This is a genomic window from Amycolatopsis eburnea (genome assembly GCF_003937945.1).
Lineage (GTDB): Bacteria > Actinomycetota > Actinomycetes > Mycobacteriales > Pseudonocardiaceae > Amycolatopsis > Amycolatopsis eburnea.
This window is the reverse complement of the sequence record NZ_RSEC01000058.1, coordinates 286,351-341,512: the sequence shown is the minus strand read 5'-3', so window position 1 is coordinate 341,512 and position 55,162 is coordinate 286,351. Positions and strand designations below refer to the sequence as shown.

The 55,162-nt window shown below is 71.2% G+C and carries 58 protein-coding genes and 1 riboswitch (2 of these 59 running past the window's edge); of the genes, 30 read left to right on the top strand and 28 right to left on the bottom strand.

Translation table 11 applies throughout. The features are described 5' to 3' along the window. Together EIY87_RS27010 and EIY87_RS27005 are read left to right on the top strand one after the other, a co-directional pair. Positions 1-31: the final stretch of an ABC transporter ATP-binding protein gene (locus tag EIY87_RS27010; protein ID WP_191984285.1), read on the top strand. 1,751 nt of this gene lie to the left of the window's left edge; only the last 31 of its 1,782 coding nucleotides appear in the window; its start codon lies beyond the left edge, outside the window; the stop codon is at positions 29-31. Positions 32-123: 92 nt separating this feature from the next. Next, positions 124-477, top strand: coding sequence for a hypothetical protein (locus EIY87_RS27005; RefSeq protein WP_225440060.1), 354 nt, complete (start codon positions 124-126; stop codon positions 475-477). Between the two features lie 6 nt (positions 478-483). On the opposite strand, the gene EIY87_RS27000 is transcribed toward EIY87_RS27005, so the two are convergent. The 6 genes from EIY87_RS27000 to typA all read right to left on the bottom strand — a co-directional run bounded on the left by EIY87_RS27000 (position 484) and on the right by typA (position 9,806). Then, positions 484-1,500 carry an ABC transporter permease gene (locus tag EIY87_RS27000; RefSeq protein WP_125312677.1) on the bottom strand — a complete coding sequence of 339 codons (1,017 nt, stop codon included), beginning with the start codon at positions 1,498-1,500 and terminating at the stop codon, positions 484-486. A gap of 82 nt (positions 1,501-1,582) precedes the next feature. Further along, positions 1,583-2,512, bottom strand: coding sequence for an ABC transporter permease (locus EIY87_RS26995; RefSeq protein ID WP_125312676.1), 930 nt, complete (start codon positions 2,510-2,512; stop codon positions 1,583-1,585). Beyond that, positions 2,505-3,521, bottom strand: coding sequence for an ABC transporter permease (locus tag EIY87_RS26990; protein ID WP_125312675.1), 1,017 nt, complete (start codon positions 3,519-3,521; stop codon positions 2,505-2,507). The genes EIY87_RS26995 and EIY87_RS26990 overlap by 8 nt, the downstream gene beginning before the upstream one ends. Before the next feature lie 186 nt (positions 3,522-3,707). Then, entirely contained in the window at positions 3,708-5,519 is a 1,812-nt protein-coding gene (locus tag EIY87_RS26985; RefSeq protein WP_191984284.1) for an ABC transporter family substrate-binding protein, read from the bottom strand. Positions 5,520-5,809: 290 nt separating this feature from the next. Then, on the bottom strand, positions 5,810-7,546 hold the full coding sequence (locus EIY87_RS26980) for an ABC transporter family substrate-binding protein (RefSeq protein WP_125312674.1): 1,737 nt from the start codon (positions 7,544-7,546) through the stop codon (positions 5,810-5,812). Between the two features lie 334 nt (positions 7,547-7,880). After that, positions 7,881-9,806: a translational GTPase TypA gene (typA, locus tag EIY87_RS26975; RefSeq protein WP_125312673.1), complete on the bottom strand. Its 1,926-nt coding sequence runs from the start codon at positions 9,804-9,806 to the stop codon at positions 7,881-7,883. Between the two features lie 194 nt (positions 9,807-10,000). Between typA and EIY87_RS48105 the strand changes: the two genes are divergently transcribed. Beyond that, complete coding sequence (locus EIY87_RS48105; RefSeq protein ID WP_166641800.1) at positions 10,001-10,150, top strand: hypothetical protein; 150 nt, start codon at positions 10,001-10,003, stop codon at positions 10,148-10,150. Here EIY87_RS48105 and EIY87_RS26970 read toward each other — a convergent pair. Continuing rightward, positions 10,147-10,446, bottom strand: coding sequence for a YciI family protein (locus EIY87_RS26970; RefSeq protein WP_125312672.1), 300 nt, complete (start codon positions 10,444-10,446; stop codon positions 10,147-10,149). The two genes, EIY87_RS48105 and EIY87_RS26970, sit on opposite strands and share 4 nt — an antisense overlap. A 214-nt stretch (positions 10,447-10,660) precedes the next feature. Here EIY87_RS26970 and trpS point away from each other — a divergent pair, with 214 nt between their 5' ends. Continuing rightward, on the top strand, positions 10,661-11,626 hold the full coding sequence (trpS, locus tag EIY87_RS26965) for a tryptophan--tRNA ligase (RefSeq protein WP_125312671.1): 966 nt from the start codon (positions 10,661-10,663) through the stop codon (positions 11,624-11,626). On the opposite strand, the gene EIY87_RS26960 is transcribed toward trpS, so the two are convergent. From EIY87_RS26960 to EIY87_RS26950, 3 genes are read right to left on the bottom strand one after another with little or no spacing between them, the layout of a single operon-like run. Continuing rightward, a complete protein-coding gene (locus EIY87_RS26960) occupies positions 11,619-12,008 on the bottom strand; it encodes a (deoxy)nucleoside triphosphate pyrophosphohydrolase (RefSeq protein ID WP_125312670.1) in 390 nt (129 codons plus the stop codon). The two genes, trpS and EIY87_RS26960, sit on opposite strands and share 8 nt — an antisense overlap. Positions 12,009-12,019: 11 nt before the next feature. Further along, positions 12,020-13,345 carry a sensor histidine kinase gene (locus EIY87_RS26955; protein ID WP_125312669.1) on the bottom strand — a complete coding sequence of 442 codons (1,326 nt, stop codon included), beginning with the start codon at positions 13,343-13,345 and terminating at the stop codon, positions 12,020-12,022. Continuing rightward, positions 13,342-14,058 carry a response regulator transcription factor gene (locus EIY87_RS26950; RefSeq protein ID WP_191984283.1) on the bottom strand — a complete coding sequence of 239 codons (717 nt, stop codon included), beginning with the start codon at positions 14,056-14,058 and terminating at the stop codon, positions 13,342-13,344. Before EIY87_RS26950 ends, EIY87_RS26955 begins: the two co-directional genes overlap by 4 nt. Before the next feature lie 147 nt (positions 14,059-14,205). Here EIY87_RS26950 and EIY87_RS26945 point away from each other — a divergent pair, with 147 nt between their 5' ends. From EIY87_RS26945 to EIY87_RS26935, 3 genes are read left to right on the top strand one after another with little or no spacing between them, the layout of a single operon-like run. Next, positions 14,206-15,297: a LolA family protein gene (locus tag EIY87_RS26945; protein ID WP_125312668.1), complete on the top strand. Its 1,092-nt coding sequence runs from the start codon at positions 14,206-14,208 to the stop codon at positions 15,295-15,297. Continuing rightward, a complete protein-coding gene (locus tag EIY87_RS26940; RefSeq protein WP_125312667.1) occupies positions 15,294-16,268 on the top strand; it encodes an ABC transporter ATP-binding protein in 975 nt (324 codons plus the stop codon). The genes EIY87_RS26945 and EIY87_RS26940 overlap by 4 nt, the downstream gene beginning before the upstream one ends. After that, positions 16,265-17,143, top strand: a complete 879-nt coding sequence (locus EIY87_RS26935) for an ABC transporter permease (RefSeq protein ID WP_125312666.1) — start codon at positions 16,265-16,267, stop codon at positions 17,141-17,143. The genes EIY87_RS26940 and EIY87_RS26935 overlap by 4 nt, the downstream gene beginning before the upstream one ends. Positions 17,144-17,196: 53 nt before the next feature. Here the strand turns inward: EIY87_RS26935 and EIY87_RS26930 are convergent, their stop codons facing one another. Genes EIY87_RS26930 through EIY87_RS26920 form a run of 3 tightly spaced genes read right to left on the bottom strand, consistent with a single transcriptional unit; the run spans position 17,197 to position 20,869 of the window. Next, positions 17,197-18,216 carry an ABC transporter ATP-binding protein gene (locus EIY87_RS26930; protein ID WP_125312665.1) on the bottom strand — a complete coding sequence of 340 codons (1,020 nt, stop codon included), beginning with the start codon at positions 18,214-18,216 and terminating at the stop codon, positions 17,197-17,199. Next, entirely contained in the window at positions 18,216-19,841 is a 1,626-nt protein-coding gene (locus EIY87_RS26925) for an ABC transporter permease (RefSeq protein WP_404800100.1), read from the bottom strand. Before EIY87_RS26925 ends, EIY87_RS26930 begins: the two co-directional genes overlap by 1 nt. Continuing rightward, complete coding sequence (locus EIY87_RS26920) at positions 19,817-20,869, bottom strand: thiamine ABC transporter substrate-binding protein (RefSeq protein ID WP_125312664.1); 1,053 nt, start codon at positions 20,867-20,869, stop codon at positions 19,817-19,819. The genes EIY87_RS26925 and EIY87_RS26920 overlap by 25 nt, the downstream gene beginning before the upstream one ends. Positions 20,870-20,890: 21 nt before the next feature. Then, a riboswitch (TPP riboswitch) is annotated at positions 20,891-20,998 on the bottom strand. 32 nt (positions 20,999-21,030) lie between these two features. Here EIY87_RS26920 and EIY87_RS26915 point away from each other — a divergent pair. Then, on the top strand, positions 21,031-21,315 hold the full coding sequence (locus EIY87_RS26915; protein WP_125312663.1) for a 4a-hydroxytetrahydrobiopterin dehydratase: 285 nt from the start codon (positions 21,031-21,033) through the stop codon (positions 21,313-21,315). 74 nt (positions 21,316-21,389) lie between these two features. Next, the gene (locus tag EIY87_RS48960) at positions 21,390-21,518 is read left to right on the top strand and encodes a hypothetical protein (RefSeq protein ID WP_255482264.1); all 129 of its coding nucleotides are present in this window, start codon (positions 21,390-21,392) and stop codon (positions 21,516-21,518) included. Between the two features lie 210 nt (positions 21,519-21,728). Here the strand turns inward: EIY87_RS48960 and EIY87_RS26910 are convergent, their stop codons facing one another. The 3 genes from EIY87_RS26910 to EIY87_RS26905 are packed head-to-tail and all read right to left on the bottom strand — an operon-like array spanning position 21,729 to position 22,785. Next, entirely contained in the window at positions 21,729-22,064 is a 336-nt protein-coding gene (locus EIY87_RS26910) for a hypothetical protein (RefSeq protein WP_125312662.1), read from the bottom strand. Further along, positions 22,064-22,195: a hypothetical protein gene (locus EIY87_RS48955; RefSeq protein WP_263855625.1), complete on the bottom strand. Its 132-nt coding sequence runs from the start codon at positions 22,193-22,195 to the stop codon at positions 22,064-22,066. The genes EIY87_RS26910 and EIY87_RS48955 overlap by 1 nt, the downstream gene beginning before the upstream one ends. Further along, a complete protein-coding gene (locus EIY87_RS26905; protein WP_125312661.1) occupies positions 22,192-22,785 on the bottom strand; it encodes an ArsR family transcriptional regulator in 594 nt (197 codons plus the stop codon). The genes EIY87_RS48955 and EIY87_RS26905 overlap by 4 nt, the downstream gene beginning before the upstream one ends. A 371-nt stretch (positions 22,786-23,156) precedes the next feature. On the opposite strand from EIY87_RS26905, the gene EIY87_RS26900 reads away from it, so the two are divergent. From EIY87_RS26900 to EIY87_RS26885, 4 genes are read left to right on the top strand one after another with little or no spacing between them, the layout of a single operon-like run. After that, positions 23,157-23,558, top strand: a complete 402-nt coding sequence (locus EIY87_RS26900; RefSeq protein ID WP_158641363.1) for an SseB family protein — start codon at positions 23,157-23,159, stop codon at positions 23,556-23,558. A gap of 35 nt (positions 23,559-23,593) precedes the next feature. Further along, positions 23,594-23,935 (top strand): hypothetical protein, encoded by a 342-nt coding sequence (locus EIY87_RS26895; protein ID WP_125312659.1) that lies wholly within the window; start codon positions 23,594-23,596, stop codon positions 23,933-23,935. Continuing rightward, a complete protein-coding gene (locus EIY87_RS26890; protein ID WP_191984282.1) occupies positions 23,935-25,173 on the top strand; it encodes a putative T7SS-secreted protein in 1,239 nt (412 codons plus the stop codon). Before EIY87_RS26895 ends, EIY87_RS26890 begins: the two co-directional genes overlap by 1 nt. Then, positions 25,170-25,709 (top strand): hypothetical protein, encoded by a 540-nt coding sequence (locus tag EIY87_RS26885; protein ID WP_125312658.1) that lies wholly within the window; start codon positions 25,170-25,172, stop codon positions 25,707-25,709. The genes EIY87_RS26890 and EIY87_RS26885 overlap by 4 nt, the downstream gene beginning before the upstream one ends. 97 nt (positions 25,710-25,806) lie before the next feature. On the opposite strand, the gene ychF is transcribed toward EIY87_RS26885, so the two are convergent. Next, complete coding sequence (ychF, locus tag EIY87_RS26880; protein ID WP_125312657.1) at positions 25,807-26,889, bottom strand: redox-regulated ATPase YchF; 1,083 nt, start codon at positions 26,887-26,889, stop codon at positions 25,807-25,809. A 102-nt stretch (positions 26,890-26,991) separates the two neighbouring features. On the opposite strand from ychF, the gene EIY87_RS26875 reads away from it, so the two are divergent. Then, positions 26,992-28,386: a bifunctional transcriptional activator/DNA repair enzyme AdaA gene (locus EIY87_RS26875; RefSeq protein ID WP_125312656.1), complete on the top strand. Its 1,395-nt coding sequence runs from the start codon at positions 26,992-26,994 to the stop codon at positions 28,384-28,386. 6 nt (positions 28,387-28,392) lie between these two features. Here EIY87_RS26875 and EIY87_RS26870 read toward each other — a convergent pair whose 3' ends face one another. From EIY87_RS26870 to EIY87_RS26860, 3 genes are read right to left on the bottom strand one after another with little or no spacing between them, the layout of a single operon-like run. Further along, positions 28,393-28,584, bottom strand: a complete 192-nt coding sequence (locus EIY87_RS26870) for a DUF1737 domain-containing protein (RefSeq protein ID WP_125312655.1) — start codon at positions 28,582-28,584, stop codon at positions 28,393-28,395. Positions 28,585-28,605: 21 nt separating this feature from the next. Then, positions 28,606-31,557, bottom strand: coding sequence for an AAA family ATPase (locus EIY87_RS26865; protein WP_125312654.1), 2,952 nt, complete (start codon positions 31,555-31,557; stop codon positions 28,606-28,608). Beyond that, entirely contained in the window at positions 31,554-32,705 is a 1,152-nt protein-coding gene (locus EIY87_RS26860; RefSeq protein ID WP_191984280.1) for an exonuclease SbcCD subunit D, read from the bottom strand. The genes EIY87_RS26865 and EIY87_RS26860 overlap by 4 nt, the downstream gene beginning before the upstream one ends. A 222-nt stretch (positions 32,706-32,927) precedes the next feature. On the opposite strand from EIY87_RS26860, the gene EIY87_RS26855 reads away from it, so the two are divergent. Together EIY87_RS26855 and EIY87_RS26850 are read left to right on the top strand one after the other, a co-directional pair. Then, complete coding sequence (locus EIY87_RS26855; RefSeq protein WP_125312652.1) at positions 32,928-33,842, top strand: DNA recombination protein RmuC; 915 nt, start codon at positions 32,928-32,930, stop codon at positions 33,840-33,842. A gap of 482 nt (positions 33,843-34,324) precedes the next feature. Next, complete coding sequence (locus tag EIY87_RS26850) at positions 34,325-35,200, top strand: DUF6542 domain-containing protein (RefSeq protein WP_191984279.1); 876 nt, start codon at positions 34,325-34,327, stop codon at positions 35,198-35,200. A gap of 57 nt (positions 35,201-35,257) precedes the next feature. On the opposite strand, the gene EIY87_RS26845 is transcribed toward EIY87_RS26850, so the two are convergent. Continuing rightward, a complete protein-coding gene (locus tag EIY87_RS26845) occupies positions 35,258-36,253 on the bottom strand; it encodes a 4-hydroxy-3-methylbut-2-enyl diphosphate reductase (RefSeq protein ID WP_191984278.1) in 996 nt (331 codons plus the stop codon). Positions 36,254-36,404: 151 nt separating this feature from the next. Between EIY87_RS26845 and EIY87_RS26840 the strand changes: the two genes are divergently transcribed. The 6 genes from EIY87_RS26840 to EIY87_RS26815 all read left to right on the top strand — a co-directional run bounded on the left by EIY87_RS26840 (position 36,405) and on the right by EIY87_RS26815 (position 40,885). Further along, positions 36,405-37,142 (top strand): lipid droplet-associated protein, encoded by a 738-nt coding sequence (locus EIY87_RS26840; RefSeq protein ID WP_125312651.1) that lies wholly within the window; start codon positions 36,405-36,407, stop codon positions 37,140-37,142. Continuing rightward, on the top strand, positions 37,139-38,374 hold the full coding sequence (gene xseA / locus EIY87_RS26835; RefSeq protein ID WP_125312650.1) for an exodeoxyribonuclease VII large subunit: 1,236 nt from the start codon (positions 37,139-37,141) through the stop codon (positions 38,372-38,374). Before EIY87_RS26840 ends, xseA begins: the two co-directional genes overlap by 4 nt. Further along, positions 38,371-38,769, top strand: a complete 399-nt coding sequence (locus EIY87_RS26830) for a hypothetical protein (protein WP_125312649.1) — start codon at positions 38,371-38,373, stop codon at positions 38,767-38,769. The genes xseA and EIY87_RS26830 overlap by 4 nt, the downstream gene beginning before the upstream one ends. Beyond that, a complete protein-coding gene (locus EIY87_RS26825; RefSeq protein WP_125312648.1) occupies positions 38,766-38,993 on the top strand; it encodes an exodeoxyribonuclease VII small subunit in 228 nt (75 codons plus the stop codon). Before EIY87_RS26830 ends, EIY87_RS26825 begins: the two co-directional genes overlap by 4 nt. Positions 38,994-39,077: 84 nt before the next feature. Then, entirely contained in the window at positions 39,078-40,127 is a 1,050-nt protein-coding gene (glpX, locus tag EIY87_RS26820) for a class II fructose-bisphosphatase (RefSeq protein ID WP_166640553.1), read from the top strand. Between the two features lie 8 nt (positions 40,128-40,135). Further along, positions 40,136-40,885 carry a S1 family peptidase gene (locus EIY87_RS26815; protein ID WP_191984277.1) on the top strand — a complete coding sequence of 250 codons (750 nt, stop codon included), beginning with the start codon at positions 40,136-40,138 and terminating at the stop codon, positions 40,883-40,885. 1 nt (position 40,886) lies between these two features. Here the strand turns inward: EIY87_RS26815 and EIY87_RS26810 are convergent, their stop codons facing one another. After that, positions 40,887-41,876 (bottom strand): NAD(P)/FAD-dependent oxidoreductase, encoded by a 990-nt coding sequence (locus EIY87_RS26810; protein WP_191984276.1) that lies wholly within the window; start codon positions 41,874-41,876, stop codon positions 40,887-40,889. Positions 41,877-41,953: 77 nt separating this feature from the next. Between EIY87_RS26810 and EIY87_RS26805 the strand changes: the two genes are divergently transcribed. Together EIY87_RS26805 and EIY87_RS26800 are read left to right on the top strand one after the other, a co-directional pair. Then, positions 41,954-42,214, top strand: coding sequence for a hypothetical protein (locus tag EIY87_RS26805; RefSeq protein WP_125312646.1), 261 nt, complete (start codon positions 41,954-41,956; stop codon positions 42,212-42,214). Between the two features lie 334 nt (positions 42,215-42,548). Beyond that, positions 42,549-43,946, top strand: coding sequence for a class II fumarate hydratase (locus EIY87_RS26800; RefSeq protein ID WP_125312645.1), 1,398 nt, complete (start codon positions 42,549-42,551; stop codon positions 43,944-43,946). 98 nt (positions 43,947-44,044) lie between these two features. Here the strand turns inward: EIY87_RS26800 and EIY87_RS26795 are convergent, their stop codons facing one another. Further along, on the bottom strand, positions 44,045-45,070 hold the full coding sequence (locus EIY87_RS26795; protein WP_125312644.1) for an aldo/keto reductase: 1,026 nt from the start codon (positions 45,068-45,070) through the stop codon (positions 44,045-44,047). 100 nt (positions 45,071-45,170) lie between these two features. Here EIY87_RS26795 and EIY87_RS26790 point away from each other — a divergent pair, with 100 nt between their 5' ends. The 3 genes from EIY87_RS26790 to EIY87_RS26780 are packed head-to-tail and all read left to right on the top strand — an operon-like array spanning position 45,171 to position 49,338. Then, complete coding sequence (locus EIY87_RS26790) at positions 45,171-46,034, top strand: helix-turn-helix domain-containing protein (protein ID WP_125312643.1); 864 nt, start codon at positions 45,171-45,173, stop codon at positions 46,032-46,034. A gap of 51 nt (positions 46,035-46,085) precedes the next feature. Then, on the top strand, positions 46,086-47,765 hold the full coding sequence (locus tag EIY87_RS26785; RefSeq protein ID WP_125312642.1) for a PstS family phosphate ABC transporter substrate-binding protein: 1,680 nt from the start codon (positions 46,086-46,088) through the stop codon (positions 47,763-47,765). Positions 47,766-47,805: 40 nt separating this feature from the next. Next, positions 47,806-49,338, top strand: coding sequence for an ATP-dependent DNA ligase (locus tag EIY87_RS26780; protein ID WP_125312641.1), 1,533 nt, complete (start codon positions 47,806-47,808; stop codon positions 49,336-49,338). A gap of 74 nt (positions 49,339-49,412) precedes the next feature. On the opposite strand, the gene EIY87_RS26775 is transcribed toward EIY87_RS26780, so the two are convergent. The 3 genes from EIY87_RS26775 to EIY87_RS26765 form a co-directional block, all read right to left on the bottom strand. Continuing rightward, positions 49,413-49,787, bottom strand: a complete 375-nt coding sequence (locus EIY87_RS26775; RefSeq protein WP_125312640.1) for a hypothetical protein — start codon at positions 49,785-49,787, stop codon at positions 49,413-49,415. Continuing rightward, the gene (locus tag EIY87_RS26770; protein ID WP_125312639.1) at positions 49,784-50,131 is read right to left on the bottom strand and encodes a hypothetical protein; all 348 of its coding nucleotides are present in this window, start codon (positions 50,129-50,131) and stop codon (positions 49,784-49,786) included. Before EIY87_RS26770 ends, EIY87_RS26775 begins: the two co-directional genes overlap by 4 nt. 180 nt (positions 50,132-50,311) lie before the next feature. After that, on the bottom strand, positions 50,312-51,133 hold the full coding sequence (locus EIY87_RS26765) for an NBR1-Ig-like domain-containing protein (RefSeq protein ID WP_125312638.1): 822 nt from the start codon (positions 51,131-51,133) through the stop codon (positions 50,312-50,314). Positions 51,134-51,225: 92 nt separating this feature from the next. Between EIY87_RS26765 and EIY87_RS26760 the strand changes: the two genes are divergently transcribed. Continuing rightward, complete coding sequence (locus tag EIY87_RS26760; protein ID WP_125312637.1) at positions 51,226-51,828, top strand: Pr6Pr family membrane protein; 603 nt, start codon at positions 51,226-51,228, stop codon at positions 51,826-51,828. On the opposite strand, the gene EIY87_RS26755 is transcribed toward EIY87_RS26760, so the two are convergent. Continuing rightward, positions 51,800-53,020 carry an NADH:flavin oxidoreductase/NADH oxidase family protein gene (locus tag EIY87_RS26755; protein WP_125312636.1) on the bottom strand — a complete coding sequence of 407 codons (1,221 nt, stop codon included), beginning with the start codon at positions 53,018-53,020 and terminating at the stop codon, positions 51,800-51,802. The genes EIY87_RS26760 and EIY87_RS26755 overlap by 29 nt on opposite strands. Before the next feature lie 97 nt (positions 53,021-53,117). On the opposite strand from EIY87_RS26755, the gene EIY87_RS26750 reads away from it, so the two are divergent. Continuing rightward, a complete protein-coding gene (locus EIY87_RS26750; protein ID WP_125312635.1) occupies positions 53,118-53,741 on the top strand; it encodes an MBL fold metallo-hydrolase in 624 nt (207 codons plus the stop codon). Here the strand turns inward: EIY87_RS26750 and EIY87_RS26745 are convergent. Next, complete coding sequence (locus tag EIY87_RS26745; protein WP_125312634.1) at positions 53,738-54,205, bottom strand: DUF309 domain-containing protein; 468 nt, start codon at positions 54,203-54,205, stop codon at positions 53,738-53,740. The genes EIY87_RS26750 and EIY87_RS26745 overlap by 4 nt on opposite strands. A 43-nt stretch (positions 54,206-54,248) precedes the next feature. Between EIY87_RS26745 and guaB1 the strand changes: the two genes are divergently transcribed. Continuing rightward, positions 54,249-55,162, top strand: partial view of a GMP reductase gene (guaB1, locus tag EIY87_RS26740; protein ID WP_125312633.1) — the 5' portion only. It continues 526 nt past the right edge of the window; only the first 914 of its 1,440 coding nucleotides appear in the window; its start codon is at positions 54,249-54,251; its stop codon lies off the right edge, out of view.

Genomic DNA, 55,162 nt, shown 5'->3' with positions numbered 1-55,162 from the left:
GGCCGGCCGGCTGGCCCCGGTGGCCGACTGAGGCCCTGACGCGCTGAAGGGCCCCTGCCTGGCTTTCAGGCAGGGGCCCTTCGCTGTGCGAAAATCGGCCCATGTCGACCACGCGAAAGGGCAATGGCGCGTAGACCGCCGGCCCGGGTCCGCGCGGACTCCCCTCGCCGCCGCACGGCGGGCGAGCGGGTCCCCACGCTCAGCGGCCTCTCACCTCGGGGGCTGGCGAGCCTCGTCCGCCTCGAACGCACGCGGCTGTGGCCCGGGGCCGCGGCCGAGGCGCTGCGAGCGTGGGAAGCGTTCGTGCGCCACCCGTTCCACCGCCTGTGGGACCCGGCGTCCGGGTGCGGAGTCCTTCAGTGCTGCCCCGATCCCGACGAGCTGCGCCACGTCCTGGACCTCGTCGCCCACGCCCTGCCGGCCGAAGACGCCCGAGCCTTCCGCGAACGGGTGGCCGCCGCGGCCGAGCTGTGGTGACCGCGCTCAGCCCACGCGGATGCGGGGGTCCAGGATGCCGTACAGCAGGTCCGCGACCAGGTTCGCGATCACGACGCTCGCCGCGATCACCACCAGCCAGCCCATCAGCACCTGCGGGTCGTTCTTGTTGACCGCCTCGACCAGCAGCGTGCCCATGCCGTGCCAGTTGAAGACCGTCTCGGTGATGATCGCGCCCGTCACCGTGGCGCCGAAGTTGACCGAGAACAGCGTCATCACCGGGATCAGCGCGTTGCGGAACGCGTGGCGCCAGATCACGCGGCTGTTCGAGACGCCCTTGGCGCGCGCTGTGCGCACGTAATCGGCGCCCAGCACCTCCAGCATCGACGCGCGCTGAAACCGGCTGTACGCGGCGAACGTGATGGCCATGATGGACAGCGTCGGCAGCAGGAACGCGCCGACGTACTTCGCGAGCGCGTCGCCCACCCCGGTCGCCGACAGGCTCTCCGGGCTCGTCGTGCGCAGCCAGGGGTCGCCGAGGACGTCGGCCAGGCCGAGGTCGCGGACCCAGATGTTGGCGCGGATCGCGTAGCCCTTCAGCACGATCGCCACGCAGAAGATGGGCATCGAGAACATCAGGAACGCCAGCGTCGTCGCGGCGTAGTCCCAGATCGAGTACTGCTTGACCGCCGCCAGGACCCCGACCAGCACGCCGAAGACCAGCGCCAGCACGGACGCCGCCAGCACCAGCTCCAGCGTCACGTTGAACGCGGCCATGACCTTCGGCGCCACCGGCGTGAACGCGTTGCCCTGGGCGATCGAGATGCCCCAGTCGCCGGTCAGGAAGTGGCCGAGCCAGGTGAAGTAGCGGGCGATGACGCTCTGGTCGAGGCCGAGCTTGTGCTCGGTGTCGGCGATCGCCGCCGCGCTGATGCCCGGTTTGCTGCGGAGCTCGCCCAGCGGGTCGCCGGTGTTGGCCACCATGACGAAGCAGAGGAACGTGCCGACCAGCAGGACCGGGATGGAGATGGCCAGCCGCCTGAGCACGTAGAGCACAAGGTTCATCCGAAACCCCCAGGTCCGGCGATCCCGCGGCGAGAACGAGCGCGGGGGTGACCGGAACCCCGGTCACCCCCGCGTCGCGCGTTCAGGCCTTCATTCTCCGCTGGCGCGGGTCGAAGGCGTCGCGAAGACCGTCACCGATGAAGTTGATCGTCAGTGAAATCAGCACGAGCACGATGAACGGCCCGAAGAACAGCGCCGGCCGCGTCTGCAGCTGGGCGTAGTTCTCCAGGATGACGCGGCCCAGCGAGGTGTCGGGCAGCTGGACACCGAGGCCGATGAACGACAGCGCGGCTTCCGCCAGCACGGCCTGCGCGACCGCGAGGGTCGCGTTGACCGTGATGCTGCCGACCATGTTCGGCACCAGGTGCTTGAAGATGATCCGGAACGTGCCGGCGCCCGAAGCGCGCGCCGCGTCGACGAACTCGCGCTGGGACAGCGACATCGCTTCGGCGCGGGTGATGCGGGCGATCTGCATCCAGCCGAACGCCGCCAGGACCAGCGCGACGATGTACCAGGAACCGCCGCCGAACACCTTGGCGAGGATGGCCGCCGCGGCGATCTGCGGGATGATCAGGAACAGGTCCGTCACCCGCGAGATCGCCGAGTCGGAGAACCCGCGCAGGTAGCCGGCGACCGCGCCGAACACGACGCCGATGACGGTCGCGAGGATCGACACGGTGAGCGCGATCAGCAGCGAGTACTGCGTCCCGCGGAGCACCTGGGACACCATGTCCTTGCCGACCTGGGTCGTGCCCAGCGGGAAGTCCCCGCTCGGCTTGGCGAAGGACGGGAACGAGCTGTCCTGGTAGCTGTGCTTCCAGAAGATCGGCATGATCACGCTGATCAGCACGATCAGCAGCAGCACCGCCGTCGAGGCCATCGCCAGCTTGTGGTGCAGGAACTTCCGCAGGACCAGCTTGCCCTGGCTGCGCGGCTCCGGCAGCGCGTCCGGCGGGAGCGTGCCGTCGGCGGCCGCTTTTTCCGTCGCGAGAAGAGAGTTCAAGTCAGCCAACGCGAATCCTCGGGTCCAGGATGCCGTACATCAGGTCGGCGATCAGGTTGGCGACGATGACACTGCTGGCGATCACCACGAGCCAACCCATCATCACCTGAGTGTCGTTCTTGGTGACGGCTTCCACCAGCAATGTGCCCATACCGTGCCAGTTGAACACCGTCTCGGTGATGATGGCGCCGGCCAGGACCGAGCCGAAGTTCACCGAAAACAGGGTCGTCACGGGGATCAGGGCGTTGCGGAACGCGTGCCGGAAGATGACGCGGCCGTTGCCGAGCCCCTTGGCGCGCGCGGTGCGCACGTAGTCCGAGCCCATGACCTCGAGCATCGAGGCGCGCTGGAACCGGCTGTACGCGGCGAAGCTGATCGCCATGATCGACAGCGTCGGCAGCAGGTACGCGCCGATGGTGCTGGTTATGAAGTCCCCGACGCCGTCGGTCCGCAGCTGCTCCGGGCTGGTCGTGCGCAGCCACGGGTTGCCCAGGACGTCCGACAGGCCCAGGTCGCGCACCCAGCCGTTGATCTCGATCGCGTAGCGCTTCAGCACGATCGCGACGCAGAAGATCGGCATCGAGAAGAGCAGGAAGGCGAGGGTGGTCGCGATGTAGTCGATGATCGAGTACTGCTTCACGGCGGCCAGGACGCCGACGATGATGCCGATGATCAGCGCGAGGATCTCGGCGCCGACGACGAGCTTGAAGGTGACGCCGAAGGCGGCCATCACCTTGGGGGCCACCGGCGCGAGGGCGTTGCCCTGCGCGATGGAGATGCCCCAGTCGCCGCTCAGGAAGTCACCGAGCCACGTGAAGTAGCGCGGGATGATGCCCTGGTCGAGACCGAGCTTGGCGGCCGTCGCGGCCAGCGCTTCCTTGCTGATCTGCGGGTTCTGGCGCAGTTCGCCCAGCGGGTCACCGGTGCCGGCGACCATGACGAAACACAAGAAAGTCCCGACCAGCAGGACGGGAATCGATATCGCCAGACGGCGAAGGATGTAGATCACCAGGTTCAACGAACTGCTCCTCATCCGGGCCTGGTCGTCAGAAGTGCGCTGGACCGCTACCCGGTTGTCTACCGTAGTGGCGGTAACCCTACGGTCAACAGCTACTTCCGGTGGGTACCGGGGCCCGGCTTGTGGCCGGACCCCGGTACCTCCCAGGTCATCTGGAGCGAGGGGAAAGAAGAGGCGGGACGAGCCCTACTTCTTCTGCTCCCACTCGCCGACGTTCCACAGCACACCGTCGTACGACTGCATGTAGACGCGGTCGATGCCCTTGAACGCCCACATGCTCGGCGTCTGGAACAGCGGCAGGGTCGCGTAGTCGTCCGCGATGGCCTTGTCGGCCTCCTGGTACTTCTGCAGCTTGACCTGCTCGTCGGTCGCCTTCACGGCGGCGGTGTAGGCGTCGTCGATCTTCTTGTCGCACAGCGCCTGGTAGTTCTGCTCACCACCGTTGTCCGGGCAGACGTAGATCGACTTCGACTCCGCCTTGAAGGGCTGGGCCGACCAGCCGAACAGCGCGACGTCGTAGTCACCGGTCGAGACGCGGCCACCCTTGAGGAAGTTGGCGTCGGTCTCGTCCTTGACCTCGATGCCGGCCGCCTTGGCCTGCGAGATGATGATCTCGACGGTCTGGCTGCGGCGCGCGTTCTGGTTGTGCGTGATCTTGAACGAGGCACGCACACCGTTCTTCGCGAAGATGCCGTCGGCACCCTTGACCCAGCCGGCGTCGGTCAGCGTCTTGGCCGCCGCGTCGGCGCCCAGGCCCGCCTTGCTGCTGTACAGGTCGGTGTAGCCCTCTTCACCCTGGAAGAAGACGACGCTGTTCAGCGGCTCCGCGTCCGCCTGGACCTCCTTGAGCAGCTTGTCCGTGATCTCCTTGCGGTTGACCGACTCGAGGAACGCCTTGCGGAGGTCCTTGTCGGCGAACATGCGCTTGAAGTTCAGGTCGAGGTGCTCGTAGGTCAGCTGCGAGGCCGAACCGTAGGTCACGCCCTGGGCCGCGAGGCCCTTCATCGTCTGGGCCGCGGTGGCGTCCGGCTGGGTCGACGCCGCGACGTCGATCTCACCGTTCTGCAGCGCGGTCGCCATCGCCTTGGTGTCTTCCATGGCGCGGACGATGATCTTCGACGGGCCACCCTTGCCGCCGACCCACATCGGGTTCTTCTCGAGGGTGACGGCCTTCTGGTTGGCGTCGAACGCGGTGATCTTGTACGGGCCCGACGACGGCATGATGTCCGCCTTGAAGCCCTTCCACTCGTTCGACCAGAAGTCACCGGCGGCCTTGATCTGCGCCGGGTCGCCGGTCGGGGCCAGCTTCGTGATGTCCGCGATGCCGGTCTTGGCCTCGAGGACGTGCGCGGGCATGATCGCCGGCGCGTTGAACAGGCCCTTGTAGTCCAGGTAGGGCTCGCTGTAGTCCGTGACGAAGGTCAGGTTGTCCTTGCACGTCGCGGTCTTGATCAGCGAGTACCCGGTGGTCGAGGCCGAGTTGAACGGGTTCTTGCCGTCCGGGCCCTTGGCCAGGCCGCTCTGCGACAGCCACGCCAGGTACAGGTCCTTGCAGTCGTACGCCTGCCCGTCCGACCACTTGACGTTCGGCTTGATCTTGTAGGTGACCTGCTGCGGGTCCTTCTGCGTGACGTCCCACGACTCGAAGACGTCGTTGTTCAGCAGCACCTTGTTGTTGCCGTCGAGCTTCAACGTACCGGAGAGCACCGCGGTCAGGACGTAGTTGTTGTACGAGCTGTTGGTGTCCGGGGTCTGGTTGTTGTACCCCGAGTACCCGTCGTCGATACCGATCGTGACCGTGCCGTCGTACCCCGGGGTGTCCGCGAGCTTGAACAGGTCACCGGTCTCGGCCTTGCCGGCAGCCATCGACTTGACGTCGGTCGACGATCCGTTCTGATCGGTGCTGCCCGAACCCGAATCACCACCGCTGCAGGCGCTCAGCAGCAGCGAAGCGCCGGCGACGAGCGACAAAGCGGAGACTGCTTTGGATCTCCTCATGAAGTGTGCCCTCCTAGCACTGAGCCCTTGAATATCGGGACAAGGGCCCACACCGCTCCGGTTTGGATGGGCCGGAGCCTACGACACGCCAAGCGACACTCAACTGGCGCACTGCGGGAGCACGCTAGAAAGGAAAAGCACCGACAGTCACCAGTTCAGGGTCGATCGTGACCAAAGGGTGACTTCCAGTGGACATCCAGAAATACGACGGTTACCTCACGGATTCACGGCCACCCACTCGAAGGCGTCGGTGAAGATCACCCGGTAGTACTGAATGCGTAGTCGCGTGATTACTTCGGGCCGCGAGTCCAGTTCACCGCGGACCCGAATGGGCCCACCATGGGGGGACCTGGTGTGACGCCCGAGATGCCCGATCCGATCGCCAGGGTGTCAGCCAATTGGAACAACGGGATCACCACGTTCTGACGCCAAAGTTCAGGCTCAAGGGTGGTGAGGGCTTCGGTGGCGGGCGTCGATCCGGACAGCGCCGCGTCGATCGACGGCTGCAGCGCCGGGTCGCAGAAGCCGGCCGAATTGCCCGGAACGACGGGCTTGGCCGGGTCGGCGCCGGTGGCCGTCTGCTCGGGGCGGCAGCCGAAGGTCGACGCGAGCACCGAGGCCGGGTCGCCGCCGACCGCCTGCGGCACGACCGCGATGTCGATCCCGACGTTGCCCGCCGAGTCGCCGGTCGGCTGCTGGACGCCGTTGACGACCGGCATCGCGAGCAGGCCGCCGAACAGGTCGCGCGGCTGCGGGGTGATCGCGTTGACCTCGATGCCCTGCGCGACGAGCTGGGCGGTGAGCTCCTTGGCGATCGACGCGTACGGCTCCTGGGTGCCCGGGGAGGCGATCACGAGCGAGAGCGCCTTGCCGTTCTTGCGCCAGGTGCCCGCCGTCTTGGCGTAACCCGCCGCCTTCAGCGACTGCTCGGCCTTGGCGACGTCGGGCGCGGTCGGCGGGCCGGGCGGGATGGTCGCCGCGTACCCGGCTTCCGACGGCGCCTTGACCTGGGCGTCGGCGTGCAGCGTCGACGACGGGCCGCCGGCTACGCCCTCGGTGATCAGCTTGTTCCGGTCGAGGAACGCGGCGACCCCGGCGCGGACCTGGGCGTCCTGCAGGGTGGCGCTGACCGGGCGCAGCAGCACGCCGGCCACCACCGGCCGGGCCACCGTGTGCAGCCGCACGGCCGCGCCCAGCTCGCCGAGCCGCTTGAGCTCGTCGCCGCTGGTCCGGGCCAGCGCGAACTGGTCGTTGCCGCTCTGCAGCGCGGCCAGCAGGGTGTTCTGGTCCGACCGGCGCAGCACGATCCGGTCGATCGCCGCGGGCTTCTCCCAGTAGCGCTCGTTGCGCTCGAGGATGACCTCGCCGCGGGCGGTGTCGATGCTCTTGATCGAGAACGGGCCGGCCACGGCCGGGAAGTTCGCCGCGAGCGCGCCGCGCCAGCCGTCGGGCGCGTCCTTGAGCAGGTGGGCGGGCAGCAGGCCGGAGAACAGCGCCTGCCAGCCGGGGTACGGCTTGGCGAAGGTGACCTCGACGCGCTTGCCGCCCTCGCGGGACTGCAGGTCGGTGATCTGCCGGTAGCCGGCGGGCTCGATGACGCCGGGCTGGTCGCGCATCTGCGTGCGCAGGTAGTCGAAGTCCTCGGCGGCGATGGGCGCGCCGTCGGACCAGGACGCGTCCGGCCGGATCTCGTAGGCGACCACGAACGGCTGCTGCGAGACCACCTCGGCGGACTTCATGAGGTTCTTGTCGAGTTGGGTGCTGCCGTCGTCCTTCTGGCGGAACACCGAGGGCAGCAGCAGCTGCGACAGCGCCGAGGTCACCTGGGACGAGTCCGCGAGGTTGTGCGGGTTGTACCCGCCGAGCACGTCGTCGACGCCGACGACGATCTGCGACGGCGTCTTGCCGGTGGTGGACACCGGCGTCACCGACGAGGACACCACCGGGGGTGGCGGGGTGTTGGAGCACGCGGTGAGCAGCACGGCCGCGAGTGCCAGTACCGGCACCGCCTTGCGATTCACCCGCACGCCCCGTTCCTCCCAGATTCAGCCGATCGGGTCAGCCATGCTCCCACGACCGCCTTCGCGGCCGGAACCGAGATTCCCATACCCGGATCGGCCGGGCGCACCGCCCCGTCGTGCCGCTATGGAAAAGGACGCGCGGACCACCGTCCGGGTTCCCGGACCGTTCCGGAACGGCGGAACGCTCGGGGACGCCGTGCGACGCCCTATAAAGATATAAGGAGAAGGCAACCGGATTTCGTGACAACGCGTCCGCCGCCTTTCCACCGGGGGTGACGGGAGAAGGCACGAAAAAGCCTCCCGGCGGCACGCGCCGGGAGGCTTTTCGCGGTCTCGCGGATCAGCCGTTGTCGCGGCTCTTGGCGCGCGAACGCTCCTTCGCGCGGGTGTTGACGTCCAGGGTGACCTTGCGGACCCGGACGACCTCCGGCGCGACCTCGACGCACTCGTCGACGGAGCAGAACTCCAGCGCCTCTTCCAGGCCCATCTTGCGCGGCCGGGCCAGCGTCTCCATCACGTCGGCGGAGGACTGACGCATGTTGGTCAGCTTCTTCTCCTTGGTGATGTTGATGTCGAGGTCCTCGAAGCGCGGGTTCTCGCCCACGACCATGCCCTCGTACACCTCGGCGCCCGGCTCGACGAAGAACGTGCCGCGGTCGGCCAGCTGGATCATCGCGTACGCGGTGACCGGGCCGGTGCGGTCGGCGACCAAGGAGCCGCTGTGGCGGGTGCGGATCTCGCCCGCCCACGGGAAGTAGCCCTCGAACACGTGGTTCGCGATGCCGGTGCCGCGGGTCTCGGTGAGGAAGTCGGTGCGGAAGCTGATCAGGCCGCGCGACGGGAGCACGTACTCGAGCTTGATCCGGCCGGTGCCGTTGCCGCTCATGTCCTCCATGCGGCCCTTGCGGGCGGCCAGGAGCTGGGTGATCGCGCCGAGGTGCTCTTCCGGCGAGTCGATGTAGAGGCGCTCGAACGGCTCGTGCAGCTTGCCGTCGATCGTGCGCAGGACCACCTGCGGCTTGCCGACGGTCAGCTCGAAGCCCTCGCGGCGCATCTGCTCGACGAGGATGGCCAGCGCCAGCTCGCCACGGCCCTGGACCTCCCAGGTGTCGGGGCGCTCGGTCGGCAGGACGCGGATCGAGACGTTGCCGATCAGCTCCTGGTCGAGGCGCGCCTTGACCAGCCGCGCGGTGACCTTGTCGCCGCCGTTGCGCCCCGCCAGCGGCGAGGTGTTGACGCCGATGGTCATCGAGATCGCGGGCTCGTCGACGGTGATCCGGGGCAGCGCCACCGGGTTGTCGACGTCGGCGAGGGTGTCGCCGATCGTGATGTCCGGGATGCCGGCGATGGCGACGAGCTCGCCCGCGCTGGCCTCGGTGGCCGGGACGCGGGTGAGCGCCTCGGTGACCAGCAGCTCGGAGATGCGGACGTTCTGCACCGTGCCGTCTTCGCGCATCCAGGCCACGGTCTGGCCCTTGCGCAGCTTGCCGGCGTGGATGCGGATCAGCGCGATGCGGCCGAGGAAGTTCGACGCGTCGAGGTTGGTGACCAGCGCCTGCAGCGGCGCGTCGAGGTCGGCGGCGGGCGGCGGCACGTGCCGGAGCAGCGTGTCGAACAGCGGGTCGAGGCTCTCGCTCTCGGGGACCTCGCCGTCGGCGGGCTGCTCGAGGCTCGCCTTGCCGGCGCGCGCGGAGGCGTAGACGACCGGGAGGTCGAGGATCGCGTCGTGGTCGGCGTCCTCGATGTCGCTGGCCAGCTCGAGCAGCAGGTCGTGGGTTTCCTCGACGACCTCGGAGATCCGCGCGTCCGGCCGGTCGGTCTTGTTGACCAGCAGGATCACCGGGAGCCGGGCCTCGAGCGTCTTACGCAGTACGAAACGGGTCTGCGGCAGCGGGCCCTCGGACGCGTCGACCAGCAGGACGACGCCGTCGACCATGGCCAGGCCGCGCTCGACCTCGCCGCCGAAGTCGGCGTGGCCGGGGGTGTCGATGACGTTGATCGTCACCTGGCCCTCGGGCGTCTGGCGGTGGATCGAGGTGTTCTTCGCGAGGATGGTGATGCCCTTTTCCCGCTCGAGCTCACCGGAGTCCATCACGCGGTCGACGACCTCGGCCCGCTCGGCGAAGGCGCCGGACTGGCGGAGCATGGCGTCGACCAGGGTCGTCTTGCCGTGGTCGACGTGGGCGACGATCGCGACGTTGCGCAGGTCGGGCCGGGTCTTACCGGTCGGCCGGCCGGTTTCGACGGTAGCGCTGGCTGCGGGCACGCGAGAACTCCTGAACTTCAAGGGGTGGGTGGCCGCGCAAGCCGTTCAGGCATCCCGTGACCGGCTCTGGTCACACGCGGACCTCACCCAGGATACCTGCCACCCCATTGTGAGCGGCCCCACGCCCCCCTGGCGGTTAGGCTGACCTAACGTGGAAACCCGGTGAAGGTCGCCGATCCGGAAGGTGCGTGCGCGTGGGCAAGAAGCACGACGACCCGCGGAAGGTCGTGCGCAAGCTGATGAAGGCCGGCAAGGTCAAGAAGAAGTGCTGCCGGTCGAAGCCGCGCTGCAAGAAGTGCCCGGTATTGGCCCTGAAGAAGGCGAAGCTGGACCTGGCCGCCTAGTGCGGGATGGCCTCGTTGACCAGCCGGAGCTCCGGCGCGGTCTTCGTCGGTGAGAACTCGATGACCTCGTACTTCGCGAGGTGCTGCACGCAGAACGGGTCGGTCGCCAGGATGGCGTCGAGCTTCCCGCGTGACATCGGCCGCGTGATGATCACGCCGCCGGTGCGCGGGTTCCGCGCCCCGGACGCCAGGAAGTGGCCGTGCTCGTACTGCTTGTTCAGCCACTCGGCGTGGTCCGGGAGTGCCAAGTCGATTTCTTCGATCGGGGCCGTGTAGTTCAGCAGGACGACATACATGGCTAAGACCGTAACCCCGTTCGCGCGAGTCCGCGTCCGGACGATGCGAAGTGGTGACGGACCGGGGTATGGTCGTGCCGTGCACGCGCAGACCTCCAGCTGGTGGCCGCCCTCGGCGGCCGTCTAGTCCTGCGCTGAACTCCCAGCGGCCGCCCCGGACGGGCGGCCTTTTTCGTGCCTTCTCCGGGGTGGTCCCACCTCGAAAGGAAGACACATGACCAAGCTGTCCGGGATCACGCCGTCCGGTCACGTCCACCTCGGCAACTACCTCGGCGCGGTTCGCCGCTGGGCGCTGGAGGGCGGCGCGGACGACCTGTACTTCGTCGCCGACCTGCACGGCATGACGACCCCGCACAACCCGGCGAAACTCCGATCACTGGCGCACGAGCAGCTGGCCGTGCTGATCGCCGCCGGCATCGAGCCCGAGCGCGTGTTCGTCCAGTCCGACCTGGCCCGCGAGCTGGGCGCGCTGACCTGGGTCCTGGAGTGCACCTGCAACTACGGCGAGGCCGCGCGGATGATCCAGTTCAAGGAGAAGTCCAAAGGTCAGGCCGGGGTGCGGCTGTCGCTGCTGACCTACCCGGCGCTGATGGCCGCGGACATCCTGCTCCAGGGCGCGGCCGAGGTCCCGGTTGGCGAGGACCAGCGGCAGCACGTCGAGCTGACGCGCACGCTCGCCAAGCGCTTCAACAGCACGTACGGCGAGGTCTTCACCATCCCGGAGGCGGTCCTCCCGCCGGCGGGCGCGCGGGTGAAGGACCTCGCCGACCCGGCGCGCAAGATGTCGAAGTCGACGCGCGACGCGGCCGGCGTGGTGTTCGCGCTGGACGAGCCGGACCAGATCCGCCGCAAGATCCGCCGCGCGGTCACCGACGGCGGTTCGGTGCCGGAGCACGACCCGGAGACCCGGCCGGGGATGGCGAACCTGCTGGAGATCCTGGCCGCCTGCCGGGGCGGCTCGCCGGCGGACCTGGCTTCGGAGTTCACCTCGTACGGCGCGGTGAAGGACGCCGTCGCCGACGCGGTGATCGACGAGCTGCGGCCACTGCGTGAACGAGCGTTAACGCTGCTCGGCGACGTCGCGGAGCTGGACCGGGTCCGCAAGGCGGGTGCCGAGCGCGCCCGCGAGCGCGGCTCCCACCGGCTCGACGCGGCCCTGCGGATGATCGGGGCTAACTGAGCAGCGCGCGCAGGTCAGGGAGCAGGATCCGGTCGGCGGGCAGCCAGTCGACGTCGTCGAGGTCGTCGGGCCCGAGCCAGCGCACGGCCCGGTGCTCGACGGCCCGCGGCTCCCCGCCGGGCGAAACGAGCGAAGCCGCGTAGATGCGAAGCACCTTCCCGCCGGGCAGGGCGACGTCCTCCCCGACGCGTGCCCCGACCTCGATGACGACGTCGAGCTCCTCGCTGCACTCCCGGGCGAGTGCGAAGGCGTCCGATTCGCCGGCTTCGACCCGGCCACCCGGCAGCTCCCACTGTCCCGCGTGGTCGGCGGGCCAGGCGCGCTGCTGGGCGAGCAGCTTCCCGTCCCGCACGAGGGCGGCACCGACGATCACACCGTTCACAGCCCCGGAATCTACCCGGAAGCCCCAGCGCCGCCTGCCACGCGCCAGACCACGACGAAGCGCGCGCCGCCGTCCGGGGACTCGCCCACCTGCACCCGCCCGCCGCGCCGCCGGACGGTCTCCGCCACCATCGCCAGCCCGAGCCCGGTCCCGCCGGACGACCGGGCCCGGTCGTCGGCGATCCGGTAGAAGCGGTCGAACACCTTCTCGCGGTGCTCCGGCGCGATGCCCGGACCGTCGTCGTCGACCACCACCCGGACCGTCGAACGGGTCGCCAGCACCGACACCACGATCTCCGCGCGCGCGTAGCGGCAGGCGTTGCGCAGCAGGTTGTCCAGCACCAGCTCCACTTCGGCGTGCGCGGCCGACGCCCAGGCCTGCGCCACCGCCGTGTTCACGCGCGTCTCCGGTGCCTCCGCCGGCAGCCGGGCCACGGCCGAGCGGACCTCGCTCACCAGCTCGACCGGCGACGCGGGCGGCACTTCGCCCGCGTCCGACCGCGCCAGCGACAGCAACCCGTCCAGCAACGACGACAGCCGCTCGGCCTCGGTGAGGATGTCCGACAGCGTTTCCTGGGCCAGCTCCGGATCCGGGTTCGTGACGGCGACCTCGGCCTGCACCCGGATCGACGCGACCGGCGAGCGCAGCTCGTGCGCCGCGTCGCCGGTGAACCGCCGGAGCCGCTCGGCCGCCTGTTCCTGCCGCGCCAGCAGCGCGTTGAACTCCTCCGCCAGCGCGCGCAGCTCGTCGTGGGAGTCCGGCAGCGCCAGCCGCGCGCCCGGCGGCAGCGCCCGCACCGAGCCCCGCATGCGCGCGACCGGCCGCAGCGACAGGCGCACCACCAGCCACGTCGCGAAGCCCGCGACCAGCGCCCCGACCGACGCGACGACGACCAGCCACACCCCGCCGTAGTGCACCGCGGCCGAGAACCCGACCAGGCCCGCACCGGCGACGACCAGGCGTTGCGCCCCGTCCGGCGCGCTGACGACGGTGCCGAGGTACCGCGCGCCGTCGCGCTGCACCGGCTGCCCGGCCTTCAGCGCCGAGACGTCGTACAACGTAAGGCCAGGGGGTGTCCCGCCGTCCACCGGCGCGCCCGCGGTGTCCAGCACCCGCAGCGTCACCGGCGCCGCGCCGGACAGCGGCCGCCCGGCGCTCACCTCCGCGCCGGCCGGGCCGAGCGCGGCCGACAGCTCGCGGTCGACCGAGCCGATGAGCAGCGGCGACAGGTTCGACGCGGCCAGCGCGGCCAACCCGAGCAGGCAGGCCAGGGTGATCGTCGCGGCCAGCAGGGTGATCCGGACCTGCAGGGACCGGCCCCGCCACCACCCGGTCACGGGGTGATGACCTCGTCGAGCTCCGCGTCCGAGGCCAGGTAGCCGTGCCCGCGCACGGTCCGCAGCAACGCGCCGGCGCCGACCGCGTCCAACTTACGGCGTACGTATCCGACGTAGACCTCGACGAGGTTGCGCGTCACGGCCTGCTCCTCGCCCCAGACCGCGCGCAGCAGCTCGTCCTTCGTGACGACCGTGCCGGCGCGCCCGACGAGCACTTCGAGCAGCGCGAACTCCCGCGGGCTCAGCCCGACCTCCACGCCGTTCCAGTGCACCTGCCGCAGCCCGCGGTCCACGGCCAGCGCGCCGAGCCGCAGCGTGCCGCGGCTCGCGTCCGGACCTGCCCGGCGCAGCGTCGCGCGGACCTGCGCGACCAGCACCACGAAGGAGAACGGCTTGACGAGGTAGCCGTCGGCACCCAGGTCGAGCCCGTCGGCCTGGTCGATCTCGCCGTCCTTGGCCGAGACGAGCAGCACCGGCGTCGTGACGCCGTCCTTGCGCAGCCGCTCCAGCACGCGGTAGCCGGACAGGCCCGGCAGCATGATGTCGAGCAGGATGACGTCGAAGGAGCCCGTGCTCGCCAGCTGCAGCCCGGTGGGCCCGTCCGCGGCGGTGACCACGTCCATGTCCTCCGCGCGCAGCCCGCGCTGCAGCGCCTTCCGCACGCCCGGTTCGTCGTCGACCACCAGCACCCGAGGTTTCACGAGGTTCATCATGGCGGGTTCGCGCAGGTCGTGCGGCGGCTCTCAGCACGATCTCAGCCGGGGAGGGAGAACCTTCAGGGGTATCTCAGCCTCGAGAGGGAAGCGTCGTGGCCAGGGAACCGGGCACACTCGGCCCGGGAACACCACAGGGAGAGACGCATGAAACCGAAGACGAAGGGCATCACCGCCGCGGTCGTCGGCACCGCGCTCGGCGCCGGCGGGCTCGCGTTCGTCGCGATGCCGGCCAGCGCGGACGACAAGCCGGCGCTGCCGCAGGTGAGCGCCGAGGACCTGGTCCAGTCGGTGGTCAAGGCGAAGCCGGGCGCCTTCGACGGCACGGTCAAGGTGAGCAACGACCTGGGCCTGCCCGCGGTGGGGAGCGCGCTGCCGGGGGCGTCGGCGCTGAACATCGACTCGGCGCACATCTTCAGCGACGGCGCGGGCAAGAGCCGCCTCGCGGTCACGCAGGGGGCCAGCCAGGAGACCGTGGTCCACGACGGCACGACCGTCTGGGACTACAGCTCCAAGACGAACACCGCGACCAAGGTGACCATCCCGGCCGAGGTGGCCAAGCAGAAGGGCGCGGGCAGCGAGAAGACGGCCGACCCGATCGCCGCGAGCACCGAGCTGCTGGCGAAGGTCCGGGAGAGCAGCACGGTGTCGGTCGACGGCACCGCGACCGTCGCCGACCGCCCCGCGTACGAGCTGGTCCTGACGCCGAAGCCGACCGAGCGGACGCTGCTGCGCGAGATCCGCGTGGCGGTCGACTCGCAGACGCGGATGCCGCTGCGGCTGTCGGTGCTGAGCAACGGCACGTCGACGCCGGCGCTCGAGGTCGCCTTCAGCGAGATCGAGTTCACGCAGCAGCCGGCCGACCTCTTCACCTTCACCCCGCCGAAGGGCGCGAAGGTCGAGGAGAAGACGCCGACGATCGACCAGAAGGACAAGGACCTCGCCGAGCAGGCCAAGCAGGACACCAAGGTCGTCGGCGACGGGTGGGACACCGTCGTCACCGGCAAGGTCCCGGCGGACGCGCTGAACGCGGCGCCGAAGCAGCAGTCCGGCCGTGAGGGCCGCAACGCCGACCCGAAGGCGCTGCTCGAGCGGTTCGCCAAGAAGGTCAGCGGCGCCTGGGGCAGCGGCTACCTGGTGACCACGAAGGTCGGCACCGCGGTGCTGACCGACGACGGCCGGTTCGCCGCCGGCGCGGTGCCGGAGCAGGTCCTGTACGAAGCGCTGGGTCAGAAGTGACCAGCACGGCTGTCCAGTCCGGGGCGGACGTCTCTTCGGAGGCGTCCGCCCCGGCGGTCCCGCTCGCCGCGCGCACGCGGGGGTTGCGCAAGGTGTACGGGAGCACCGTCGCAGTGGACCACGTCGACCTCGACATCCCCCAAGGCGCCGTGGTCGGGATGCTCGGGCCGAACGGCTCGGGCAAGACGACCACCATCCGGATGCTGCTCGGCCTGGTCCGGCCGACCGAGGGCGAGGTCGAGCTGCTCGGCCGCCCGATGCCGGACGCCGCCGCGCACGCGCTGCCGGACGTCGGCGCGCTGGTCGAAGGGCCGGGCTTCCACCCGTTCCTGTCCGGGCGCGACAACCTGCTGCGCTTCGCCGCCGCGGAGCCGCGGCTGACGTCGGCGGGGATCCCGGCGGCCGTGGACGCCGCGCTGGAGCGCGTCGGGCTGACCGGCGCCGCGCGGCGGCGGTACAAGGGCTATTCGCTCGGCATGAAGCAACGGCTCGGGCTCGCTTCGGCGCTGCTCGTGCCGCGCAAGATGGTCGTGCTCGACGAGCCGACCAACGGCCTCGATCCTGCGGGTACCAGGGAGATCCGCAGGATCGTCGCCGAGCTGCACGCCGAGGGCGTCACCGTGCTGGTGTCGTCGCACCTGCTGGCCGAGGTCGAAGCGACCTGCACGCACGTCGCCGTGCTGCAGAGCGGGAACGTCGTCGCGCAGGGCGAGCTGGCGGAACTGCTGGAGTCCGGGAACGCGGCCCTGCTGGTCCGCACGCCGGACGCGGAACAGGCGCTGGAAGTGCTGCGGGAGAACCGGATCGGCGCCCGGCTCACCCCGGACGGGGTCCGCGCCGACCTCACGGCGGCGGAAGCCCCGCGGGTGCTGCAGGTCCTGGTGGGCGCGGGGGTCGCGGTCCACGAGGCGACGCGGGCGCGCACCGGTCTCGAAGACCTGTTCGCCCGGCTCACGGAGGGGGCGGAATGACCGCGGTACTCGACGCACCGGCGGCCCGCACGGGCCACGACACGGTGCCGCTGCCCCGGCTGCTGGCCGCGGAGCTGCGCTGGATCTTCCGGCGGCCGCGTACGCTGGCCGTGCTCGGGCTGCTGGCCCTGATCCCGGTGGTGATCGGCATCGGTCTGACGCTGGTGGACGAGCAGCCGGGCAGCGGCGGCGGCCCGGACGACGGCGGCGGCGCGCTGCTGGCGTCCGCGGTCAACAACGCGTTCGTGCTGCCGATCGCGGCGATCGTGATGTCGCTGGCGCTGCTGCTCCCGCTGGCCTCGGCCATGGCGGGCGCGGACGCGATCGCCGGCGAGACGGCCCACGGCACGCTGCGCGGCTGGCTGATCGCGCCGGTCGGCCGCGGGCGGCTCCTGGCGGTGAAGGCGTTCGGCGTCGCGACCGTGTCGGTGGTCTCGGTGCTCGCGATGTGCTTCACGGGCGTCGTGACGGGCTTGATCATCAACGGCACGGACTCGCTGTTCACGCTGTCCGGGACGACGCTGTCGCTCGGCGGCGCGCTGGCGCGGCTCCTGTTGGTGGCGGGCTGGGTGGTGCTCCAGCTGTGGGCGGTCGGCGCGGTCGCGCTGGCGATCTCCAGCTGGACCGAGCACCCGATGCTGGTGGTGGCGTCCGTCCTGGCGGCGGACATCGTGTTCACCATCCTCGGCTTCCTGTCCTCTTTGGACTGGCTGCACCCGTTCCTGCTGACGCGGAACTGGTCGTTGGCACCGGCCGAGGTGCTGCAGGACCCGATGGGCACCCAGATGCTGGGCGAAGGCGCGCTCCGCGCCGCTTGCTACATCGTCATCGGCCTCTCACTGGCCTACGCCCGCCTCTCCACCCGCGACGGCTGACGCGACCTTCGTGAAGGCCACCTTCAGGAACTCTAAGTTCCTCAAGGTGGCCTTCACGAACTTGGGAACCCGACCACCGCCAGCCCGTCGGGGTCCAGTGCGAGGTGCACCTGGTCCCCGGCGCGCAGGTCCGACGTCGCGGGCGCTACCGCGTCCACAGTGGACTCGGACAGGCGAACGACCAGGCGGACGTGTTCGCGGCGGTGCACCGCCGCGAGCACTTCCCCGGCCACCCCGGAGTCCGCGACGCGCAGCGCGTGCGGGCGCAGGCCGAGCCGGACCGGGCCGTTGCCGACGTCCGGGAGCCCGACGTCACCCAGCGGCGTGCGCACCACGCCGCTCGCCGCGACGCCGTCCACGAACGTCGTCACGCCGAGGAAGCGGGCCACGCCGTCGTCGGCCGGGTTGCGCCACACGCGCCGGACCGCGCCCTCCTGCCGGACCTCGCCCGCGTCGAGCACCGCCACCCGGTCGGCGAGCGTGAACGCCTCTTCCTGGTCATGCGTCACCAGCAGCGTCGTGATCTTGCTGCGCCGCAACAGGTCCGCGAGGTCGATGGCCAGCTGCTCGCGCAGCCCGGCGTCCAATCCGGACAGCGGCTCGTCGAGCAGCAGCAGCCGCGGCTTCGGCGCGAGCGCCCGAGCCAGCGCGACCCGCTGGGCCTGACCGCCGGACAGCTCCGTCACCCGCCGCTTTTCGAAGCCGGTCAAGCCGACCAGCGCCAGCAGCTCGGCGACCCGCGGCGCCCACTGCGCGCGAGGAACGCCGTGCATGCGCAGGCCGAACGCGATGTTCGCGGCGACGTCGCGGTGCCCGAAGAGCTGGCCGTCCTGGAAGACCAGCCCGAACCCGCGCCGGTGCACCGGCACCGCGCCGAGGTCCTCGCCGTCCCAGCTCACCGAGCCGCGCGCGGACGGCTCGAGCCCGGTGATCGCGCGCAGCAGCGTCGACTTCCCCGACCCCGACGGGCCGAGCAGCGCCAGCACCTCGCCGTCGGCGATGTCCAGCCGGGCGTCGCGCACCGCGGCGAACGATCCGTAGTGGACGGTCAGGTCCCGCACCGACAACGCCATCAGAACTCCCCCACGCGGCCGCGGCCGAGCCGGTCGATCAGCGCGACCGCCAGCACCGTCACGAGCATCAGCAGCGCGCACGCGGCGTACGCCATCTGGTTGTTCAGTTCCCCGGGCCGTCCCATCAACGACGCGATCGCGACCGGCAACGTCGGCGAGGTCGGGCGGGCCAGGAAGCTGGTCGCGCCGAACTCGCCGAGCGCCACGACGAAGCCGAACCCGGCGGCGGCGACCAGCGGGCGCAGCGCGAGCGGCAGGTCGATCTCGCGCCACACCCGCAGCGGGCTCGCGCCGAGCGTCGACGCGGCCTGCCTCAGCCGGACGTCGACCGAGCGCAGCACCGGCAGCACCATCCGCACGATCAGCGGCGTGATCACCAGCGCCTGGGCCAGCGGGACGAGGTAGGGCGACGTCCGCAGGTCGCCGGGCAGCGCGTCGAGCGTGACCAGGTAGCCGAAGCCGACGGTCACCGCGGATACGCCCAGCGGCAGCATCAGGACGGCGTCCATCGTCTCGCCGAGGCCGCGCGCGGGCTTCGCGGGCGAGCGCCGCAGCGCCACCAGCACCACGGACGCGAGCACGCCGACCACCACCGCGAGCAGCGTCGCGTCGATCGCGACCTTCAGCGAGTTGACCGCGGCGTCCCAACCGGACACCTGCAGCGCACCCTTCTCGCCGGTGCCGCTCAGCGCGCGGTAACCCGCGAGGCTCCAGCCGTCCTCAGTGGACACCGAATCGGCGAGCAGCGCGACGATCGGCGTCAGCAGCAGCGCCAGGACGACCCCCGCGGCACCGACGCCCCACCACTCGCCGCCCCGCGGCCGCCTCGCGCCGCCGGAACCGGTCCTCGCCCCTTCCTTGCGCCGCCGGGCCAGCCCGCCGAGCACCAACGCGGCGACCACGGCCGCGAACTGGATCAGCGAAAGCGCCGCCGCGCCCGAAAGGTCGAGGAGGTCGACGGTCCGGAGGTAGATCTCGGTTTCGAGCGTCCGGTAGCGGGCGCCGCCGAGGATCAGGACGACGCCGAAACTGGTGGCGCAGAACAGGAACACCACGGCCGCCGCGGACGCGACCGCCGGCGCCAGCGCGGGCAGCGTCACCGAGCGGAAGGCCCGCCACGGCGACGCGCCGAGCGCGCGGGCGGCGTCGGCCGTCCGCGAATCCAGCCGCGCCCACAGCCCGGCGACCGTGCGCGCGACGACGGCGACGTTGAAGAAGGCGTTGGCCAGCACGATCGGCAGCACGCCGCCGTCCGGCCAGAGCGCGCGGAACGCCAGCCCGACGACGACCGTCGGCAGCACGAACGGCACCAGCACCAGCGTCCGCGCCAGGCCGACGCCGGGCAGCCGCACGCGGGCCAGCAGGAACGCCACCGGCAGCCCGGCCACGACGGCGACCACCGTCGACGCCGCCGCGCTCGCCACGGTGAACCCGGCCAGCTGCCAGGTCCGCGCGTCGCCGAGGACGACGTCGAGGCCGCCCTCGGCGAACCCGCGGCCGACGATCGCCAGCACGGGCCAGGCGAAGAACACCACCAGGAACCCGATCGGGGCCAGCCCGAGCAGCGCGAGGCCGAGCCCGCGGGCGGTCCGGGGCGGGGCTAGGACTGCACGAGCGTGCGCCATTCGCCGATCCACTTCTCCCGGCCGGCCTGCACCTGGTCCGGTGTCAGCGTCTGCGGCTTCTGCGGCAGCGGCGCGACCTGCGCCCAGCCCGCGGGCAGGTCGACGCCCTGGCGCGCCGGGTAGACGTACATGTTGGCCGCGACGGTCGCCTGGAACTGCTGCGACAGCAGGAAGTCGACGACCTTGCGCGCACTCTCGGTCTGCTTGCCGCCCGCCAGCACCCCGGCGTACTCGACCTGCCGGTAGCAGGTGTCGAGCAGCGCCTTGGTGCGCGGCTTCCCGTCGTCCCCGACCTCGGCGGCAGGCGAAGACGCGTACGAGACGACGATCGGCCGCGGTCCCTTGCCGGAGGAGCCGGAGAACTCCTTGGTGTAGGCCTCTTCCCAGCCGCTGACCACCTTGAGGCCGTTGGCCTTCAGCTTCGTCCAGTAGTCCTTCCAGCCGGCCTCGCCGTACTTCGCGATGGTGCCGAGCAGGAACGCGAGCCCCGGCGACGCCGTGGCCGGGTCCTCGGCGACGAGCAGGTCCTTGTACTTCGGGTCGGCCAGGTCGTCGTAGCTGGTGGGCGCCGGGATCCCCTTGGCGGTGAAGTAGTTCGTGTCGACGTTGACGCAGACGTCCCCGACGTCGACGGCGGACAGCCGGTGCTCGGGATCGACGGCGTACCGCTGCGGCCCGCGATCGGCCTCCGGGCTGGTGTAGGGCTCGAAGACGCCTTCGGAGAGCGCGCGCGAGGCGAAGGTCGAGTCGACGCCGAACGCGACGTCGCCGACCGGGTTGGCCTTGGTCAGCACGAGCTTGTTGGTCAGCGATCCGGCGTCGCCCTGCTTGAGCACGGAGATCTTGATGCCCGACTGCTTCTGGAAGGCGTCGAGCACCTCCTGCGGCACCAGGAAGGAATCGTGCGTCACGAGGGTGACGGTGGGCGTCTGCTGCGTGCCACCATCGCCGTCCGACAGCGAGCACCCCGCGGCGACGACGCTGACGACGGCGACGGCCGCCGCGGCGCGAACAGCCCTGCGTTTCATCTACCCCTCCTGCACTTCGCCGGACGAGGAGGAAAGCCCTCCCTTCGCCGGCATGATCCGGTCAGGTGCGAACGGTCGCGGGGTGACCCGCCTCTCAGCCCGGCTGACCGGACTCCCGTGGCAACCGTGCAGCGTAGTCCAGGACGGACGACCATGGAGACATGACGGAAATCTTGAGCGACGCCGAGGCCGACCGTGCCCTCGGCAGCAACTGGACCAGGTCGGGCTCGGTGATCTCCCGCGAGGTGGAACTCGCCTCCTTCCCCCAGGCGATCGAGGTGGTGGACCGGGTGGCGGTGCTGGCGGAGGAGGCCGACCACCACCCGGACATCGACATCCGCTGGCGCACCCTGACGTTCCGCCTCAGCACCCACTCGGCGGGCGGCCTGACGTCGAAGGACTTCGCCCTGGCCGAGCAGATCGACGCGGTGCTGTCGTCGCTGTGATCCTGGTTACTCTGGGTGCACATTTCCGGGGTTTCGACGTCTCCCAGTAAACGACTTTGCTAGGAGGGACGGTTATGACCCAGGCGATCGTGGTCGGCACGGCAGCATTCGCAACGATGGTGGCAGCAGCGGGCGGCGTCCTCTGGTTCACCGCCCGCGGCCGCCGTCACCCGGATGCCCGTGAGTTCGATCACAGCCGCTAACGAAGGGCATGATCAGCGCGCTGAGCAGGGCGGAAGCATCGGTTTCGGCCCTAGGAAACGCCATGAACAGCACCGCCGCCCTCACCCCCGCGCAGCGCGCCTGGATCAACGCCCTCGCCCCCGCGGTGGTGCTGATCGCCATCGCCCTGATGGGCCTGCTCGGCTGAGTCCGGTCACGCCGCCGCTCCGATTCCAGGGGCGGCGGCGTTTTCAACGGATCTCGTCCGGCGCCGGGAATCCCGCCGGGGTCTCGCCGGTCGTCGTCCAGTACTCCAGCCCCGACAGCCGGCCTTCGTCGACGAACACGATGAGCCCGCCGTCCGGCGCGTCGGCTTCGACCGCCACCCGTTCCGCGATCTCGGCCTGAGGCGTGGTCGCGTCGACCACCAGGTCGATGGTCGGGCACCCGCAACCGCAGCTCCCGGTCACTTTCGCGGTGGCGGCCTGCGCCCGTAGTTCTGCCGCGCCCGGGAAGTCGCCGGCGAGAAGGACGTCCAGTGTCGTCCGCTCGGCCGGCGTCAGCTCGCGGGGCGAAGTGTTCTCCATCAGTAGCGGGGCATGATGGGGATCGCCTTCTCCGCAACCCCCGCGGCTTCCCGCGAAGCCGGGACGTGTTCGAGGGAACCGCGCGCGATGAGCGCGTCGATCGTCGCGCGCCCTTGGTTCCACCGGGTCATCGGGAAGTCTCCTGGTCGAGTGACAACGGGATCAGCGGACGCTCACGCACGCTGACGAGGAACGGATCCGTGCTGCTCGCCGCCCACGAGGCCGGCGAGATCCGGTGGACGTTGACCTCGCGGCCCAGCCTGCGCGACACGCCCCCGGCCAGGTCGAAGAGCGCGTCCGGGGCAGGCGAGCCGACGACGAGCACGTCGACGTCCCCGGGTGGCCGGCCCGGTTCGCCGCTGTAGCGCGCGGCCCAGGACCCGTAGATGTAGGCCTCGCGCACACCCGCCAGACCCGACAAGGCCTCGGCGAGCAGCGGCCGCGGCCCGAAGGTGACCGCGATGACCTCGCTCAACGGCCGGTAGAGAGGGGTGTCCGTGCGGGCTTTGACGAGCCGGCTGCGGCCGACCCGCCGGTCTTCCAGGATGCCGCCGACGACGAGCCGTTCGACCTCGCACAGCACGGCCGTCGGCGTGACACCGCAGGCCTCGGCGAGCTCGGTGATGCTGTACTCGCGCTCCGGGTGCAGCAGGACCAGCGCCAGCAGCTCACCCTGCATGCGCGAACGCAGCAAGGGCAGCAGGCTCGGCGAAGCTTTCATTGGGCGCAGCATACCCTGCGCCGAATGAAAGCAACACTCGGTAGTTCTCGCTTACGCAGCGTGTGCGGCACTGCCTCGTCAGACGAAAGCGACTTGATCGCCGACTTGAATCCAAGAAGACCACTCGATGTCCGGGCAGCGGACGCCGCCAAAGCACCCTGGGTCTCTTCGCTCTTGCTCTTCCTGCTGCACCGAGCGTGCCTCACGACCCTCCGGGCCGCGACGTTCGATCCAAGCCCCGCGTTGCCAGTGGGTCAGGACAAATCGGGCGCTTTCTGTCCCACGCAGCGAGAGTCGCGTCGGGCAGCGCGCGTTCCGGCGAGTGCGTTCGCTCGTTGAACAGGCCGGTTACAGCAAGTATGGTACCGAGCGTGAAACGTGACGAAGGGGCAGCTGAAGCTTGCCTGGCGATCGTTGCGCAGCAGGTTTGGAGTGGCAACCGGGGTCCAGGTGACTTCGTCGAGGCATTCGTGAATGCGTTGGTCTACGCGCAGCGACCGGAGAAGCCAGCGTTACTGGCGACCGATCTTGGCGAACGCGGCAAATGGATGACCGTTTTCACGACACTCGAACGGCTGGCCGCACACGTCGGCGAGTGCGACTACTTCACTACAACGGGTGCGGATCTGTTGGAACTGGTCCCACCCGGCGTGGGTCTGATGGTCGACCCCGACGATGCGCACCGATTCCCGGTCCTGTCTCGGATGGCGCCTCCGGAATTGATCGCGCGGGCATGGGCACACGCGGGAGAGCGGGGACGCAAGGCGGAGTAGTTGCCTGACGCAGCCGGCAGAGGGGGCGAAGAGGGGTGGATGGTCCAGGCTTTCACGTCGACGTCGACGTGCTGGAAAACGCATCGAAGAACATGCGCGCCGTAGTACACGACCAAGACAGCTTCGAGCTTCGCGGCCTTTGCGGTGAACCAGGCCTGTATGGCCACAACGGCGTACACGACGCACTCGCGGAGTTATGTGGCCGATGGAGTGTCGGGCTCGACGCGCTGTCTGATCGCGCCGGTGACCTCGGGGACCTACTCGGCAAGGCAGCATCCGCCTACCGGGCGACCGAGCACACCAACACAGCGGCGCTGAAGTCCGATCCCGGGTGGGCCGCGGTCTCGCCCGACGAGCCGACGATTGGCGCAGTCTGATGGCGGAGCTGGGCCAGACGGCCGATCCGAAGGCCTTGATCCCCGGCGATCCGCCAGCCGTGTTCGAGAACGCCCGAGTACTGAGCGAACGAGCCAAGACGGCCCACGCGGTCGGGGACGCGCTCCGGCGGATCGACACCGGCGCCTGGCAGGGACCAGCGGCGGACAAGTTTCACGAAGACCATCAGACCGAGGTGCCTCGCTGGGGGCAGGCCGGCGACTCGTTGGACAACGCCGCTCTCGCGCTGACGGACTTCGCGAACTGCCTCTCCTGGGCGCAAGGGCAGGCAGCCGAAGCCATCGCCCAGTGGCAGCAGGGTGACAGCGCCACCCAGCAAGCGAAGACCGACCATGATCGCGCTGTTGCCGATGCCGACGCGAAGACCAGGGCGAACGCACAACACGGTGACCCGACCGCGGTGCAGGCCCCGCCGTTCACCGACCCCGGCGAGGCTCAGCGGCAAGCCGCGCGGGACATACTGAACCGCGCTCGGCAGCAATTGGCGAGCGTAGGCAACCTGACGGCTGACGCACTCCGCTATGAGGGAGCAGTAGCGCCGCAGGACTCCCGAAAGCAGGCAGATGCGAACTTCTTCGGCGGCATCTGGGACAGCATCAAGGGGGCAGGTGAGGGCCTCTACCAGATCCTCGCGGATCCGGCTGAAGTCGTCGCATCGATGGCGCACAACATCGCACATCCGGTTGACACTTTCAAGGAGATGGTCGCCTGGGACGACTGGGCCAACGGCCACGGCGACCGTGCACTGGGCAAGATCACCGGCAACGTGCTGCTCGGGTTCACCGCGTTCGGCGCCGGAAAGCTGCTCAAGGAGCGCGCTCCCGGGCACGGCGAGCACGAGCCCGATTCGGAGCCCGGCCTCCCGGGAGAGAGCGGCACCCCGGACGTGTCCACCAGGTTCACCCCTACCGACGTGTCCAAGGTCAGGGACCATCTTTCCCGGCCCGGCCTTGATCATTTCGGACCGAACGACGTGATGCTGGACCGGATCGGGAAGGCCCTGTCTGAAGGTAAGCCGCTGTCGGAGGCGCAGACCAACTTCATGCGCCACGAATCACTCGAGGCGAAGCTGATGGATGGCGGAATGAGCTACGAGGAGGCGCATGCCGAGGCTTTGCAGACCCATCCTCCCGGCAAGAATTATGATCCCGACGTGATCGACCAGGAACCCCTGTTCGGTCCGTGGTGGCGAAAGATGAACGGGTTGGGACCGCGATGACGATCGTTGAAGTGGAACGGCACGGCATCGTCGCGATCGGCGAAGGCGATCACTCAGCGGCTTACCAGGCAGCGGAGTGGCTGCGGTCGTCGTCCCGACCGGCCATCGCCGGCCCGGCGAACCCCCTCCGGATGCACGTCGAAGTCCTGCGACGATTCGGTGGTCTAGCGCCGCGCGCCCTTCTCGGCGCGCAGTTCGTGCCCGGCCAGGGCGACCGAACGCAGTTCGCCGTTGCGGTGGCGGCCTTCGGGCTGTTCGACGCCGACGACGAGCCAACCTGCCCGAGCGTGTTGTGGAAGGAACCGTTCACAGTCGGGTTGCCCAGCGAGTTCGCCCGAGCAGTGGCCGGTGCGCTGGCCGAAGGCCCCAATCTCCCCGCGGGGACACTCACGATCGACCGCGCGGGTTTCGACCTGATCAACTCGTCCGAAATGATCTTCGGCCAAACTGCGGCAGTGCTGAAGACCGCCATCGCGGCGCGGCTTTCGGGCCATGACGCCGACGTCGCAGCCAGGTCGCTCGTCAGCGCTTGGTGAGTCCGAGCTGTGACCTGACAATGCGGCGCAGCGACGCCAACGCGCTTCGCCGAGTGACTTCGCATCCCCGTTGATGCGGCATTGGTGAGCTCCCGGCTCACACGTTGAAGCGGAACTCCACCACGTCGCCGTCGGCCATGACGTAGTCCTTGCCCTCCATGCGGACCTTGCCCGCCGCTCGGGCGGCCGCCATCGAGCCCGCCGCCACCAGGTCGTCGAACGACACGATTTCCGCCTTGATGAAGCCGCGCTCGAAGTCCGTGTGGATCACGCCCGCCGCTTGCGGGGCCGTTGCGCCCTGGGGGATCGTCCAGGCGCGGGATTCCTTGGGGCCCGCCGTCAGGTACGTCTGCAGGCCGAGCGTGTGGAAGCCCGCGCGGGCCAGTGAATAGAGGCCCGGCTCCGGCTGGCCGACGGACTCGAGCAGCTCGCGGACCGACTCCTCGTCGTCCAGTTCCAGCAGCTCCGCTTCGACCTTCGCGTCGAGGAACACCGCGTCCGCCGGGGCGACCAGCTTGGTCAGCTCCTCGCGGCGGGCTTCGTCGGTCAGCACCGACTCGTCCGCGTTGAAGACGTACAGGAACGGCTTCGTCGTCAGCAGGCTCAGCTCGCGCAGCGCGTCGAAGTCGACTTCCTTCTGGGCCTGGAAGAGCGTGCGCCCGGCGTCGAGGATCTCCTTCGCCTTCTGGGCGTTGTCCAGGGCGGGCTTGTTCTCCTTCTTCGTCCGCGCTTCCTTCTCCAGCCGCGGCAGCGCCTTGTCCAGGGTCTGCAGGTCGGCGAGGATCAGCTCGGTGTTGATCGTCTCGATGTCGCTCGACGGGTCGATGCGGCCGTCGACGTGCACTACATCGGGGTCGTCGAACACGCGGATGACCTGGCAGATCGCGTTGGCCTCACGGATGTTCGCGAGGAACTTGTTGCCCAGACCGGCACCCTCGGAGGCGCCCTTCACGATGCCCGCGATGTCCACAAAGGACACGACGGCGGGCACCGTCTTCTCCGAGCCGAACACCTCCGCCAGCTTGTCCAGCCGCGGGTCCGGCAGCGGCACGACGCCGACGTTCGGCTCGATCGTCGCGAACGGGTAGTTCGCGGCGAGCACGTCGTTGCGGGTCAGCGCGTTGAACAGGGTGGACTTGCCGACGTTGGGCAGGCCGACGATACCGAGGGTGAGGCTCACGACCCCGCAGTCTACGTGTCTCCCCCGCCCCGGCCCCACGCACCCAACGCCGCGTCGGATTTCCGCCAGACACGGCGCTGACCTGCTGACATGCTCGGATACATGGTCACGACAACCGAGCCGCCGGCACTCTGGCGCGACGTCGAACGCTGCTACCGCGTGGTCACCGCCCGCGACTCGCGCTTCGACGGCCAGTTCATCATGGCCGTCCGCACCACCGGCATCTACTGCCGCCCGTCGTGCCCGGCGTCGACGCCCAAGGCGCAGAACGTCCGCTTCTTCCCGACGTCGGCGGCGGCGCAGGCCAACGGCTTCCGCGCCTGCCGCCGCTGCCTGCCCGACGCCGTGCCCGGCTCGCCCGACTGGAACGTGCGCGCCGACCTCGCGGCGCGGGCGATGCGCCTGATCTCGGACGGGACCGTGGAGCGCGAAGGCGTCCCCGGCCTCGCGCGCCGGCTCGGCTACTCGGAACGCCAGCTCGGCCGGGTCCTGACCGCCGAACTCGGCGCCGGCCCGCTCGCACTGGCCCGTGCGCACCGCGCGCACTCGGCGCGGCTGCTCATCGAGCTGTCCGAGCTGCCGCTGACCGACGTCGCGTTCGCCGCGGGTTTCTCCAGCGTTCGGCAGTTCAACGAGACGATCCGCGAAGTCTTCGCGACCACGCCTTCGCAGCTTCGCGCCTTCGCGGCTTCACGACGAGGACGTCACGGCGACGTGAGCGGGACGCGGCTCAGCCTGCGGTTGCCGTTCCGGCCGCCGTTCGACGCCGTGGGGTTGCTTCGCTTCTTCGCCGACGACGCGTTGCCGGGCGTCGAGGCCGTCACGTCGGAGTCCTACGCCCGGACCTTGCGGCTCGCCCACGGCACCGGCGTGGTCCGGCTGACGCCGCAACCGGACCACGTGCGCTGCGAGCTGGTGCTCACCGACCTGCGCGACCTCGGCAGCGCGGTCAGCCGGGTGCGCCGGCTGCTCGACCTCGACGCCGACCCGGCGGCGGTCACCCGCGTCCTCGGCGCCGACCCGGCGCTGGCACCGCTGGTCACGGCGACACCGGGGATCCGGGTGCCGGGCGCGGTGGACGGCGAGGAGCTCCTGCTCCGCACCCTGCTCGGCGACCAGGTGGCTGCCTCGCTCGGCGAGGAGGTCCCCGGCGAGTGGGGCGTGACGCGGCTCTTCCCGGCCACGGCCGCCATCGCGGCCACCGGCCACCCCGTCGCCACCGCGCTCGCCGAGGGACGGCTCGACGTGCACGTCGGCCGCGACGCCGCCGACCTGCGCACGGAGCTGCTGGCCTGCCCGGGCGTCGACCCGTCGACCGCGGACTACGTGGTCATGCGCGTCCTCGGCGCCCCCGACGTGCTGCTCGCCGAGGACCCCGCCCTCCGGCAGGGCGCCGCGGCGCTGGGCATCGCTGCGGAGTCGCTGCCGGACCACGCGCGGCAGTGGACGCCGTGGTGCTCCTACGCCGGGCGGTACCTCCAGCAAGCCGCCGGCTGAGGCGCGTCAGCCCTGCTCGCCCTGCCACAGCAGGGCCTGGGCCACGATCACCTGGTCGCCGTCGAACGTCGCCGCCGGCGAGCCGTGCAGGCGGTAGCCGAGTTCGAGCGCCTCGCTGACGCGGTGGCAGAACTTCGCGTCGTCGGGGCCGGTGAGCAGGCGGTAGCGGGGCAGGCCGTTCGGCGGCTGGTCCGTCATGGCTTCATCTTGTCCGAGCGATCAGCCGGCGCGCACCTCCAATGTCGAGCCCGTGCGGGACTTGCGGACGCGCAACCGGGTCGGGATGCGCTGCCGCAGCTCCTCGACGTGCGACACGAGCCCGACCACCCGGCCGCCGGCGCGCAGCTCGTCGAGGATGTTCATCACGACGTCGAGCGTTTCGGCGTCCAGGGTGCCGAAGCCCTCGTCGACGAACAGCGTGTCGAGCAGCGCGCCGCCGGTTTCCCCGGCGACGACGTCGGCCAGCCCCAGCGCGAGGGCCAGCGACGCGAGGAACGACTCGCCGCCGGACAGCGTCTTCGCCGGGCGGATGGTGCCCGAATAGTCGTCCAGCACGTCGATGCCGAGCCCGCCGCGAGTGCCGCGCGCCCCGGCGGCGTCCGTGTGCACGAAGGAGTAGCGCCCCTGGCTCATCGTGCGCAGCCGGTGCGTCGCGGCGACCGCCACTTCCTCCAGCCGCGCCGCCAGCACGTACGACCGCAGCGACATCTTGCGGCTGTTCTGCCCGCGCCCGTTGACGACCTCCGCCAGCGCCCGCAGCTCGGCGTACGCCGCTTCGGCCGGCGCCAACCCGGCGAGCGCCTTCTTCAGCAGGCCGGCCAGCCGGGTCAGTTCCTCGTGCTGCGCGGTGGCCGCGCGCAGCGACGCGTACGCCGAATCGGCGCGCGCCCGCGCCAGCTCGGCCGCGTCGGCCGCGCGGTCGACGTCGGCGACGTCGTCCGGCGAGATCCCGAACAGGTCCGGCTCGGACAGCAGCGCCCGTGCCCCGGCTGCAGCGGCCTCGGCCTCGGCGATGCCCTGTTCGAGCTTCTCGATCTGCTCGTCCGGCAGCATGGCGGCCCGCGCCTTCTTCAGCGACGTGAACCCCTTCGCCTCGACCGCCAGCTCGACGAGCGAGCGTTGCTCGGCCACCCGTTCCCTGGCGCCGGCCACCGCCGTCCGGGCTTCGGCGACCGCTTCGAGGGCTTCGGCCAGGCCGATCAGGTGCGTACGCCGCGCCCCGACGTCCGCGAACCCGCCGCGGCCGGCGACCAGGCGGCGTTCGCGCTCGGCCAGCCGTTCTTCCAGCGCGCGGACGTCGGTCGTCGCCTCGGTCGCCGCCTGCTCCGCCTGCCGGCGGCGTTCGGTCCGCGCTTCGAGGTCACGCTCCAGGAGGACGACCTGCTGGCCCAGCTTCGCCTTCCCGGCCGCCTGCTCGGTCAGCGCCGCGACCGCCGAACGCGCCTCCGCCAGCTCGGCGGTGATCGACTCGGCCGTGCGCCCGGCCAGCCGTTCCACCAGGCCCGCCAGCCGCGCCTTCGCCTCTTCCAGCGCGACCACGACCCGCTGCCGCACCGCGTCCGCCGCTTGCTCGGCTTCTTCGGCGGCGCGCTCCTCCGCCGGGTCGACCAGCTCGACGTCCCGGTTCGCCTTCGCCGGGTGCTCCGCCGACCCGCACACCGGGCACGGCGCGCCGTCCGGCAGCGCGGCGGCCAGCTCGGCCGCCATCCCGTCGAGCCGCCGCTCCCGCAGGTCGAGCCGCCGTTGCCGGGCTTCCTGGTGCGCATCGACCACCTCGCGCAGCTTCGCTTCGCCCCGCCCGACTTTCGCTCGCGCTTCGGGCAGTTCGGCCGCGTCGCGCGCCACGGCCCTCAGCTCCTCGACCCGGGCACGGGCGCCGTCGAGCTTCGCCTCCGCTTCGGCCGCCGCGAGCGCGTCCGCGCGCAGCTTGGCCAGCTGACCGGGCAGCGCGGCCAGCTCGGCGGTCAGCTGCTCGACCTGCTGCTGGGCCGTGACGGCGGCCAGCTTCCGGTCGTCGCGCCGCATGACGTCGAGCTGCTGCTGCTCGGCTTCGGCGACCAGCTCGGCGACGGCTCCGGCCTCTTCCCGCGCGGCCGCCGCCCGTGCCTTCAGGTCGCCGGTCGCGCGGGTGCCGAATTCCCGCAGGTGCGCGCCACGGGCCTGCTCCACCCGCTCGGCCTCGGCGAGTTCGGCGGTCCGGCGGTCGAGCAGGTCGGCCTCGACGGCGACCCCGGCCGCGCGGCGGGCGGCCGCGACCTCCCGCGCCCACTCGGCCCGCTGCGGCGCCTGCTCGGTGATCTCGAGCAGCCGCAGGTGTGCGGTGCGGACGCGGCGGATCTTCTCCGCACCGGCGCGTTCTTCCTGCAGGAAAGCGTCCGCGCGCTGGGCGGCCGACCGCGCCCGCAATTCCTCGGCGGTGACCTGCCCGACGCGCTCTTCCGACGCGGCGAGCACCGCGCCGACCCACTCGGCGACGTCCGTCTCCGGTGGGTCCTGCTGGGCCTCCTGCGCGTACCTGGCCAGCAGCTCCCGCACGTCCCGCCGGCGGCCGTCCAGCTCGCGCCCGCGCTCGGCCCGCAGGTCGGCGAACCAGCGTTCGACGTCGGCGAAGCGCTCGGTGCCGAACAGCCGCTCGAGGAGCTTCTCGCGCTCGGCGGTGTCCGACCGCAGGAACCGGGCGAACTCGCCCTGCGGCAGCAGCACCACCTGGAAGAACTGCGCCGCGGTCATCCCGAGCAGCCGCTCGACCGTGCGTGCGACCTCCTCGATCCGGATCAGGCCCTCCGGGGCCAGCCCGGCGGGTGCGGTGCCGACCCAGCTCAGCGACACCCGGGCCTGCTGGGTGGTCGTGCCCTCGCCGCGCCGCTTCGGCCGCTGGTACTCCGGGTTCCGCACGATCTTCAGCCGGTGCCCCTGCACGGTGAGCTCCAGCGCGACCTCGGTGACCTGGTCGGGGTCGGCGAGGTCGCAGCGCAGCCGCTTGGCTTCGTTGCGGGCGCCGGGGACCACGCCGAACAACGCGAACGCGATCGCGTCGAGCAGCGTCGTCTTGCCCGCCCCGGTTTCGCCGTGCAGGAGGAAGAGGCCGTCGGCGCCGAGCACGTCGAAGTCGACGACTTCGCGTGCGCAGTACGGCCCGAAGGCTTCGACTTCCAGCCTGTGCAGCCTCATTTCGCGAGGGCCCCCCGGTCGGCCGCTTCCAGGGCCTTGAACAGGAGCCGCTCCTCGCTCTCGGTCGGCGGGGCGCCCCGGCAGTCGTCGAGGAAGCTGCGCGAGATCTCGATGTCGGACCGGCCGCGGACGGCTTCGGAGTAGCGCAGCGGGGCGCCGTCGTGGCCGCCGGCGGGCTCCCACTCCAGGTGGACCGCGTACGGGAACCGCTCGCGCAGGCGCCGCATCGCGTCCACCGGGCGGACGCGGTCGGTGACCGTGATCGAGAGGAAGTGCTCGAGGTGGACCTCGTGCGCCGGGTCCGCCAGGAGGTCCTCGATCTCGCCGGTGATCGTGGCGAGCACTCGCGGCACCGGCAGCTCGTGCCGGCGCACCTCGCCGAGCCCGCCGGCGTCCAGGTCGATCAGCCAGACGGATTTCCGTTGGCGCGCTTCGGAAAACGAGTACGCGAGCGGGCTGCCGGAGTAGCGGAGGTGCTCGGCGAGCGTCTGCGGGCCGTGGAGGTGGCCCAGCGCCACGTAGTCGACGCCGTCGAAGACCGAACCGGGTACCTGCTCGACCCCGCCGACCGCGATCGTCCGCTCGGAATCCGTCGGCTCGCCGCCGGTGACGAACGCGTGCGCGAGCACGATCGACCGCGTGCCCGGCCGGGTCGCGAGGTCCGCGCGGATCCGGCGCATGGCCTCGGTGAGCACGCCGGTGTGGCCGCGCGCCTCCGGCACGCCCAGCGCGTGCCGGGCCGGTTCCGGTTCCAGGTAGGGGATGCCGTAGACGGCCACCGGCCCGTGGTCGTCCTCGAACAGCACCGGTTCGGCCAGCCCGCCGACGGTGGTGCGCAGGTGCAGGCCGCCCGCCGCGGCGAACTCCGCGAAGGCGCCGAGCCGGGGCGCGGAGTCGTGGTTGCCGGGCGTGACGACCAGCTGGGCCCCGGCCGCGCGGATCCGGGCGACGGCCGCGGTGGCCACCCGGACGGCCTCGGCGGAAGGCACCGCGCGGTCGTAGATGTCGCCTGCCACCAGGACGGCGTCGATCGCCTCGCCGGCCACGAGGTCGGCGAGGTGCCCGAGCACCGCTTCCTGTTCCGCGAGCAGATCGGCGCCGTGGAACGTGCGCCCGACGTGCCAGTCGGAGGTGTGCAGGATTCTCACGGGGGCCAAGGTACGACCCGGGTCCGACGAAAACCCGGAGGCTCGCCGCCCGCTCACTCGAACGTGTGTACTAACACGAGCGTGCCGGATCGGACACGCCCTGTGCGGAATCGATGTGTTCGCAGGTCAGCTACCCAGAGCGACGGTTCGGGTGCGGTTTTTGTCGGTGGGGTCCGCCATGATGTCCCCGCGGTCCGATTCCGGCCGGAGGGAGGAGACGAAGTGGCGACAGTGCTGACCACCGCGGCGATCGTGCTGGCGGTCCTGCTGCTCGTCGCCGTCGCGGTGCTGTGGCGGCTGTACAACGACGGGATGCGCCGGGCGGACGCCGCGGCCCGGCTGGTGGCGGCCGAGCGCGCGAAGGCGGATCAGCAGCAGCTCGCGCTGCGGCGCTACGAGGTGGCGTTCGCGTCGATCAGCGGGCGCGGCGAGCTGGGCGAGCAGGTCCTGGTCGAGACGGCCCGCGCGCTCGGGCTGCGCGAAGACCTCCACTTCACGCTGCAGACGGACCTCGCGGGCGGTGGCGCGGCGAAACCGGACATGGTGCTGCGCGTGGGCGGCGGCCGCACGGTGCCGGTCGACGCGAAGGCGAGCATGGCGACGTGGTCGGAGGCGGTCGAGACCGACGACCCGGACGAGCGGATCGACGCGTTGCGCGCGCACGTGCGCCAGATCCGTTCGCGCGCGGCGGAGCTGGCGGGCAAGGGCTACCAGCGCTGGGCGGACGCGATCTACGGCACGATCATGTTCGTCCCCTCCGACGCGGCGGTGGTCGCGGCGCTGGACACCGACCCGGAGCTGCTGCGCTGGCTGATCGACCGCCGGGTCTTCCTGTGCGGCCCGACGGGCTTCGGCGTCCTGGCGTCGGCGGCCCTGTTCGCGGCGAGCGACCGCACCCTGGAGGCGGACGTCGAGCAGGTCCGGGCGGGGGCGGCGGCCGCCCACCGCGCGGCCGGCGGGGCGGTGGAGGCGCTGAACCTGTCGAGCACGCACCTCCAGCGGTTCCTGTCCGCCCGGCGACGGGAGCTGGAGGCGCTGGAGACGTTCCGGTCGACGGTGGCGCCGTTGTCGGAGGCGTCGGGCAGTCCGGCGCCGGTGCCGACGGTGCGGAAGGGGGACGAACTGGCGGCCAGCTGAGAATCCCCGCTCCGCCGGTACCGCGGCGGGCGGTGACGGTACGGGCTTCGGACGGCTTGAGGGCGGACGGGGTGGTTGGCGGTGCGAGCCTGCTTCGGCAGGGCGGGCTCTGCGGCTACCGGTCGCGTGAGCCACCGGCGGCCGGGCAGGTCTGCGGCTACCGGTCGTGTGAGCCAGCGGCGACCGGGCGAGTCTGCGGCTGCCCTCCGACCCGACGGCTCGGCACCGGACCACCCGGCCGAGGCGGCACCGGCGAGCTGCTCGGCCGCCGCGTGACCAGGCGCGATCGGCGGGCGTCCGTGCCGCCGACACCGGACCACGCGCCTCCGGGACCGGTCACCCGAACACTCGTGGCGAAGGTCGGCACCACCGTCACCGTCCGCTTCCGCTCGGCTGCCGGGTCAGGCTGCCGGGTGGCTGTCGGCCCACGTCGGCGGCGGTGCTGGCAAGATCTTCACAACCACGAGATACGGTGTTGCCCTGTGACCGCGATTCGCGATCGCCAGAGCGATCCAGATGCCGACGACATCCCCGTGCCGTGGGATGAGCGTCCTGTCGTCGGTTCGAGGCGCGGACTGCCCTGGTGGGCGGCGGTCCTGGTCGGCCTCGGCCTGGCCATCGTGGGCGCCCTCCTCGGCAAGCCGAGCCAGGCGAACATCCCGGTGGTCTTCATCGTCTGCTTCATCGCCGGGGCCGTGATCGCGGTCTGCGCGGTGCGGCGGCGGGGGCTGTTCGGGCCGATGGTGATGCCGCCGCTCGTGCTGGCCGTCACCGTGCCCGGCGTGATCCTGCTGACCTCCGGGTCGCAGGGCGACGACCTGCTGTCGAAGGCACTGAACATCGGCAGCCCGCTGATCAACAGCTTCCCCATGATGGCCATCACCACCGGCATCACGCTGCTGATCGGCTTCGTCCGCATCTTCCGCGAGCGCGACCCGGACGCCTCGAAGAAGGGCAAGGCCGACCGGCGCCCCGACGAGGACGACGAGCAGCCCCGCCCGGCCCGGCAGCGGCCGGCGGGAGCGAACCGGACCGGTCAGACGCCCGTGCCGCCGCGACGTGGCCGGGAAGGTGAGCCGCCGAGGCGGCCGCGGCCGCCCGCCGAGGGTGACCGCCGTGCGCCGCGCCCGCCCGCGGACCGTGACCCGCGGGGTGCGCGGAAGCCGCCGCCGGCCAACCGGCGGCCGCGGCCGGAAGATGCCGACCCGCGCCGTCGCGAGCCTCGCGGGGACACTCCGCGGCGTCGTCCGCGGCCGCCCGCCGAAGACGGCCGGGACGCGCCGCCGCCTCGCCGGTCGGCCGGGGGGCGGGGTGCGCCGCCGCGGCGGAACCGTCCCTGGGACGGCGAAGAGCGCTGAACAGCAGAAACGGCGGTTGCCCCGGTAAGGAGGCAACCGCCGTTTCTCGTCAGTACCTCAGACCTTGCGCAGTTCCTTGGGCGGCGCGAAGGTGATCTTCTCGTTGGCCGTCGTGACCTCGTTGACGTCGCCGTAGCCGCGCTCGGCCAGCCACTCCAGCAGCTGCATGACCAGCTCGTCCGGCACCGACGCCCCGGACGTCACGCCCACCGTCGTCACCCCGGACAGCCACGCCTCGTCGACCTCGTGCGCGAAGTCGACCAGGTACGACGCCCGCGCGCCGGCCTTCAGCGCCACCTCGACCAGGCGCTTCGAGTTGGACGAGTTCGTCGACCCGACCACCAGCACCAGGTCGCACTCGGCGGCCATCGCCTTGACCGCGACCTGGCGGTTCGTCGTCGCGTAGCAGATGTCGTCGCTCGGCGGGTCCGCCAAACCCGGGAAGCGCTCGCGGAGCTGGTCGACGCGCTCCATCGTCTCGTCGACCGACAGGGTCGTCTGGGACAGCCAGATGACCTTCGACGGGTCGCGCACCTCGACCTTGTCGACGTCCTCGGCCTTGTCGACCAGCTGGACCTTGTCGGGCGCCTCGCCGGCCGTGCCCTCGACCTCTTCGTGGCCCTCGTGGCCGATCAGCAGGATGTCGTAGTCGTCCTTCGCGAACCGGTTGACCTCCTTGTGCACCTTCGTCACCAGGGGGCAGGTCGCGTCGATCGTGCGCAGGTTCCGGTCCGCGGCCTCCTGGTGCACCATCGGCGAAACGCCGTGGGCGGAGAACACCACGAGCGCGCCTTCGGGCACCTCGGAGGTCTCGTCGACGAAGATCGCGCCGCGCTCGCGCAGCGTCTCGACCACGTGCTTGTTGTGCACGATCTCCTTGCGGACGTACACCGGGGCGCCGTAGACCTCGAGGGCCTTCTCGACGGCGATCACCGCCCGGTCCACGCCCGCGCAGTAACCACGCGGTTTGGCGAGCAGCACCCGCTTGCCGGAAGCGGTTCCGGTGATCGTCGGGGTACCCGCGGGCTCGATTCCGGGACTCGCTGAACTCATGGCACCCAGGGTACGGGCAGGCCGGAGGCGAACTCGAAGTCCCTTTCGGGTGAGCTTCGTCCCCCTTACGAGCTGTGCCCGGGGTCACGCAACGCGGCCGGTTCCACCCGTTCGGTTGGGCAGTTCGGCGTAGATGCGGCAGGCTGGACGCATGAAGCCATTCCCGCTCCCCCTCCGGGTCGCCGCGGGCCTCGCCGTCTCCACCGCCGAGCGGGTTCGTGACCTCCCCCGCCAGCTCGCCGGGCTCCCGGTGACCGTGGTCAGCCAGGTGCTGCAGGCCTCCATGCGGGTCCAGCAGCACGTCACCGAGCTGGCGATCAAGGGCGACAACGCGCTCTCGAGCCTCCGCCCGGTCGAGGACACGCCGAGCTGGGCGACGTTCGACGAAGACCTCGACGTCACGCCGCAGCGGCCGAACCTGACGACGGTCGCCGACGTGCCGGAACCCCGTTCGGAACTGAACGGTCACCCTGGGTCACTTTCCGATCTCGAAGCGGAACTGGGTGATCCGTGGGCCGCCGAAGAGCGCGCGCTCGCCGAGAGCCACGCCGACGGCGAGAACGACGCCTCGGAGGACAACAAGCCGCGGCCGGGCACGCCCAAGCTCGACAAGAAGGCCAAGGACGAGGTGCCGCGGACCAGCGCCGGCGGGTACGACGGCCCGGCCGGGCTGACCGGCTACGACCAGCTCACCCTGCCGCAGCTGCGGGCCCGCTTGCGCCAGCTGTCGATCCCGCAGCTCGAGACGATCCTCGAGTACGAGCGCGCGAACGCGGACCGCTCGTCGTTCACCGGGATGCTGTCGCGGCGGATCGCCAACGCGCGCAAGGCCGAGCGAGCCGGTTCCGAGCCGCCCGAAGAACCCGGCGACGGCGCGGAAGGCCAGTGACCGATACCGAAGCGAGCACCGCCGAGAAGCCGTGGCCGGTGCGCACAGTCGCGCGCAAGATCGGCGACTGGATCCACCGCCTCGGCGCCGTCTGGGTCGAAGGCCAGGTCACGCAGGTCAGCTCCCGCCCGAACACGCAGACGGCGTTCCTCACCCTGCGCGACCCGTCCGCGGACGTCTCGATGTCGGTGACCTGCCCGAACTGGCTGATCCGCGAGATGGAGCCGCCGCTGCGCGAAGGCGCGAGCGTCGTGGTGCACGCGAAGCCGTCGTTCTTCTTCGGCCGCGGCACGATCAGCCTGCGCGCCGACCAGATCCGCGCGGTCGGCATCGGTGAGCTGCTGGCCCGGATCGAGCGCCTCAAGAAGCTCCTGACGGCCGAAGGCCTCTTCTCGGCCCAGCGCAAGCGGCCGATCCCGTTCCTGCCGAAGGGCGTCGGGCTGATCACCGGGCGCGCGTCGGCGGCCGAGCGGGACGTATTGGCCAACGCGCAGGGCCGGTGGCCGCACGTCCGGATCAAGGTGCTCAACACGGCCGTGCAGGGCTCGCAGGCCGTCCCGCAGGTCATGCGCGCGCTGCGGATCTTCGACGCCGACCCCGAGATCGACGTCATCGTGATCGCCCGCGGCGGCGGCAGCGTCGAGGACCTGCTGCCGTTCTCCGACGAGGCGCTCTGCCGCGCGGTGTCGGCCGCGGGCACGCCGGTGGTCAGCGCGATCGGGCACGAGCCGGACACGCCGCTGCTGGACTACGTCGCCGACCTGCGCTGCTCGACGCCGACCGACGCCGGCAAGCGGATCGTCCCGGACCTGCGCGAGGAGACCGAGCGCGTCCGGCAGATGCGCGACCGCGGGCGCCGCGCCCTGCACGGCTGGGTCGACACGCAGACCCGGCTGCTGAACCAGATCCGCAGCCGCCCGGCGCTGGCCGATCCGCTCGGACCGGTCCAGCGGCGCCAGGACGACGTCGACGTCCACCGCGAACGCGCGCGCCGCGCCATGCTGACTCTGCTGGCCAAGGACCAGGCCGAGATCGCGAGCGCGCGGGCCCGGCTCACCGCGCTCGGCCCGGCCGCGACGCTGGCCCGCGGGTACGCGGTCGTGCAGTTCGTCGACGCCGAAGGCAACCTCCAGGTACTCCGCTCCGTCTCCGAGGTCGAGGCCGGTGCCCAGCTGCGCGTGCGCGTGGGCGACGGTGCGATCGGCGCGGTGGCGGAAGGGGCCAAGGAGTGAGAGCGACGTTCCTCCCGCTCACGGTGGACGCGGCCCGGCGCCTGGGCGCGCGGCCGCTGCTGGACCAGGCGGTGCGCACCGACCGGGCCGCCGCCGAGTGCTGGACGGCGCTGCTCGCCGGCTGCCACAGCGCCGGCCGGCGTGACCTGGGCCCGCAGCTGCGCCGGCTGTCCGAAGCGACGTCGATGCAGGTCGGTTCGCGCTGGTGGTTCGCCGAGGGCGCCGGGCACCGCAAGCGCGTGGCCGGCGCCCAGGAGAACCTCGAAGAGGCGATCGCGGACGGTGACGGCCAGGAGTTCGCCCTCGCCTTCGTCGGGTACGACCACGCCATGGCCAGCGCGGTAGTGTGCGCGAACAGCGTGGAAGCCCGGAAGGTCGGAGAGCACCGAGCGTGAGTGAAGCAGCCAGCGGGGAACTCGGCTACGAGCAGGCCCGCGACCGCCTCGTCGAGGTCGTCCGCGAGCTCGAGGCCGGTGGCCTGTCCCTCGAGCAGTCGCTCGCGTTGTGGGAGAAGGGCGAGAAGCTCGCGAAGGTCTGTGAGCGCCATCTCGAAGGCGCGCGCGAGCGCATCGAGGCTGCTCTGGCGTCCGTGGAGGACGAAACCGGCGACGGTCAGTGACGTTTGCCATGTTCTGAGCATCGGGAAACCGGACAGGGATCTGACAGACTGAGCACCCGCCAGTTCCACGATCCGGGAGGCCTGATGTCCACCGAGCCGCGTCGTCGTGAAGCACCCGACCGCAACCTCGCGATGGAGCTGGTCCGGGTGACCGAAGCCGCCGCCATGGCCGCCGGTCGCTGGGTCGGCCGCGGCGACAAGATCGGCGGGGACGGCGCGGCCGTCGACGCGATGCGCCAGCTCGTCTCGACCGTGTCGATGCGCGGTGTCGTCGTGATCGGCGAGGGCGAGAAGGACGAAGCCCCGATGCTGTTCAACGGCGAAGAGGTCGGCAACGGCGACGGCCCGGACTGCGACGTCGCGGTCGACCCGGTCGACGGCACCACCCTGATGGCCAAGGGCATGCCGAACGCGCTCGCGGTCCTCGCGGTCGCCGAGCGCGGCGCGATGTTCGACCCGTCCGCGGTGTTCTACATGGAGAAGCTGGCCGTCGGGCCCGAAGCCGCGGGCAAGGTCGAGCTCGGCGCGCCGATCGCGGAGAACATCCGCCGCGTCGCCAAGGCGAAGAACAGCAGCGTCGGCGACGTCACCGTGTGCATCCTGGACCGCCCGCGCCACGAGCAGATCATCAAGGAGGTCCGCGAGGCCGGCGCGCGGATCCGCTTCATCTCCGACGGCGACGTCGCGGGCGCGATCGCCGCGGCCCGCCCGACCACCGGTGTCGACATGCTGATCGGCATCGGCGGCACCCCCGAAGGCATCATCGCGGCCTGCGCCATGAAGTGCCTCGGCGGCGAGCTGCAGGGCCGGCTGTGGCCGAAGGACGACGCCGAGCGCGAGAAGGCCATCGCCGCCGGGCACGACCTGGACCGCGTGCTGCTCAACGACGACCTCGTGCGCGGCGACAACGTCTTCTTCTGCGCCACCGGCGTCACCGACGGCGACCTGCTGCGCGGCGTCCACTACCGCGAGGGCGGGGCGACGACGCAGTCCATCGTGATGCGGTCCAAGTCCGGGACCGTCAGAATGATCGACGGTTACCACCGGCTCACGAAGCTGCGGGCGTACTCCTCGGTCAACTTCGACGGCCACCTGGACACGCCCGACGACGACGTCGTGCCCCCGCTGCCGTAAGGAGATCCGTGCCCAGGCGACTGCTGGTCCTGCTGGTTCTGGTGTTCGCCCTGGTCCCCGCCACCGCGTCGGCCGACCCCGCCATCGTCGGGGGCGGCGACGCCGATCAGCCGTACCCGTTCGCGGTGTCGCTGCACTCCTCGACCGGGAAGCTGTTCTGCGCCGGCGCGCTGATCGCCCCCACCTGGGTGGTCACCGCCGCGCACTGCGCGTTCGACAAGTCCCCGTCCGCGGTGTCGGTGCGGGCGGGGACGAACGACGCGGGTGAGGGCGGCGAAGTCGCCAAGCTCGCCGCGATCGTCGTGAATCCCGCGTTCAACACCCAGAGCCCGGCGGGCGACATCGCGCTGCTGCGGCTGGCGACGCCGGTCAAGGCGGCCCCGGTCGGGCTGGCGACGGCGGCGGCGCCGGGCACCGCGACCCGCATCCTGGGCTGGGGCCAGACGTGCCCGAAGCTGAACTGCGGCCAGGTGCCGAAGACGCTGCAGCAGCTCGACACGCACATCGTCGAAGGCGCGAAGTGCACGTCGGTGTTCGACGGCACGGCCGAGCTGTGCACGGACAACCCCGGCGGCAAGTCCGGAGCGTGCTTCGGCGACTCCGGCGGCCCCGAGATCGTCCGCGACGGCGACCACTGGTCGCTCGTCGGCGTGACCAGCCGGCCGGGCAACGACAACCCGGAATGCGCGACGGCGCCGTCGATCTACACGTCCGTAGTCGCGTACGCACCGTGGATCGCGGAGAAGACGAAGGCCTGAACTACTCGGCGTTGCTCGAATGCCCGGGGAACAGGTGGGCGTCCGGGTCGAGCGCGACGGCGATGTTGTTGACGGCCGTCGCGGCCTCGCCGAACCCGGTCGCGATCAGCTTTACCTTCCCGGGGTACGCGGCGACGTCGCCGGCGGCGTAGACCCGTTCGCGCGCGGTCGCCATGGTCGAGTCGACGGCGATGGCGCGGTGGTCGATCTCCAGGCCCCAGCTCTCGATCGGCCCGAGGTCGGCGGTGAACCCGAGCGCCGCGACGACCGCGTTGGCCGGCAGCCGCTCGTCATCGGCGCCCTTGATCGAGACGTCGACCGCTTCGAGCGCGCCACTCTCGTTTTCGACGAACCGCGTGACCTCGGCGTCGGTGATGATCCGGGTCCCGAGCTCGCGCGCCTGCCGGACGATGGACTCGGCGGCGCGGAACTTGGCGCGGCGGTGCACGAGGGTCACGCTCGCGGCGACCGGGTGCAGCGCGAGGATCCAGTCGAAGGCCGAGTCCCCGCCGCCGACGACCACGACGTGCTGCCCGGCGTGCGCCTGCAGCGACGGGACGAAGTGGACCATGCCGCGGCCGAGCCAGCCGTCGCCGGCGGGCAGCGGGCGCGGGGTGAACTCGCCGATGCCCGCGGTGATCAGCACGGCGCCCGCGCGCAGGGTTTCGCCGCCGTCCAAGGTCAGTTCGACACCGTCCGCCACACTTTCGAGCTTTTCGGCCTTGCGGCCCAGCAGGTACTTCGGCTGCCACGGCGCGGCCTGCTTGACCAGGCCGTCGATCAGGTCGCGCCCGCGGACCTCGGCGAACCCGCCGACGTCGTAGATCATCTTCTCGGGGTACATCGCGGTGACCTGGCCGCCGGGCTCGGGCAGCGAGTCGACCACCGCCATCGAGAGGCCGCGGAACCCGGCGTAGTAGGCGGCGAACAGGCCGGTCGGGCCCGCGCCGATGATCACGAGGTCGTACGCGTCCCCAGGAACTTCAGTCATGCTCGCTCCAGCCAGTGGTGGATGGCGGTGATCGAGAACACATTCGATCCTAGCCGGATCGGAGTTCACTCGACGACGTGCGACACCGCCGTCCTGACGACCGTCGCCCGCCGTGGGGCGTGCGGCGGACGGTGCTGAGCGCGGCCGCAGCGGTCGTGCTGCTCCTCGGCTGGTTCGCGCTGGCCGTCCGGCTCGCGCTGCCGTCGGCCGAGGCGGAAGGTCTCGTGTTCTTCGTGGCCGTGTCCTTCGTGCTCCTGCTGGTGTTCGGCCGCTGGCCGGCCCGGCTGGGCGCGTTGCTCGTGCTGCCGGTGCTCGCGGTCCTGCCCGGCGCTGGGTGACGGAATCCTGCTCTCGCGGGGGAAGCAGGTCCGAGCCGCGGTAATCACCGAAGCGCTCACCAGCGCGGAGTGGGCCTCGGTGCTCGATCCACAGCCTCGCGCGGTTGTGGACAACTCGGCGGCCCGGCGCCGCGAACACCGGGTGTTGCCGGTGGTCACCGATAGACTGGCCAAGGGGACGCCCCCCAGGGACGGGCGGGGGCTGGTCCCCGGCGGCCCGCAGCTGTCTCCACGTCACGTTCGCTTGTCCGCCAGGCCGGTCCGCGAACCCGGACGGCGCAGGGTGCGCAACGCCACCACGCGGTGACTCGCGAACAGGTCCAGAATCGGAGTCATGGCTGATCAGGAATACCGGATCGAACACGACACCATGGGCGAGGTCCGCGTGCCTGCCGACGCGCTCTACCGCGCGCAGACCCAGCGGGCCGTCGAGAACTTCCCCATCTCCGGCCGGGGCCTGGAGCGCGCCCAGATCCGCGCGCTCGGCCTGCTCAAGGCCGCTGCCGCGCGCGTGAACCAGAAGCTGGGCGTGCTCGACGCCGACGTCGCGGAGGCCATCGCCAAGGCCGCCGACGAGGTCGCCGAGGGCGCGCACGACGCCCACTTCCCGATCGACGTCTTCCAGACCGGCTCGGGCACGTCCTCGAACATGAACGCCAACGAGGTCATCGCCACCCTCGCCACCCGGGCCCTCGGCCGGGACGTGCACCCGAACGACCACGTCAACGCGTCGCAGTCGTCGAACGACACCTTCCCGACCACCATCCACGTCGCCGCGACCGAAGCCGTGCTCAAGGACGTCATCCCGGCGCTCGAGTACCTCGCCGGCGCCATCGAGGTCCGCGCCGCCGAGTGGGCCGACGTCGTCAAGTCCGGGCGCACGCACCTGATGGACGCCGTGCCCATCACGCTCGGCCAGGAGGCCGGCGCGTGGGCGTCCCAGGTCCGGTTCGGCGTCGAGCGGCTGAAGTCGGGGCTGCCGCGGCTGGGCGAGCTGCCGATCGGCGGCACCGCCGTCGGGTCCGGCCTCAACGCGCCGGACGGCTTCGGCGCGAGCGTCGCCGCCGAACTCGCGACGGTGACCGGGCTGCCGCTGACCGAGGCCCGCGACCACTTCGAGGCACAGGCCACTCAGGACAGCGTCGTCGAGACGTCCGGGCACCTGCGCACGATCGCCGTGTCGCTCAACAAGATCGCGAACGACCTGCGCTGGCTGGGTTCCGGCCCGCGCACCGGCCTCGCCGAGCTGGCGCTGCCGGACCTGCAGCCGGGCTCGTCGATCATGCCGGGCAAGGTGAACCCGGTGATCCCGGAGGCGACGCTGCAGGTCGTCGCGCAGGTGATCGGCAACGACGCGGCCGTCGCGTTCGCGGGCGCCGCGGGGAACTTCCAGCTGAACGTCAACCTGCCGGTGATCGCGCGGAACGTCCTCGAATCGGCGCGCCTGCTCGCGGCCGTCTCGCGGCTGCTGGCGGACAAGGTCTTCGACGGCGTGAAAGCCAACGCGGACCGCGCCCGCGCGTACGCCGAGGGTTCGCCGTCGATCGTGACGCCGCTGAACAAGTACATCGGTTACGAAGAAGCCGCCGCGGTCGCGAAGCAGGCCTTGAAGGAGCTGAAGACGATCCGCGAGGTCGTCATCGAGCGCGGGTACGTCAAGGACGGCAAGCTGACCGAAGCCCAGCTCGACGAAGCCCTCGACGTCCTCCGCATGGCCCGCGGCGGCAAGTGAAATTCCCGTGAGGTGACGCATCTTTCCTAGGGAAAGTGCGTCGGCGGGCCCTCGAGACGCTTCTTTCCTAGGGAAAGTGGCAATCAGGTCAGGACCCGCTACCGCCGGCGCAGGTGCTTGTCCGCCAGCGCCGGCGGGGTGTAGTCCTTTTCGGCCGGGTTCAGGTCCGTGCCCGGCGGGACGATCTCGTCGATCCGGTCCAGCACTTCGGCGTCGAGGACGAGGTCCGCGCCCGCCAGCAGGTCGTCGAGCTGCGCCGGGGTGCGCGGGCCGATGATCGCCGACGTCACGCCCGGGTGTGCCCGGACGAACGCCGTCGCCAGGTGGGTCAGCGGCCGGCCCAGGTCGTCGGCCAGCTTCTTCAGCTGCGCGATCGCCTCGAACTTGACGGCGTTGGCGGGCAGCGCCGGGTCGAACTTGTGCACCTGCAGCGTCTTGCGCCCCTCGGAAAGGTCCACATCGGACGGTTTGGTGTACCGGCCGGAGAGCCAGCCGCTGGCCAGCGGGCTCCAGGTGAGCACGCCCATGCCGTACTTCTGCGCGGTCGGCAGCACCGCGGCCTCGATCGCGCGGTTGAAGATGGAGTACGGCGGCTGCTCGGCCCGGAACCGCGCCAGGCCGCGCTTTTCCGCCACCCACTGGGCTTCCACGATCTGCTCGGCCGGGAAGTCCGACGAGCCGATCGCACGCACCTTCCCCGCCCGCACGAAGTCCGTGAGCACCGAAAGCGTTTCCTCGATGTCGGTCGTGGGATCCGGCCGGTGCACCTGGTAGAGGTCGATGTAGTCGGTGTCGAGCCGCCGCAGGCTGTCGTCGAGGGCCCGGGTCAGCCAGCGCCGGGACAGGCCGCCCTGGTTGGGGTCGTCGCCCATCCGGAAGAAGCCCTTGGTGGCCAGCACGACGTCGTCGCGGCGGCCCTTGAGCGCCTTGCCGACGATCCGCTCGTTCTCGCCGTGGCTGTACATGTCCGCGGTGTCCCAGAAGTTGACGCCCGCGTCGAGCGCGGTGCGCAGCATCCGGACACCCTCGTCGTGGTCCGGGTTGCCCCACTGCCCGAGCATCATGGCGCCGAACGCGTACTCGCTGACCGAGATCCCCGTGCCGCCCAGAATTCGTCGTTCCATGGGCTCCACCCTGCTGGCGGAAGAAGCACCGGACCAGGTCACGCCCAACCTGGGTCCGGCAGTACCAGGCGGGGCCGCGCGAGCCGGGGATACTGGGGGCATGAGTGACGCAGCCGAGCTGGGCGCCTTCCTGAAGGCGCGCCGCGCCGCACTGGATCCCGCGGACCTGGGCCTGCCGCCCGGGATCACGCAGCGGCGGGTCAAGGGCCTGCGCCGTGAGGAGCTGGCGCAGCTGGCCGGGATCAGCGTCGACTACTACACGCGGCTGGAGCAGGGCCGCGCGAAGAACGTCTCGGACGCGGTCCTCGACGCGCTGGCCCGCGCGCTGCGGCTCAACCCCGGCGAAGAGGCCTACCTGCACAATCTCGCCGCGCCGAAACGCCGGGACGGGCACGCGCCGCAGCGGGTCCGGCCCGAACTGCAGCAGTTGCTCGACGCCATCCAGGTGCCCGCGTTCGTCTTCGGGCGGTACCTGGACGTGCTCGCGTGGAACGCGCTCGGCGGCGCCGTCGCGTTCGCCTTCGCCGACCTCGAAGAGCGCAACATGCCGAAGCTCGTCTTCACCGACGAACGCGCGAGGCAGCTGCACCCGGAGTACGACGCGGTCTGCCGCGAGCTCGTCGCGAACCTGCGCGCGGAGAGCGGCCGGCATCCCGGCGACCCGCGGTTCGCCCGGCTGATCGGCGAACTTTCGCTGGCCAGCGAGCAGTTCCGGAAGCTGTGGGCCGAGCACGCCGTGCGGGAGAAGGCGCAGGGCTGGAAGGTCCTGATGAACCCCGTCGTCGGCGAGCTGCGGTTGCGCTACGAGACACTGCGGCTGCCCCAGGACCCCGACCAGGCGATAGTCGTCTACCACGCCGAACCCGGGTCCGAAACCGAACGCGCGCTCGGCCTGCTGGCCAGCTGGATCGCCACCGATGAACGGCCGGTGAACACTCGGTCGTCGTCACCCCACGCCGGCTGAGGCCTGCCTACGCTGCTCTACCTGGGGAGCCGGGGGTAGAGGAGCAGCACGGTGGGTGTCGGCGCGACCATGCAATCCCTCGCCGAAATCCTGAGCTCCGACTCCGGCAGCCTCGTCCTCGGCATCGCCGCGCTGGTCGCGATCGCCGCGCCGTTCATCGACCGCTACTTCATCCGCCGCCGCCGGCTGACGTTCCGGGTGCTCTACAACTCCAAGATCGGGCTGTCCCCGATCGACCTGCACGACGGCGAAAACGGCTCGGCGCAGGCGGCCCCGCAGCTCGAACAGGTCGGGCGGCTGCTCGACCGGATGAGCATCGTCGTCATCCGGATCCACAACACCGGCGGGTTCGACATCGCGCCCGGCGACTTCGAGATCCCGCTGTCGTTCACCTTCGGCAGCCGGATCGTCTGGGACGCGCGGGTGTCCGACGCGACCGACGACGGCCTGCGCCAGCACGTCCGCGACGGCCTCGAGTTCTTCACGCGCGAGACCCCGCAGCGGCCGGTCGAAGCCGTGAAGCTGTCCCGCGTGCGCGCGTGGCTGCCGAAGCGGTTCGCCGGTCTGGCCGCGGCCGAACCGCCGCCGGAGGCTCCGGACTGGCACGGCGTCCGGCTCGCCAAGCTTTCCTTGAAGCGCAAGGAAAAGTTCAAGCTGGTCGTCGTGCTGCGCGAGTCCGACGAGCACGACGGCGAGATCAGCAAGGAGATCGACCACCACGCGCGGCTCGCCGCCGGCCGGATCAAGGACGACCGCAAGCAGCGCCGGTTCGGCTGGCCGGTCATCACGACGGCCGTCGGTGTGCTGCTGACCGGCGCCCTGCTGGCCACGCTGCTCGTCTCGTGGTCCCGGCCGAGCACCTCCGCGCAGTGCGCCACCGGGAAGCTGTCGGTCGAGGGCTCGAGCGCGTTCGTCCCGATCATCGACAGCATCGCCGCCGAGTACCACGGCCAGTGCGACGGGGCCGCCATCACGACGCGCGCGACCGGCAGCGTCACCGGGGTCCGCGCGCTCGCCCCGGTCGACGCCGCGAACAGGAACGGGCTGGCGGTGCTGTCGGACGGCCGGTCCGGGGAAGCCGGGCCCGACCTGGAAGCGAAGGCCGTCGCGGTCGTCGTCTACAGCCTGGTCGTCAACCGCGCGGCCGGCGTCGACAAGCTGACGACCCAGCAGGTCGAGGACATCTTCAGCGGCCGGGTGCGGAACTGGGACCAGCTGCGGCCGGGGCCGTCGGTGCCGATCGGGATCGTCGGGCGCGGGCAGGAGTCGGGCACGCGCAAGACGTTCGAGCAGAAGGTGCTCGGCGGCGCGGAGGACCGGCTGACCTCGGACTCGTGCCGCAAGCCGGAGCGCGACCCGGCCGCGGCGACCACCCGCTGCGAGCGCGGCACGACCGCCGAGGTGCTGACCGAGGTCGCGAACGTGCCCGGCGCGATCGGGTACGCCGACGTCCCGGCGGCCAAAATCGCAGCCGCCCGTGACCAGCAGGTCGGCGTCGTGCAGCTCGACGGGCACTACCCGGACGTCACGACGATCGCCGCCGGCTACCGGTTCTGGACCGTCGAGTACCTGTACACGAAGGGCGTCCCGGACGGCGAGAGCGTGCTGAAGCGGTTCCTCGACTACCTGGCCGGCCCGACCGCCCGAGCCGAGCTGCAGGACGCCGGGTACACCCCCTGCGTGACCAAGGACGGTCTGCTCGACCCCCTCTGCACCAGGGGAGACATCTAGCCGTCCGGAAATTGTCGGTGGTTCGGGTCATGATGTCCGGGTGTTGCTGAGCGAGTTGGTCCGGGTGTCCGCCGAGCTGGCGGCGACGAGGTCCAGGAAGGCGAAGATCGCCCTCCTGGCCGCGGTGCTGCGCGCGGCCGAGTTCACCGAGCTGGCCACGGTGATCGCGTACCTGACCGGGCAGACGGCGCAGGACCGGCTGGGTGCGGGCTGGCGCACCCTGGCCGGGCTCGGCGCGTCACCCGCGCCGGAGCCCACCATCACGGTGCTGGAGGTGGACGCGGCCTTGACGGAGGCCGCGGGCGTAGCGGCGGGCACCGGCTCGTCGACACGGCGGCAGGACGTCCTGCGGGCGTTGTTCGTCCGGCTCACCGAGGCGGAGCAGCAGTTCCTGTTCCGGCTGGTCACCGGTGAGCTGCGGCAGGGCGCGCTCGAAGGCGTGATGGTCGACGCCGTCGCGGCCGCGGCCGAGGTGCCCGCCGAGGACGTGCGGCGGGCGTTCATGCTGTCCGGGAAGCTGGGCGTCACCGGGGTCGCGGCGATGACCGGCGGGCAGGCCGCGCTGGCGGAGTTCCGGCTCGCGCTCGGTACGCCGGTCAAGCCGATGCTGGCGTCGCCGGCGGAATCGCTGGAGGAGGCCGTCGCCGAGCACGCCGAAGCGATCGTCGAGTACAAGATGGACGGTGCGCGGATCCAGGTGCACCGGCAGGGTGACGAGGTGCACGTCTGGACGCGGACGTTGCGCGAGATCACCGGCAGCGTCCAGGAGCTGGTCGAGCTGGTGCGGGCGCTGCCGTGCGAATCGGTGGTGCTGGACGGCGAAACGCTCGCACTGACCGACGCGGGGCGGCCGCGGCCGTTCCAGGACACGATGAGCCGGTTCGGCAGCACCCGCGAGGAGCAGGTGAAGGCGCTGCTGCTGCGGCCGTACTTCTTCGACTGCCTGCACCTCGACGGCGTCGACCTGCTGGACGCGCCGCTGTCCGAACGCAACGCGGCGCTGCGGAAGGTCGCCGGGGCGCACGTGATCCCGGGCGAGGTGGGCGTTTCGCGCGCCGCCGAAGTACTGGAGGCGGCGATGGACGCCGGGCACGAAGGGGTGATGGTCAAGGACCTCGCGTCGCCGTACGCGGCCGGGCGGCGCGGGCGGGCGTGGCTGAAGGTCAAGCCGGTGCACACGATCGACCTGGTGGTGCTCGCGGCGGAGTGGGGGCACGGCAGGCGCACGGGCAAGCTGTCCAACCTCCACCTCGGCGCCCGCGACCCGGACGGCGGCCCGCCGATCATGGTGGGCAAGACGTTCAAGGGCATGACCGACGAGCTGCTGGCGTGGCAGACGACGAGGTTCCAGGAGATCGAGACCCACCGCGACGACTGGACGGTGTACGTGCGGCCCGAGGTGGTGGTGGAGATCGAGCTGGACAGCGCCCAGGTTTCGACGCGCTACCCCGGCGGGCTGGCGCTGCGGTTCGCCCGGGTCGTCCGCTACCGCCCGGACAAGGAGCCGGCCGACGCGGACACGATCGACACCGTCCGCGGCCTCCTGCACGGCGACCGGTCGGAAGGGAGCTGACCACGAAGGTCCTGATCAGGACGTTCCTGGCAGGACGGCGCCCCGGTGCACCACACCGGGGCACCCCCCCGGGGTCAGTAGCAGCGATCCGACCGGATCGCGTAGGTGTAGTTGTTGGACAGGTTGGACGTCACCTCGAAGCGGATCTTGTGGTACACGGGCGGGTCGCCGAGCACGCCGTGGGACACCGTGTGCTCCTTGCCCGGGGCGATCGCGCCGCTCCACAGGCCCTTGTCGAAGACGTCTTCGATGATCTGGACGAGCATCCCGCGGTAGTCGCTGTTGTGCACCGTGATGTCGATCTTCTGCCCGGAGCTCACCTCGACGACCTTCGTCGCGCCACCCATCAGCTGTCCGCCGGCGCACACCTTCGTCGCGGCGGACGCCGACGGCGCCACCGCCAGCGTCGCGACCAGTGCCACGACCGGGACCACGAGCCTGCGGATCATCGGTTCCCCACCTTCGTCTTGACCACGTTGGACGTCTCGGCGATGTCGATGCCGAACTTCATCGAGCCGCCGCAGTAGGCGTGCTTGCCGTTCTTGAAGTAGAGCGTCAGGTCGCCCGCGCACTCGAAGACGCGGATGTCCCACGTGCGCTCCCCCGGCCACAGGCAGATGGCGTCCTTGCCGGCGCGGCGCATCCAGCCGTGGTAGCCGGACTCGCACGTGATGATCGGATCACTCGCGACAGTCCTCGTCGCCGGAGCGGACGCCGACGCCGGGCCGGCCGGCAGCAGGCCCGCGGCGAGCGCGGCTCCCGTGACGGCCGCGATCCTCAGATACGGACGCATGGATTTCCTTCCCCTGCAAGAAAAGATGAAATGGATTCGCCCAGGAGATCCGGACACCGACGACGTTAAGGACCCGTGACGACGCCGGGGAAGACCTCCACCGGCCAGCTCCGCGCGCGAGCCAAACGAAGATCGTTCACGCAGGTCAGCGCTTTGGCCAGCGGGGCGGGAAAGCCAAATTCAGGGCACGATCCGGACCGAGAAGAAGACCGCGCGGGCGTCCGGCAGCAGCAGGTGCCCTTCGGAGTCGGCCATCTTCCAGTACACCTGGCAGTGCCCGGCCGCGGGCGGCGCCTGCACGTCGACGGAGATCCGCACGTGCTCGCCCGGCGCGGTGTAGGGGATCGGGACGCGCGCGGGCGTACGGCACTCGCCGGGGCTGCCGAACGAGCCCGAGCGGACGAGGTAGCGCCCGATCCATCCGACGGATCCGGCGTTGCGCAGCTCCCACGTCTTGACGAACCGGCTGCCGGCCGGGACCGCGGTGCCGTCGGGCACGGTCACGTCGGCGACGAACTCGGACACGTCGCCGGCGGCCGCGGGCTCTTCGGCCGAGAACGCGCCGCCGAAGAGGAGCGCCAGCGCGACCACGAGCACGATCGCGACGGCCGCCGCGAGCCCGTAGGCCGCCCACCGGCCGCGGGACGGACCGGGCTCGGCCACCTCCTCGACGGCCTCAGACGGCTCGCGGGCCTGCTCCCAGCAGCCGCGCCAGTCCAGTCGCACCGCCGTCTCGTCCTGCCCGAGCACGCCCACCGCGAGCACGCGCACGAACTCCCACGTCGTCTCCCAGCTGGGCAGGTGCTTCCCTCGGGCCGCGGCCGACAACGCCGACTTCGAGGCCAGCGCGCCCAGCTCGTCGCGCATCCGGTCGTAGGACGGGTCGCCCGCCGCGCGCTTCAGCTCCCACAGCCGGCGCGCGAACGCCGTGACCGGGCCGGTGTCCTCCGCGGGGCCCTGCGCGACCCGCCCGCGCCGTCCGGGGGTGCGTTCGACGTCCATCGCCGCCGAGGATAGGACGCGGACCGGGTGACCGGCGCTCCCCGATCGAGTGGTCCCGATCGAGGGGTCCACTGTGGAGCTAAGCTCCGGAAATGCGCAGCGAGAAGCTCACCCGCGCCTGGTTCGCGGTCACCGCCGTGGTCGCGCTGACCGGGCTCGTCAGCCAGGTCGTGGCCACCCCCACCACGAACGTGCTCTGCTTCTTCACCATCGACTCGAACCTTCTCGTCGCGCTCACCTCGGCGCTGGTCGCGCTCGGCCGGGCGCGCGGGCGCGTGTTCACCGTGCTCCTGCTCGACGCGCTGGTCGGCATCATCGTGACCGGCATCGTCTACCAGGTCGCCCTCGCCGGCCTGTACGAGCTGCACGGCCTGGCGTTCTTCGCCGACACCATGCTGCACAAGGTGACGCCGATCGTCTTCGTGCTCGGCTGGCTGCTCGCGGCGCCACGCGGCGTCCTGACCTGGAACACGGTCTGGTGGTCGCTGCTCTACCCGCTGGCCTGGCTCGCGTTCACCCTGCCGCGCGGCGCGCTCACCGGCTTCTACCCGTACCCGTTCGTCGACGCCGGCGTGCTCGGCTACGGCCAGGTGACGCTCAACTGCGTCTTCATCGGGCTCTTCTTCACCGCGCTCGCCGCGGGCGCGCGCTACTACGACCGCCGGCTCAGCCTCGCACCCGGCGAAACGCGTTGAGCCCGTCGGTCAGGCCGGCCTGCACCAGCGTCGGCAGCGCGCCGCGGCGGTCGACCGGCTTGCCCGCCGCGATCCGGTGCATCTGCCGGGTGTGCCACTGGATCTCGAGGAGGCTGTCGGCCAGCCGGACGCCGGTCTTCGGGCAACGCCGCTCGGCACGGGCGTCCTCACCGGCGAGCAGCCGCCCGGGCAGGTCCGGGTCGACGATCAGCGGCCGGCCGAGCCCGATGACGTCCAGCGCGCCGGAGCGCAGTGCCTCGGTCATCCCGCCCGGCGTCGCGAACCCGCCGGTGACCATCAGGGCGACGTCGGACACCGAACGCGCCTTCGCCGCGTAGTCCAGGAAGTACGCTTCGCGCGCCTGCGAGCTGGCTCGGCCCGAACCCATCATCGCGGCCTTCTCGTACGTTCCGCCCGACACTTCGAGCAGGTCCAGCCCGGTTTCGCCGAGCTCGCGCACGACCTCCAGGGACTCCTCCTCGGTGAAGCCGCCGCGCTGGAAGTCCGCGCTGTTGAGCTTCACCGCCACCGGGACGTCGTCGCCCACCGCCGCGCGCACGCGCCGCACGACCTCCAGCAGGAAGCGGCGCCGGCGGACCGCGTCGCCGCCCCAGTCGTCCGTGCGCAGGTTCGTCAGCGGCGAAAGGAACTGGGACACGAGGTAGCCGTGGGCGCCGTGGATCTGCACGCCGGTGAAGCCCGCTTCGACGAACGTGCGCGCCGCGACGGCGAAGCGTTCGACGATCGCTTCGATCTCTTCGCCGGTCAACGCGCGCGGAGCGGCGAAGGCGGTACGGATGCCGCGGTTGCCGAAGGGCACGGCGGACGGCGCCACCGGCTCGCGCGAGAGGTACCGCGGGCTCTGCCGGCCCGGGTGGTTCAGCTGCACCCACAGCCGCGTGCCGGTGCCCTCGACCGACCGCGCCCACGGCCGGTACCCGGCCGGATCCGGCGTGGCGGCGACGTTGCGCGGCTCACCGAGCGCGGCCGGGTCGACCATGACGTTCCCGGTGATCAGCGCGCCGGCGCCGCCGCGGGCCCAGGTGCGGTACAGCTCGGCCAGCTCGCGGGTGGGGGCGTTGCGGCGATCGCCGAGCTGCTCGCTCAGCGCCGACTTGACCAGGCGGTTCGGCAGCTCCGCGCCGCAGCGCAGTTTCAGCGGCTCCGCCAGGAGTTCCCGGGTCGCGGTCATCGCATGACTCCTCGAACTTACTCGGAGTAAGGTGACGCGACAGTAGCATACCGTTGGTATGTCATCTACCCGCCGAATGACCGTTAGGGTCGGGCGCATGACGGCGATCGTGCAGAACTTGGTGACGTCCGGTGTCTTCCGGCTCGACGGAGGCAGCTGGGACGTCGACAACAACGTGTGGCTGGTGGGCGACGACGCGGAAGTGATCGTGATCGACGCGGCCCACGACGCCAAGGCGATCGAAAACGTCGTCGGCGAGCGGAAGCTGGCCGCGATCGTCTGCACCCACGCGCACAACGACCACGTCAACGCCGCCCCGGACCTCGCCGACGCGACCGGCGCCCCGATCCTGCTCCACCCCGAAGACCGGGTCGTCTGGGACCTGACCCACCCCGATCGCGCCCCGGACGGCGAGCTGTCCGACGGCCAGGTCATCACCGTCGCCGGCACCGCGCTCCGCGTCATCCACACGCCCGGCCACGCCCCCGGCGCGGTCTGCCTCTACGCGGAGGAACTCGGCGTCCTGTTCACCGGCGACACCCTGTTCCACGGCGGCCCCGGTGCCACCGGACGGTCCTATTCGGACTACCCGACGATCGTGAAGTCCATCCGGGAGAAGCTCTTCACGCTCCCGGAGTCGACGAAGGTCCACACGGGCCACGGCGACGGCACGACGATCGGCGCGGAGAAGACCGCGTCGAGCGGCTGGGACCAGGCCTAAGCCGTCAGCCGCGGCGCGCTCGGCGACACCCGTACGCGCTGCTTCGCCTCTTCGGCCAGCTTGAGCGCCCACTCCCGCAGGCCCACCACGTCGATCCGGTGCGGCGGCTGGGCACGGAACGGCTCGATGTTCGCCGCGCCGCGCTCCAGCAGGGACGCCGCGCCGACGTTGTTCCCGCGGGCCGCGTGCGTCAGGCCCACCGCGAGCTGCGCGAGGCCGCGCCAGAGTTCGCGGTCGGGGCCGTCGGCGCTCTTCCACGCGTCTTCGAAGACCTCGTGCGCGTGGAACGGCTTGCCGTCGTCCAGCAGCCGCTGGGCTTCCGCAAGCGTTTGCGCCGGGGTCCGCACGATGCCCTCCGGCTGGCGTTCGACGCCGTCGGAGCCGTACGGCAGGGGCCGCCCGAGGCCGTCGCGCGGCCGCGCGTTGCGTGCCCGTCCTTCGTCGTCCCGGTCGCGGCGGCTCATGCCCTCGATCCTGCCACGGGCCGGGCAGGTAGTCTGGTGACTCGTGCGTTTCCTCGACGGCCACCGGCCCGCCCACGACCTGACCTACGACGACGTGTTCCTGCTGCCGAACCGTTCGGACGTGGAGTCCCGCTTCGACGTCGACCTCTCCACCGCGGACGGCACCGGCGCGACCATCCCGATCGTCGTCGCCAACATGACCGCGGTCGCCGGCCGCCGGATGGCCGAGACCGTCGCCCGGCGCGGCGGCCTCGTCGTCCTTCCCCAGGACGTCGACCCCGACGCCGTCACCGAGATCGTCGGCTGGGTCAAGAGCCGCCACACCGTGTGGGACACCCCGCTGGTCCTGACCGGCGGCGACGCCGTGGCCGACGCCCTCAACCTGGTCCACAAGCGCGCCCACGGCGCTGTCGTGGTCGTGGACGGCGAAGGCCGGCCGGTCGGCATCGTCGACGAAGCCGCCTGCGCGGGCGTCGACCGCTTCGCGCGGCTCGCCGACGTCGCCCAGCCCGCCACCGTCGCGGTGCCGCTGAGCACGCCGTCACGCGAGGTCTTCGAGCTGCTGCACACCAATGGTGCGAACCTGGCCCTCGGCTTGGACGCCGACGGCCGCCTCGCCGGCGTGCTGACCGCCGTCGGGGCGCTGCGCGCGGACATCTACACGCCGGCGGTCGACAGCGCGGGCAAGCTGCGCGTCGCCGCCGCGATCGGCGTCAACGGCGACGTCGCGGCGAAGGCCGAAGCGGTCCTGAACGCCGGCGTCGACGTGCTGGTCGTCGACACCGCGCACGGCCACCAGGAGAAGATGATCGCCGCGCTGAAGGCGGTCCGGTCGGTGTCGCCGCAGGTCCCGGTCGTCGCCGGGAACGTGGTCACCGCGGAGGGGACGCGCGACCTGATCCAGGCCGGCGCGGACGTCGTCAAGGTCGGCGTCGGGCCGGGCGCGATGTGCACGAC

Coding starts and splice junctions, on each gene's coding strand:
- EIY87_RS27005 (WP_225440060.1), top strand. CDS start 124: ATGGCGCGTAGACCGCCGGCCCGGGTCCGCGCGGACTCCCCTCGCCGC.
- EIY87_RS27000 (WP_125312677.1), bottom strand. CDS start 1,500: ATGAACCTTGTGCTCTACGTGCTCAGGCGGCTGGCCATCTCCATCCCG.
- EIY87_RS26985 (WP_191984284.1), bottom strand. CDS start 5,519: ATGAGGAGATCCAAAGCAGTCTCCGCTTTGTCGCTCGTCGCCGGCGCT.
- EIY87_RS26970 (WP_125312672.1), bottom strand. CDS start 10,446: ATGTATGTCGTCCTGCTGAACTACACGGCCCCGATCGAAGAAATCGAC.
- trpS (WP_125312671.1), top strand. CDS start 10,661: ATGACCAAGCTGTCCGGGATCACGCCGTCCGGTCACGTCCACCTCGGC.
- EIY87_RS26950 (WP_191984283.1), bottom strand. CDS start 14,058: ATGATGAACCTCGTGAAACCTCGGGTGCTGGTGGTCGACGACGAACCG.
- EIY87_RS26945 (WP_125312668.1), top strand. CDS start 14,206: ATGAAACCGAAGACGAAGGGCATCACCGCCGCGGTCGTCGGCACCGCG.
- EIY87_RS26935 (WP_125312666.1), top strand. CDS start 16,265: ATGACCGCGGTACTCGACGCACCGGCGGCCCGCACGGGCCACGACACG.
- EIY87_RS26930 (WP_125312665.1), bottom strand. CDS start 18,216: ATGGCGTTGTCGGTGCGGGACCTGACCGTCCACTACGGATCGTTCGCC.
- EIY87_RS26925 (WP_404800100.1), bottom strand. CDS start 19,841: ATGGCGCACGCTCGTGCAGTCCTAGCCCCGCCCCGGACCGCCCGCGGG.
- EIY87_RS26920 (WP_125312664.1), bottom strand. CDS start 20,869: ATGAAACGCAGGGCTGTTCGCGCCGCGGCGGCCGTCGCCGTCGTCAGC.
- EIY87_RS26915 (WP_125312663.1), top strand. CDS start 21,031: ATGACGGAAATCTTGAGCGACGCCGAGGCCGACCGTGCCCTCGGCAGC.
- EIY87_RS48960 (WP_255482264.1), top strand. CDS start 21,390: ATGACCCAGGCGATCGTGGTCGGCACGGCAGCATTCGCAACGATGGTG.
- EIY87_RS26910 (WP_125312662.1), bottom strand. CDS start 22,064: ATGGAGAACACTTCGCCCCGCGAGCTGACGCCGGCCGAGCGGACGACA.
- EIY87_RS48955 (WP_263855625.1), bottom strand. CDS start 22,195: ATGACCCGGTGGAACCAAGGGCGCGCGACGATCGACGCGCTCATCGCG.
- EIY87_RS26905 (WP_125312661.1), bottom strand. CDS start 22,785: ATGAAAGCTTCGCCGAGCCTGCTGCCCTTGCTGCGTTCGCGCATGCAG.
- EIY87_RS26890 (WP_191984282.1), top strand. CDS start 23,935: ATGGCGGAGCTGGGCCAGACGGCCGATCCGAAGGCCTTGATCCCCGGC.
- EIY87_RS26885 (WP_125312658.1), top strand. CDS start 25,170: ATGACGATCGTTGAAGTGGAACGGCACGGCATCGTCGCGATCGGCGAA.
- EIY87_RS26875 (WP_125312656.1), top strand. CDS start 26,992: ATGGTCACGACAACCGAGCCGCCGGCACTCTGGCGCGACGTCGAACGC.
- EIY87_RS26870 (WP_125312655.1), bottom strand. CDS start 28,584: ATGACGGACCAGCCGCCGAACGGCCTGCCCCGCTACCGCCTGCTCACC.
- EIY87_RS26865 (WP_125312654.1), bottom strand. CDS start 31,557: ATGAGGCTGCACAGGCTGGAAGTCGAAGCCTTCGGGCCGTACTGCGCA.
- EIY87_RS26845 (WP_191984278.1), bottom strand. CDS start 36,253: ATGAGTTCAGCGAGTCCCGGAATCGAGCCCGCGGGTACCCCGACGATC.
- EIY87_RS26840 (WP_125312651.1), top strand. CDS start 36,405: ATGAAGCCATTCCCGCTCCCCCTCCGGGTCGCCGCGGGCCTCGCCGTC.
- glpX (WP_166640553.1), top strand. CDS start 39,078: ATGTCCACCGAGCCGCGTCGTCGTGAAGCACCCGACCGCAACCTCGCG.
- EIY87_RS26810 (WP_191984276.1), bottom strand. CDS start 41,876: ATGACTGAAGTTCCTGGGGACGCGTACGACCTCGTGATCATCGGCGCG.
- EIY87_RS26800 (WP_125312645.1), top strand. CDS start 42,549: ATGGCTGATCAGGAATACCGGATCGAACACGACACCATGGGCGAGGTC.
- EIY87_RS26795 (WP_125312644.1), bottom strand. CDS start 45,070: ATGGAACGACGAATTCTGGGCGGCACGGGGATCTCGGTCAGCGAGTAC.
- EIY87_RS26790 (WP_125312643.1), top strand. CDS start 45,171: ATGAGTGACGCAGCCGAGCTGGGCGCCTTCCTGAAGGCGCGCCGCGCC.
- EIY87_RS26775 (WP_125312640.1), bottom strand. CDS start 49,787: ATGATCCGCAGGCTCGTGGTCCCGGTCGTGGCACTGGTCGCGACGCTG.
- EIY87_RS26770 (WP_125312639.1), bottom strand. CDS start 50,131: ATGCGTCCGTATCTGAGGATCGCGGCCGTCACGGGAGCCGCGCTCGCC.
- EIY87_RS26765 (WP_125312638.1), bottom strand. CDS start 51,133: ATGGACGTCGAACGCACCCCCGGACGGCGCGGGCGGGTCGCGCAGGGC.
- EIY87_RS26760 (WP_125312637.1), top strand. CDS start 51,226: ATGCGCAGCGAGAAGCTCACCCGCGCCTGGTTCGCGGTCACCGCCGTG.
- EIY87_RS26755 (WP_125312636.1), bottom strand. CDS start 53,020: ATGACCGCGACCCGGGAACTCCTGGCGGAGCCGCTGAAACTGCGCTGC.
- EIY87_RS26750 (WP_125312635.1), top strand. CDS start 53,118: ATGACGGCGATCGTGCAGAACTTGGTGACGTCCGGTGTCTTCCGGCTC.
- EIY87_RS26745 (WP_125312634.1), bottom strand. CDS start 54,205: ATGAGCCGCCGCGACCGGGACGACGAAGGACGGGCACGCAACGCGCGG.